This window comes from Micromonospora sp. NPDC006766 (assembly GCF_040636055.1).
GTDB lineage: Bacteria > Actinomycetota > Actinomycetes > Mycobacteriales > Micromonosporaceae > Micromonospora.
Genome location: NZ_JBEYIX010000015.1, coordinates 67,970 through 123,552 on the forward strand (window position 1 = coordinate 67,970; position 55,583 = coordinate 123,552).

Annotated in this window: 44 protein-coding genes and 4 pseudogenes; 32 read left to right on the plus strand and 16 right to left on the minus strand. The window is 71.1% G+C overall.

Annotation, left to right across the window (positions count from 1 at the left end; genetic code table 11):
* Positions 1–159 precede the first annotated feature (159 nt).
* Positions 160–843, plus strand: a pseudogene (locus ABZ671_RS15995) (cell division protein DivIVA); the annotation flags it as partial.
* A 66-nt stretch (positions 844–909) separates the two neighbouring features.
* Here ABZ671_RS15995 and ABZ671_RS16000 read toward each other — a convergent pair.
* Positions 910–1,134 (minus strand): DUF2631 domain-containing protein, encoded by a 225-nt coding sequence (locus tag ABZ671_RS16000; RefSeq protein ID WP_357542453.1) that lies wholly within the window; start codon positions 1,132–1,134, stop codon positions 910–912.
* Positions 1,135–1,366: 232 nt separating this feature from the next.
* Here ABZ671_RS16000 and ABZ671_RS16005 point away from each other — a divergent pair, with 232 nt between their 5' ends.
* Positions 1,367–2,929 (plus strand): Rieske 2Fe-2S domain-containing protein, encoded by a 1,563-nt coding sequence (locus ABZ671_RS16005; RefSeq protein WP_357857652.1) that lies wholly within the window; start codon positions 1,367–1,369, stop codon positions 2,927–2,929.
* A gap of 160 nt (positions 2,930–3,089) precedes the next feature.
* On the opposite strand, the gene ABZ671_RS16010 is transcribed toward ABZ671_RS16005, so the two are convergent.
* Positions 3,090–4,691 (minus strand): NAD(P)/FAD-dependent oxidoreductase, encoded by a 1,602-nt coding sequence (locus ABZ671_RS16010; protein WP_357857654.1) that lies wholly within the window; start codon positions 4,689–4,691, stop codon positions 3,090–3,092.
* Positions 4,692–4,793: 102 nt separating this feature from the next.
* Here ABZ671_RS16010 and ABZ671_RS16015 point away from each other — a divergent pair, with 102 nt between their 5' ends.
* Positions 4,794–6,980, plus strand: coding sequence for an efflux RND transporter permease subunit (locus ABZ671_RS16015; RefSeq protein WP_357857657.1), 2,187 nt, complete (start codon positions 4,794–4,796; stop codon positions 6,978–6,980).
* Complete coding sequence (locus ABZ671_RS16020; protein WP_357857660.1) at positions 6,977–7,522, plus strand: GNAT family N-acetyltransferase; 546 nt, start codon at positions 6,977–6,979, stop codon at positions 7,520–7,522. Before ABZ671_RS16015 ends, ABZ671_RS16020 begins: the two co-directional genes overlap by 4 nt.
* A gap of 100 nt (positions 7,523–7,622) precedes the next feature.
* On the opposite strand, the gene ABZ671_RS16025 is transcribed toward ABZ671_RS16020, so the two are convergent.
* On the minus strand, positions 7,623–10,715 hold the full coding sequence (locus ABZ671_RS16025) for a hypothetical protein (RefSeq protein ID WP_357857663.1): 3,093 nt from the start codon (positions 10,713–10,715) through the stop codon (positions 7,623–7,625).
* A 448-nt stretch (positions 10,716–11,163) separates the two neighbouring features.
* Here ABZ671_RS16025 and ABZ671_RS16030 point away from each other — a divergent pair, with 448 nt between their 5' ends.
* The 8 genes and pseudogenes from ABZ671_RS16030 to ispG all read left to right on the plus strand — a co-directional run bounded on the left by ABZ671_RS16030 (position 11,164) and on the right by ispG (position 25,462).
* Positions 11,164–19,017, plus strand: a complete 7,854-nt coding sequence (locus ABZ671_RS16030) for a ricin-type beta-trefoil lectin domain protein (protein WP_357857666.1) — start codon at positions 11,164–11,166, stop codon at positions 19,015–19,017.
* A 437-nt stretch (positions 19,018–19,454) separates the two neighbouring features.
* Positions 19,455–19,910 carry a transposase gene (locus tag ABZ671_RS16035; RefSeq protein WP_357857669.1) on the plus strand — a complete coding sequence of 152 codons (456 nt, stop codon included), beginning with the start codon at positions 19,455–19,457 and terminating at the stop codon, positions 19,908–19,910.
* Positions 19,894–20,409: pseudogene (locus tag ABZ671_RS16040) on the plus strand (transposase); the annotation flags it as partial. The gene ABZ671_RS16035 and the pseudogene ABZ671_RS16040, both read left to right, overlap by 17 nt.
* Before the next feature lie 337 nt (positions 20,410–20,746).
* Complete coding sequence (locus ABZ671_RS16045) at positions 20,747–20,977, plus strand: winged helix-turn-helix domain-containing protein (RefSeq protein WP_357857672.1); 231 nt, start codon at positions 20,747–20,749, stop codon at positions 20,975–20,977.
* Between the two features lie 258 nt (positions 20,978–21,235).
* Positions 21,236–21,787: a Uma2 family endonuclease gene (locus ABZ671_RS16050; RefSeq protein WP_357857675.1), complete on the plus strand. Its 552-nt coding sequence runs from the start codon at positions 21,236–21,238 to the stop codon at positions 21,785–21,787.
* A gap of 43 nt (positions 21,788–21,830) precedes the next feature.
* Entirely contained in the window at positions 21,831–23,042 is a 1,212-nt protein-coding gene (gene dxr, locus ABZ671_RS16055) for a 1-deoxy-D-xylulose-5-phosphate reductoisomerase (RefSeq protein WP_357857678.1), read from the plus strand.
* A complete protein-coding gene (locus tag ABZ671_RS16060; RefSeq protein ID WP_357857681.1) occupies positions 23,042–24,280 on the plus strand; it encodes a site-2 protease family protein in 1,239 nt (412 codons plus the stop codon). Before dxr ends, ABZ671_RS16060 begins: the two co-directional genes overlap by 1 nt.
* A 9-nt stretch (positions 24,281–24,289) precedes the next feature.
* Positions 24,290–25,462 (plus strand): flavodoxin-dependent (E)-4-hydroxy-3-methylbut-2-enyl-diphosphate synthase, encoded by a 1,173-nt coding sequence (gene ispG / locus ABZ671_RS16065; protein WP_357857684.1) that lies wholly within the window; start codon positions 24,290–24,292, stop codon positions 25,460–25,462.
* A 67-nt stretch (positions 25,463–25,529) separates the two neighbouring features.
* Here ispG and ABZ671_RS16070 read toward each other — a convergent pair whose 3' ends face one another.
* Complete coding sequence (locus tag ABZ671_RS16070; protein ID WP_357857687.1) at positions 25,530–26,216, minus strand: helix-turn-helix domain-containing protein; 687 nt, start codon at positions 26,214–26,216, stop codon at positions 25,530–25,532.
* Between the two features lie 129 nt (positions 26,217–26,345).
* On the opposite strand from ABZ671_RS16070, the gene ABZ671_RS16075 reads away from it, so the two are divergent.
* Positions 26,346–27,167, plus strand: a complete 822-nt coding sequence (locus tag ABZ671_RS16075; RefSeq protein ID WP_357857690.1) for a class I SAM-dependent methyltransferase — start codon at positions 26,346–26,348, stop codon at positions 27,165–27,167.
* A 64-nt stretch (positions 27,168–27,231) separates the two neighbouring features.
* Here ABZ671_RS16075 and ABZ671_RS16080 read toward each other — a convergent pair whose 3' ends face one another.
* Entirely contained in the window at positions 27,232–27,819 is a 588-nt protein-coding gene (locus ABZ671_RS16080) for a PadR family transcriptional regulator (RefSeq protein ID WP_357857693.1), read from the minus strand.
* A 121-nt stretch (positions 27,820–27,940) separates the two neighbouring features.
* Between ABZ671_RS16080 and ABZ671_RS16085 the strand changes: the two genes are divergently transcribed.
* The 3 genes from ABZ671_RS16085 (at position 27,941) to ABZ671_RS16095 (ending at position 33,716) form a co-directional block, all read left to right on the plus strand.
* Positions 27,941–29,167 (plus strand): MFS transporter, encoded by a 1,227-nt coding sequence (locus ABZ671_RS16085; RefSeq protein WP_357857695.1) that lies wholly within the window; start codon positions 27,941–27,943, stop codon positions 29,165–29,167.
* A gap of 91 nt (positions 29,168–29,258) precedes the next feature.
* Positions 29,259–30,098, plus strand: coding sequence for a GNAT family N-acetyltransferase (locus ABZ671_RS16090; protein WP_357857698.1), 840 nt, complete (start codon positions 29,259–29,261; stop codon positions 30,096–30,098).
* 117 nt (positions 30,099–30,215) lie between these two features.
* A complete protein-coding gene (locus ABZ671_RS16095; RefSeq protein ID WP_357857701.1) occupies positions 30,216–33,716 on the plus strand; it encodes an ABC transporter ATP-binding protein in 3,501 nt (1,166 codons plus the stop codon).
* A 103-nt stretch (positions 33,717–33,819) separates the two neighbouring features.
* Here the strand turns inward: ABZ671_RS16095 and ABZ671_RS16100 are convergent, their stop codons facing one another.
* The 4 genes from ABZ671_RS16100 to ABZ671_RS16115 form a co-directional block, all read right to left on the minus strand.
* Positions 33,820–34,887: an NADH:flavin oxidoreductase/NADH oxidase gene (locus tag ABZ671_RS16100; protein WP_357857704.1), complete on the minus strand. Its 1,068-nt coding sequence runs from the start codon at positions 34,885–34,887 to the stop codon at positions 33,820–33,822.
* Between the two features lie 23 nt (positions 34,888–34,910).
* On the minus strand, positions 34,911–36,191 hold the full coding sequence (locus tag ABZ671_RS16105) for a dicarboxylate/amino acid:cation symporter (protein WP_357857786.1): 1,281 nt from the start codon (positions 36,189–36,191) through the stop codon (positions 34,911–34,913).
* Between the two features lie 263 nt (positions 36,192–36,454).
* A complete protein-coding gene (locus ABZ671_RS16110; protein WP_357857707.1) occupies positions 36,455–37,072 on the minus strand; it encodes a DUF998 domain-containing protein in 618 nt (205 codons plus the stop codon).
* On the minus strand, positions 37,065–38,030 hold the full coding sequence (locus ABZ671_RS16115; RefSeq protein ID WP_357857710.1) for a glutathione S-transferase C-terminal domain-containing protein: 966 nt from the start codon (positions 38,028–38,030) through the stop codon (positions 37,065–37,067). Before ABZ671_RS16115 ends, ABZ671_RS16110 begins: the two co-directional genes overlap by 8 nt.
* Before the next feature lie 105 nt (positions 38,031–38,135).
* On the opposite strand from ABZ671_RS16115, the gene pcaF reads away from it, so the two are divergent.
* The 6 genes from pcaF to ABZ671_RS16145 all read left to right on the plus strand — a co-directional run bounded on the left by pcaF (position 38,136) and on the right by ABZ671_RS16145 (position 42,867).
* The gene (pcaF, locus tag ABZ671_RS16120) at positions 38,136–39,335 is read left to right on the plus strand and encodes a 3-oxoadipyl-CoA thiolase (RefSeq protein ID WP_357857713.1); all 1,200 of its coding nucleotides are present in this window, start codon (positions 38,136–38,138) and stop codon (positions 39,333–39,335) included.
* A 359-nt stretch (positions 39,336–39,694) separates the two neighbouring features.
* Positions 39,695–39,955: a hypothetical protein gene (locus ABZ671_RS16125; protein WP_357857716.1), complete on the plus strand. Its 261-nt coding sequence runs from the start codon at positions 39,695–39,697 to the stop codon at positions 39,953–39,955.
* Between the two features lie 42 nt (positions 39,956–39,997).
* Positions 39,998–40,921, plus strand: coding sequence for a class I SAM-dependent methyltransferase (locus ABZ671_RS16130; RefSeq protein ID WP_357857719.1), 924 nt, complete (start codon positions 39,998–40,000; stop codon positions 40,919–40,921).
* A complete protein-coding gene (locus tag ABZ671_RS16135; protein WP_357857722.1) occupies positions 40,915–41,442 on the plus strand; it encodes an oxidoreductase in 528 nt (175 codons plus the stop codon). The genes ABZ671_RS16130 and ABZ671_RS16135 overlap by 7 nt, the downstream gene beginning before the upstream one ends.
* A 124-nt stretch (positions 41,443–41,566) precedes the next feature.
* A complete protein-coding gene (locus tag ABZ671_RS16140; RefSeq protein WP_357857725.1) occupies positions 41,567–42,064 on the plus strand; it encodes a hypothetical protein in 498 nt (165 codons plus the stop codon).
* A gap of 215 nt (positions 42,065–42,279) precedes the next feature.
* A complete protein-coding gene (locus ABZ671_RS16145; protein WP_357857727.1) occupies positions 42,280–42,867 on the plus strand; it encodes a hypothetical protein in 588 nt (195 codons plus the stop codon).
* A 274-nt stretch (positions 42,868–43,141) separates the two neighbouring features.
* Here the strand turns inward: ABZ671_RS16145 and ABZ671_RS16150 are convergent.
* Positions 43,142–43,570 (minus strand): annotated as a pseudogene (locus ABZ671_RS16150) (Scr1 family TA system antitoxin-like transcriptional regulator); the annotation flags it as partial.
* Between the two features lie 337 nt (positions 43,571–43,907).
* Between ABZ671_RS16150 and ABZ671_RS16155 the strand changes: the two are divergent.
* The 6 genes from ABZ671_RS16155 (at position 43,908) to ABZ671_RS16180 (ending at position 46,743) form a co-directional block, all read left to right on the plus strand.
* On the plus strand, positions 43,908–44,201 hold the full coding sequence (locus ABZ671_RS16155) for a hypothetical protein (protein ID WP_357857730.1): 294 nt from the start codon (positions 43,908–43,910) through the stop codon (positions 44,199–44,201).
* Entirely contained in the window at positions 44,201–44,437 is a 237-nt protein-coding gene (locus ABZ671_RS16160; RefSeq protein ID WP_357857733.1) for a flavin reductase, read from the plus strand. The genes ABZ671_RS16155 and ABZ671_RS16160 overlap by 1 nt, the downstream gene beginning before the upstream one ends.
* 104 nt (positions 44,438–44,541) lie before the next feature.
* Positions 44,542–44,811, plus strand: a complete 270-nt coding sequence (locus ABZ671_RS16165; RefSeq protein ID WP_357857736.1) for a type II toxin-antitoxin system prevent-host-death family antitoxin — start codon at positions 44,542–44,544, stop codon at positions 44,809–44,811.
* Complete coding sequence (locus tag ABZ671_RS16170; RefSeq protein WP_357857739.1) at positions 44,808–45,089, plus strand: type II toxin-antitoxin system RelE/ParE family toxin; 282 nt, start codon at positions 44,808–44,810, stop codon at positions 45,087–45,089. Before ABZ671_RS16165 ends, ABZ671_RS16170 begins: the two co-directional genes overlap by 4 nt.
* 86 nt (positions 45,090–45,175) lie before the next feature.
* Entirely contained in the window at positions 45,176–46,033 is an 858-nt protein-coding gene (map, locus tag ABZ671_RS16175; RefSeq protein ID WP_357857742.1) for a type I methionyl aminopeptidase, read from the plus strand.
* Positions 46,030–46,743 carry a VIT1/CCC1 transporter family protein gene (locus ABZ671_RS16180; protein ID WP_357857745.1) on the plus strand — a complete coding sequence of 238 codons (714 nt, stop codon included), beginning with the start codon at positions 46,030–46,032 and terminating at the stop codon, positions 46,741–46,743. Before map ends, ABZ671_RS16180 begins: the two co-directional genes overlap by 4 nt.
* Before the next feature lie 213 nt (positions 46,744–46,956).
* Here ABZ671_RS16180 and ABZ671_RS16185 read toward each other — a convergent pair whose 3' ends face one another.
* The 6 genes from ABZ671_RS16185 to ABZ671_RS16210 all read right to left on the minus strand — a co-directional run bounded on the left by ABZ671_RS16185 (position 46,957) and on the right by ABZ671_RS16210 (position 52,476).
* Positions 46,957–47,442 carry a nitroreductase family deazaflavin-dependent oxidoreductase gene (locus ABZ671_RS16185; RefSeq protein WP_357857748.1) on the minus strand — a complete coding sequence of 162 codons (486 nt, stop codon included), beginning with the start codon at positions 47,440–47,442 and terminating at the stop codon, positions 46,957–46,959.
* Between the two features lie 110 nt (positions 47,443–47,552).
* Entirely contained in the window at positions 47,553–50,243 is a 2,691-nt protein-coding gene (locus ABZ671_RS16190; RefSeq protein WP_357857751.1) for an ABC transporter permease, read from the minus strand.
* On the minus strand, positions 50,240–50,962 hold the full coding sequence (locus tag ABZ671_RS16195) for an ABC transporter ATP-binding protein (RefSeq protein WP_357857754.1): 723 nt from the start codon (positions 50,960–50,962) through the stop codon (positions 50,240–50,242). Before ABZ671_RS16195 ends, ABZ671_RS16190 begins: the two co-directional genes overlap by 4 nt.
* On the minus strand, positions 50,959–51,540 hold the full coding sequence (locus tag ABZ671_RS16200) for a PadR family transcriptional regulator (protein ID WP_357857757.1): 582 nt from the start codon (positions 51,538–51,540) through the stop codon (positions 50,959–50,961). The genes ABZ671_RS16195 and ABZ671_RS16200 overlap by 4 nt, the downstream gene beginning before the upstream one ends.
* A 70-nt stretch (positions 51,541–51,610) precedes the next feature.
* Positions 51,611–52,060 carry a ferritin-like domain-containing protein gene (locus ABZ671_RS16205; protein WP_357857760.1) on the minus strand — a complete coding sequence of 150 codons (450 nt, stop codon included), beginning with the start codon at positions 52,058–52,060 and terminating at the stop codon, positions 51,611–51,613.
* The gene (locus tag ABZ671_RS16210) at positions 52,057–52,476 is read right to left on the minus strand and encodes a hypothetical protein (RefSeq protein ID WP_357857788.1); all 420 of its coding nucleotides are present in this window, start codon (positions 52,474–52,476) and stop codon (positions 52,057–52,059) included. Before ABZ671_RS16210 ends, ABZ671_RS16205 begins: the two co-directional genes overlap by 4 nt.
* 251 nt (positions 52,477–52,727) lie before the next feature.
* On the opposite strand from ABZ671_RS16210, the gene rimP reads away from it, so the two are divergent.
* The 4 genes and pseudogenes from rimP to ABZ671_RS16230 all read left to right on the plus strand — a co-directional run.
* Positions 52,728–53,402: a ribosome maturation factor RimP gene (gene rimP, locus ABZ671_RS16215; protein ID WP_357857762.1), complete on the plus strand. Its 675-nt coding sequence runs from the start codon at positions 52,728–52,730 to the stop codon at positions 53,400–53,402.
* Positions 53,399–54,442 carry a transcription termination factor NusA gene (gene nusA, locus ABZ671_RS16220; RefSeq protein ID WP_357857765.1) on the plus strand — a complete coding sequence of 348 codons (1,044 nt, stop codon included), beginning with the start codon at positions 53,399–53,401 and terminating at the stop codon, positions 54,440–54,442. The genes rimP and nusA overlap by 4 nt, the downstream gene beginning before the upstream one ends.
* A gap of 16 nt (positions 54,443–54,458) precedes the next feature.
* Positions 54,459–54,795: pseudogene (locus ABZ671_RS16225) on the plus strand (YlxR family protein).
* A 93-nt stretch (positions 54,796–54,888) separates the two neighbouring features.
* Positions 54,889–55,583 (plus strand): translation initiation factor IF-2 N-terminal domain-containing protein (locus ABZ671_RS16230; protein ID WP_357857768.1); only part of this gene is annotated, 695 nt, incomplete at its 3' end.

Below are 55,583 nucleotides of genomic sequence, written 5' to 3' on the forward strand. Positions count from 1 at the left end.
CCGGCCGTTGGTGGCCGCTTCGGCGAGCCGGCCGCTGGTCGTTACGACGAGCCGGCCGCTGGTCGTTACGACGAGCCGGCCGTTGGTGGCCGCTATGACGAGCCGGCCCCTGGTCGTTATGACGGTCCAGCCGGTGGTCGCTACGATGCCCCGGTGGCTGGCCGCTACGACGAGCCGACCGGGGCCTTTGCCGGCGGCTATGACGGCTCGCGCGGCGGCTACGACGCCCCCCACGGCCCGGTCGGCCCCGGTCCGATGGGCGGTCCGGGTGCCCCGATGGGTCCGGGTGCCCCGATGGGTCACGGTGGCCCGCCGTCCCGTGGCCTGCCGCCTGGGCCGGGTGGCTACGGCCCCGATGACCGGTTCGACGGCTTCGAGGCCGGCCGGCGTGGCCGGCCCGACATGACTGCCGAGATCCGGATGCCCGAGCGTGACCTGCATGGCCGCGGCCCGGCAGGCCCGCCGTCCCTGCCTCAGCAGGGCTTCGGTGGGCCCCCGCCGATGGCCGGCCCACCCGTGGCGGGTCCGCCGGTGGTCGGGCCGCCGATGGCTGGGCCGCCAATGGTCGGGCCGCCGATGGCCGGGCCGCCCGGCAGCGACCTTCACCGGGTGGACCAGATTCGCCGGGGCTTCCAGGTGCGCCGGTTCGGCAGCGGCTACGACCCGGACCAGGTCGACCGGTTCTTCGAGGACCTGCTCGGCGGTATGCAGGGGCGCAGCCCGATGCCGGTGAACCCGAAGGATCTGGACACTCTGCGCTTCGGGCTGGTGCCCGGCGGCTACTTCGAGGCCGAGGTCGACGCCGCGCTCAAGGACGTGCAGGACATCCTGCTCGGCCGCTGACCCGTCTACGACGAAGGCCCGTCCCCGGGTGGGGACGGGCCTTCGGGCGTATCGGCCGAGCGCGGGTCAGGACCGCAGTCCGTTGCGGCGCAGCACCGCGTCGCCGATCACGATGGCCAGCAGCAGCGCGGCGATCCCGACCAGCCAGATCTCCTCGACCCTGCCCTCGTGGTTGCCGCAGAACGCCATGAGGACCAGCGCCACCGCGGTGAGCACCGCGCCGATCCGTCCGGACCTACGGTGTCCGGGCTTGTGCTGATCTGGCGCGGTTACCGGCTCGCTTCCTGCCACTGTCGGTCCTTCCCTCACGATCGGATCTCCGGCTAGTCTGGCACGCCCGGTGCCGGGCCCGGTGCGGGGTCCGACCTGATCGGGTGCCCGGACCTCGGGTGGCGACCGCGTACCCGGCCGTTCGACCCGTTCCGCATGGGCCGGTGGGCACTACCGGCGTCGCGGAACGGCGATCACACTGCCTCCGGTAGCGTCTTGACGTACGCCTGATTGTCTTTAGAGGGGGACCGCGGTGCGAGTGACCGGTACGGGACATGCCAGCATGCGGATCGATACGGCTGCGGGCAGCATCCTGTGCGACCCGTGGGTCAACCCGGCCTATTTCGCCTCGTGGTTCCCATTCCCGGACAATTCCCTGCTCGACTGGCAGGCCCTCGGCCAGGTCGACTACCTGTACGTGTCGCACCTGCACCGCGACCACTTCGACGCCAAGCACCTGCGCGATTACATCTCGAAGGACGCCACCGTCCTGTTGCCCGAGTTTCCCACCTCCGAGATGGAGGACGAGCTGCGGGAGTTGGGCTTCACCAAGTTCCTCAAGGCGCCGAACGAGCAGGTGGTGGAGCTACCCGGCGGCCTCAAGATCATGATTCAGGCGCTGACCAGCCCGACCGACGGGCCGATCGGTGACTCCTCGCTCTGGGTGGAGTACGACGGCGTCCGGCTGCTCAACCAGAACGACGCCCGCCCGAGCGACCTGAGCGTCTTCGCCGAGCTGGGCCACGTGCACGCGCACCTGCTGCAGTTCTCCGGCGCGATCTGGTACCCGATGGTCTACGAACTGCCGCAGGCGGCGAAGACCGCGTTCGGCAAGCAGAAGCGGGACCGGCAGTTCGACCGTACCTGGCGTTACATCGACGACCTGAAGGCCGACCACGTCTTCCCGATCGCCGGCCCGCCCTGCTTCCTCGACGACGCGTTGTGGCAGTTCAACGACATCTTCGGCGACGAGGGCAACATCTTCCCGGACCAGTCCGTCTTCCTCGAGGAGTACGCCAAGGTCGGCGGCACGAACGGCATCGTGCTGCTGCCGGGCAGCGTCACCGAGATCACCACCTCCGGCGCGACCACCACCCACCCCGTGCCGGTGGAGGAGTTCTTCGCCAACAAGGTGGCCCACCTGGAGGAGATGCGGGAGCGTAAGCGCCCGATCATCGAGGCGGAGAAGACGTCCTGGCGGCACCCCGAGGTCGACGTCCTGGGCGAGATGAAGCGCCGGATCGAGCCGCTGCTGGACGAGTCGATCTACCTGGCCAAGGGCGTCGGTGGCCCGGTCCGCTTCGACCTCATCGGGTACGACGGTGACAGCGTCGAGTCGATCGTCGTGGACTTCCCGGGCCAGGAGGTCCGGCCGTACGCGGACGAGAAGGTCCGCTACCGGTTCCGGACCGAACGGGCGCTGATTGAGCACCTGCTGCACATCGGCGAGGTGGACTGGGTCAACTCGCTCTTCCTCTCCTGCCGCTTTTCCGCAGCCCGGATCGGCCAGTACAACGAGTTCGTCTACGCGTTCTTCAAATGCCTGTCGGAGGAGCGCCTCCAGTACGCGGAGGGCTGGTACGACGAGCACGAGCGGGCGGTCGACGCGGAGGACATCACGCTTGACGGCTGGGTGGTGCAGCGCCGATGCCCACACCTGAAGGCGGACCTGAGCCGGTTCGGCATCGTCGAGGGCGACCAGCTCACCTGCCAGCTGCACGGCTGGAAGTTCGACCTGTCCAGCGGCCGCTGCCTCACCAGCGTCGGCCACAAGATCCGCGCCCACCCCGCCGACCCCAACACCCCAACGACCTAACCCACCCCCACTCCCACTCCCACTCCCACCCCCCCCACCCCCGCTCGCGGTGATCATGGAGTTGTGGTCGTTCACAAAAGCCGTGGATCGGCCCAAGTTGCCCACCACAACTCCATGATCGGCGGGGCGGGGCGGGGGGCGGGCGGGGCGGGGGGGGGGGTTAGTGGGACAGGTCGGTGAGGATGCGGCGGGCGGCGTTGTGGCCGGCGGCGCCGATGACGCTGCCGGCGGGGTGGCAGCCGGCGCTGCCGGCGTACACGCCGTCGATGCCGGTGGCGTAGGGCATTCGGTCGGTGAACGAGACGGTGTTGTCGACGTGGTGGATGTGCCCGCCGGTGATGCCGAAGTGCGCCTCGATGCCGGGCGGGGGCAGCGGCACCGCGTCGGCGATCAGGTCACCGGTGCCGGGGGCGTACCGCTCGCAGACGTCGATCAGCCGGGAGACGTAACCGGGTAGCGCCGCGTCCCAGGTGGTGCCGGCCAGCTCGTACGGGACCGACTGCACGAACAGCGCCGAGGAGTGGTGCCCGGCGTCGTCGGCCAGCGACGGGTCGACCGTGGTGTGCAGGTACCACTCGATGGTCGGCTCCTCCGGCAGCCGTCCGGCCCGCACGTCCGCCCACATTGCGCGCAGCGCCGCCATTGGCGACTCGCCCCCACCGCCGACCAGCGACGCCGAGCCGGGCAGCAGGTGGATGGTGGAGCCGAACGGGCTGGGCGCGTCCGCCGGCAGGCAGGAGAACCGGGGCAGCCCGGTCAGCGCCAGGTTGAGCTTGAGCGTGCTGCCGGGACGGCGGACCGCCGTCATCCGCTCGGCCAGCGCCGTCGGGAGCGCGCCGTCGGGCAGCAGTTCCATCAACCGGTACGGGTCGCACGCCCCGAGGACCACGGAGGCGGCCACCTCTCGCCCGTCGGCGAGCACGACCCCGGACGCGGCACCGCCGTCGAGGGTGATCGCGGTGACCGGCGTACCGGTCAGGATGGTCGCCCCGGCGGCGCGGGCGGCGTCGGCGAAGGTCCGGGAGACGGTGCCCATGCCGCCCCGGGCGATCATCCAGGTGCCGCCCGACCCCGGGAGTCGGCACATGTTGTGCACGAGGAAGTTGTGACCGGTCCCGGGGTCGTCCGGGCCGGCGTTGAGGCCGGAGAGGCCATCGGTGACCGCGTACATGCTGACCAGCAGCTCGGAGCGGAAGTCGAAGCGGGCCAGGTAGTCGGCGACCGAGCCGCGCACCAGGTCGACGAAGACCTGCCGCAGGGCCGGGCGGACGTACCGTTCGGCGGTCTCCGCCACCGGCAGCGGCTCGACCAGCCAGGCCGGCGCCAGGTCCTCGCGGAGCTGGGCCAGCTCGACCTGGAGCGCGTCGTCGGCGGCCGCGTCGGCGGGGGAGAACATCTCCGCGAGCTGCCGCCGGCTCGCCGCGGCGTCGCTGCCGAAGAGGAGGTACGGCGCGCCGGGCCCGCCCGGCGTGGGCAGAAAGTAGTGCGGGTCGCGGCGCAGCACCGGGATGTCGACGTCGAGCGTGGCGAGCAGTTCCGGCGGCATCAACCCGAGCAGGTAGGAACCGGTGGAGTGGCGCAGGCCGGGCACCTGCGGGAACGGGCTCTCCGTGCGGGTGGCCCCGCCAATCACCTCGGCCGCCTCCAGCACCAGCACGTCGAGGCCGGCGCGGGCCAGCAGGATCGCCGAGACCAGACCGTTGTGCCCGGAGCCGACCACGACGACGTCGGCGCGGGCCGGCAACTCACTCGCTTCGCTCATGCTGCGGGAGCCTAATGGCGCGTGCTCCCGTCGGGGAGGGCGTTGCCGTTCACTGATCTAATCGATGCCGACCGGATACGACCGTGTCGGTAGGGGGTAAGGATGTTCGCCTGGTGGGGGCGGGTGGTCGTACGCGCCCGGTGGGCGGTGCTGGCCGCCGCCGTGGCGCTCGTGGTGCTCGGCTCGACGTGGGGCGCCGGGGTCTTCGGCGAGCTGACCGGGGGCGGCTTCCAGGACCCGGCCAGCGAATCCGCCCGGACCGCCGAGCGGATCACCGCCGAACTGGGCCGGCAGGGCGCCGACGTGATCGTGCTCTGGTCCAGCGACACCACGGCGGTCGACCAGCCGGCCTTCCGCGACCCGGTCACCGCCACCGTCGCCGGGCTGCGCACCCGGCCCGAGGTGGCCAGCGTGACCACCTGGTACGACAGCCCGGCCCCGGCGCTGGTCGCCAGCGACCGCCGGGCCACCTACGCGCTCATCCGGCTCGCCGGTGCCGACGAGAACGCGCGGGCCGGGCAGTTCGCGGCGCTCCGCCCGGCGTTGAACGCCCCGGGGGTGCGGACCGAGGTCGGCGGCACGGTCGCCTTCCAGCACTACGCCAATCACCAGACAAAGACCGACATCACTCGGGCCGAGGCGCTGTCCATGCCGGTGCTGCTGGTGCTCCTCGTGCTGATCTTCGGCGGGCTGGTCGCTGCCACCACCCCGCTGCTCATCGGCGGCCTGGCCATCCTCGGCGCGTTCGTGGCCGTACGCGTGGTCAACCTCTTCACCGACGTGTCGGTCTTCGCGATCAACATCATCACGCTGGTCGGCCTGGGCATGGCCGTCGACTACGCCCTCTTCGTGGTCAGCCGGTTCCGGGAGGAACTCGCCGCCGGGCACGACACCGCCGAGGCGATCCGCCGCACCATGGCCACCGCCGGCCGGACCGTGCTGGTCTCCGGGCTCACGGTGGCTCTCGCCCTGGCCAGCCTGTTGATCTTCCCGCAGACGTTCCTCCGCTCGATGGGGCTCGGTGGCGTGGCCGCCGTCCTGGTCGCCATGCTGGCCGCCTTGACGGTGCTGCCGGCCCTGCTGGCGGTGCTCGGCCACCGTATCGACGCGGTGCGCGTACCCCTGCCGTGGCGGCGTGGGACGCGGCGCGCCGGGCCGGCGGCGGCCGGCGGGGGCGGCGCCTGGGCCCGGATCGCGCGGAGCGTGATGCGCCGCCCGGTGCGCTATCTGGTCGGGGTCGCGGTGCTGCTCGTCGTGCTGGCCACCCCGTTCCTGCATGTCACCTTCGGCGGTTTCGACGAGCGGGTGCTGCCGGCGGACGCCGCGCCCCGGGTGGTCACCGAACGGATCGCCGCCGAGTTCCCCGGCGGCCAGGTCGCCCCGATCGACGTGCTGGTCTCCGGGGCGTCGGCCGAGGCGGCGCGCGGGTTCGCCGACCGGGTCGAGGCGGTGCCCGGGGTGGCCGGGGTACGGGTCGCCGCCGAGCGCGGCGAGACCACGCTGCTGTCGGTGACCTACCCCGGCGAGCCGACCGGCGAGGTCGCCCAGCGGGTGGTCCGCGAGCTGCGCGCGCTGCCCGGGCCGGCCGGGTCGGAGGTGCTGGTCGGCGGGCGGCCCGGCGCCGACCGGGACCTGCTGGACAGCCTCGGCGACCATCTGCCGTGGATGGCGCTGCTGATGGCCGGCGCCACCCTGCTGCTGCTCTTCCTCGCCTTCGGCTCGGTGGTGCTGCCGGTCAAGGCGGTGCTGATGAACCTGGTTTCGATCGGCGCGTCGTTCGGCGTGGTGGTCTGGGTCTTCCAGGACGGCCACCTGGCCGGGCTGCTCGGCTTCACCTCGACCGGCTTCATCGAGCCGAGCAACCCGATCCTCATGCTTGCGGTGCTCTTCGGGCTGGCCACCGACTACGAGGTGTTCCTGCTCTCCCGGGTCCGCGAGGAGTGGGATCGCACCGGTGACAACACCGCTGCGGTGGCCGGCGGGCTGCAGCACACCGGGCGGATCATCACCGCCGCGGCGCTGCTGCTGATCATCGTGGTGGCCGGCTTCACCACCGGCGGCATGACCTACATCAAGCTCATCGGGGTCGGCATGATCGTGGCGATCGTGGTCGACGCGACGCTGGTCCGGGCGTTGCTGGTGCCGGCGACCATGCGCCTGCTCGGTCGCTGGAACTGGTGGGCGCCCGGCCCGCTGGCCCGCCTCTATCGCCGCTACGGCATTCACGAGACTGCCTCGCCCGCCCCGGCGCTCGCGCCCAGCGGCACGCACTACCATCCGGCACCATGACCATTGCCTCGACCGACCGCCTGCTGATTCGTGACTGGACCGACGGCCCTGCCGACCTGGCTCAGGTTTTCGACATCTATTCGCGGGACGAGGTGATGCGCTGGCTCGGCGGCGGGTCGGGGCTGCTGACCGATCCGGCGCAGGCGGCGGAGCGGGTGCAGGCCTGGCGGAACCGGTACGCCCCGTACGCCGGCCGGTACGGCCTCTGGGCGATCGAGACGCGTGATGCCGGACAGGCCGTGGGCAGCGTGCTGCTCAAGCCGCTGCCGGGCCGGGACGGCGTGACGCCCACCGACGACATCGAGGTCGGCTGGCACCTGCACCCCGACTCGCAGGGGCACGGGTACGCCACCGAGGCGGCCCGGGCCGTCATCGAGCGGGAGTTCGCCACCGGCACGTCACAGATCTACGCGGTGGTGATGGCCGGCAACGAACCGTCGATGGCGGTGGCCCGCCGGCTCGGCATGACCCACGTGGGCGTCCGCACCGAGTGGTACGGCGGCGAGGAGCTGGAGACCTTCGTCCTGCGCCAGCCGGCCTGAGCGGCTTCCCTTTTCCCGTGCGACGACCCGACAGCGCGGTGCCGCCCAGATGACGACGGGCCTGAGCAGTCACCTGCTCAGGCCCGTCACCCTAGGCGGTTCAGCCGAAGGACCTGTGGGTGCGCAAGTCCTCACCGAGGACCACCCTGACCGGGTTGCCAACGTTGGTCTTGGACGGGTAGTAGATCCTCATCTGCCCGTCGGTACCGGAGCGAGCCCAGAGGTCGGGCACCCGGTCGCCGTTCACGTCCGGGATGGCGACCAGGGCGCTGATGTTCGCCTCCGACCAGCCGGTGCCGTAGGAGACGTCGCCGTCGCGGGAGTTGGCGGCGGTCTTGAGTGAATCCAGGTTCACGCTGCCGAGAACGGAGCCCGGTTTGCCGTGCCGAACGTACATGTTGCCGTTGTCAAGGTTGCGCCAGAGCAGGTCCGGGGTGCCGTCCAGGTCGATGTCGGCGACATTGACGATCTCCCGCCGCGCCCACGCGCTGCCCTCCATCAGGGTTGCCGTCTGGAAGCTCGCCCCGGTGTATCCGCTCAGCACCCAGAACGCGGTGCCGGCCCGGAGGGCCAGGTCCGGGAGCTTGTCGCCGGTGATGTCGCCGACCGCCTTGATCTGCGTCCAGGTGGCCGGGTCCGGCGCGTTGGGCGGCAACAGGACCCGGATCCGGCGGTCGACGTTGAAGCTGCCGTAGCCGTCGCCCGGGTAGAGCCAGAAGCCGCCGTCAGGGGTGCGGGCGAAGAGGTCGGTGAGGCCGTCCCCCGGGTAGGCGTCGGCGTACTTGGTGATCAGGGCGGCCTTGCCGGTGGCCGGGTCGTACCAGTGGCCCGGCGGGTTGAGCCTGCCGTCGTCGGTGTACGAGGCGGCAAGCCACGCGTCCAAAGCCCCGCCCTCGTCGCCAGCATAGTTCCGAAGGTTCCCGGACGTGTCCACGATCAACAGGTCGGGAAGATTGTCACCGTTGGTGTCACCGGGTCCGTCGGCAGCGTCGCGGGGTGGCAGATAGAAGGTGTAGTCCTTACGGTCGCTCTGGTTGCCTACCGCGTTGAAGGCGTACACCTGAATAGTGGTGGGACCAGCGTGCCGTGGCCTGAGATCGGACTTGGTGTAGGTGCCGGTGGTGGTAGTGACTTCCGTCCAGTTGGCACCGTCAAGGGTGTACTTGAACTTGGTCGCGCCGGTGGAGGTGAAGGTGACCGGGCCGGCCTGGCCCAACTTCACGGTCGCCCAGGTCTCACCGTCGGGAGTGAATTCCTTGAAAACATCACTGGTGACCTGCGGTTTTGAGGGCTTGGAGTTGTCGATCGTGAGGCGACAGGACTGGGTCGCCGGGTAGTACCCGGACAACGCTCCGGACGTGTCCTCGGCGCGCACGTCCCACAGGTAGGTCGCCCTGTCCTCCAAGGTGGTGGAGGGAATTGTCAGGCTTGCCTTGCCACTGCTCGACGCGGTTACCACGGTGTCCGCAGGCGCCGTCGTGCCGTTCTTCCAGAAGCGGAAGTGCAGGGCCTTCAGGTTGCTGTCGGGATCGGTGGCGGTCGCCGACAACACGATGTTGGTCTTGGCGATCGTGACACCGTTACCCGGACCCGGCACGCAGTTGCCACCAGGGTCGGAGGTGACGCCCGTCGGCGTGTTGGGCGGCCGGTTGTAGGTGACGGAGAGCTCCGCGGTGCTGACCTTGAACTTTCGCCAGGTCAGCGTGTCGGACTCGCTGGTAGCTTGCATGCCGAGCGTGATGGTCGACGAGCCGGCGTCGAGGGCCTGCTGGGCCGCGTCCTGCACGTTGAAGCTCGCGTAGTCCTGAGCGCAACCGGTGTAGCCGTAGGCGAAGGACTTCTTCTGCTGCAGCGTCGTCCACTTCGGCTGCGCGTTCCATGTGGTGCCGGAGGAGATGGCGCCGGTGAGCCAGAGCTGCATCTCCCGATTCGTGCAGCTCCAGGAGTGGGTGTTCAGGATCTTGAAGGTGGCCGCGCTGGCCTTCGCGTTCTTCAGCTTGCTGTCGAAGCCCATCCGCCAGAAGGAGCGGGTTCGCAGCGGTGTTGACTGGTCGTAGCCCACCCGGGCCTCGGTGGTCCCCGAGTTGAAGTTGGTGCCGTTCCAGGTGTTGGTGGTGGGGTGCTGCGCGTAGACGGTCGCCCAGGCCTGCTGGCCGCTGGTGAGCGTCGGGTCCAGGAAGATGGGGAAGAGCGCGTCCTTGCTGGTGAGCAGGCCGCTGCCTGCGGCGTTCAGGTGCAGCCGGACTGCTCCGGTGCCGTCGCCCTCAAGCCTGGTGGGGATCGGCGCGTTACGTGCCCCCGGCTCGCTGCCGTTGAGGCCGGAGAGTCGCAGCACGTCCGCGGGGGTGGTCACCGCGGTGCGGATAGCAGCCCCGGGAGATTCGGGATCCCGGCCGGCGGAATCCCAGGCGAACGGGGTGGGTAGGGAGCTGATCTCCCGGCTGCCGGTCCGGTCGAGGACCCGGACGCCGCCGGTGGTCGGGTCATGGCGGAAGACGGCGGTCTGCGACCGCAGGCCGTAGGTGATCGCGCTGGCGGCTTTGATCGTGGCGGCCGCCCGGTTCTTGACGATCAGCAGCTGGGCGAAACCGCCGTCCTCGCGGGCGACGACGAGGAGATCCACCCCGGACAACACGTCCGGGTAGAGGGCGCGTGGTCCGTCGAGCACCGGTTGCGGCAGTCGACCGGGCCAGATGAATGCGATGGTGTGGCCGTCGACATCCATCTCGGCCAGGACGCTGTCGGCGGCAGGATCGTCGGCGGTGCTGCCGCCGGAGAAGCGCACCGGCGTGGGCGGGTTGACGGGCCGTACGTCGAGGCCGCCGGGCGTGTTGTCGCTGCGGGCGAGCTTGGTGTCGATGGGCGTCCACCGTCCCGTGGCGTCCTTCACCCGCTGGGGTGTGGCGTGGAACGTGCTGCGCAGCTGTCCGTCGGGGAGTGCCCAGGTAAGCGAGGTGGCGCTGGTGGCGGCGTCCACCAACACCTCCTTGCCGGTGCGGACGGCCTCGACCATGGCGGTCGCCTCGTCCCGGAAGGAGTGCGCTGGCGCGGCGTCCGCCAGCTCCCGCTGTTGGTCCGCGCGGAGCCACCAGGGCAGCGGGGCTGCGACGAGGGCGGCCACCAACAGGCCGACGGTGAGGGCCAACCGGGTGCGCGTGCGCACGAAGGGGTTGAGCAGGCGAGGCGTGGTCACGCAGTCCACTCCCTGGGGGCCGAACGGACAGGGCAGACACGACGGACGGCCCCGTACGGCAAGCCGAGGGGCAGAACGTGGGCCCCACGATCGCATGACCCCGGGGCGGTTTGTCGATCCCGGAACCGTTACCAATCCGTGATCATCACGCTCGGTTTGCAAGGAGTGACCCATTGATTTAGATCTTGTGTCCGAGATTGGACACTCCGCCCTGATTGATATCCAGCGACTCGTCGGGCAAGCGCCCATTAATCCCGGTTGATGGGTCTTGGGTCTAATTGAGCAGTGGTGTAGATCACATAGATTGCGCTTGGTTACTTCTTGAGGCCTTGAGCGTGGGCTTCTCCTGAGGCGAAAGTGCTCACGCACGCGCCACACCCGGCGCGGGCCGGTTCGCGGGCCTTCCGCGGCTTCTCTTTCGTCTTCGCGCTGGTGGGAGTCGACTCGTATGCGTGGTGCCGGTTTGCAGTCCCGGTGGTGGCACGGCCGACGGACCCCGTTGAGGTCACATCATCGTCGCTGGCGTCGTGCCCGTACGGCGTTGGTGTTGGCCTTGTCGACCACGCTGGTCGGGACGATGCTGCCCGCCGAGGCGTGGGCGGTCCCCCCGCCCGGCATGAGCCGGGAAAAGAGCACCGTCGAACTGCCGGAGATTCCGCAGAGTGAGCAGGTCGGCGAGGACGAGAGCAGCCCAAAGGACCTGACCACCGCGGATCCGGTCGACGTGGACCTGTACGAGCCGCAGGCCGTCACCCCGTGGCAGCAGGCCAGCGGGGCCGTGGACCTGACCGGGGTCGAACCGGGCGCCACCAAGCCGGTGGACGATTTGCCGGTCGCCCTCGGCGTGCCGGACGGCGGTGATCCGGCCGCCCTCGCCGGCACCTGGACCGTCGACCTCGCTTCCCCGGAGGCGTCCCAGGACGCCGGCCTGTCCGGCCTGATCATGAAGATCACTCCGCCGGCCACCGCCGACCCCACCGCAGAGGTCGCCCTCAGCGTCGACTACACGCCCTTCGCCGACCTGTACGGTCCGCAGGCCGCCGACCGTTTTGGCGTCATGCTGCTGCCCAGCTGTGTCTACGACGCCCCCGACACCGGTGACTGCGCCCCGGACGGCGACGACGATGGGGGCACCGGGGCGCGGTCGGCCACCGCCGACCCGGCCACCGCGGAGGTCGTGCGCAGCGAGGTGGAGCTGGTACCCACCAAGCAGGCCCCCGCCCGCGGCGCGAAGAAGGCCCCCGCCCGCGGCGCGAAGAAGGCCCCCGCCCGCGGCATGGCGGAGCAGGACGAGCCGACCCGGCGGATAGTCAGGGCCAGCCTCCCCGTCGGCCGGTTGCTCGGGGCACAGGGCGGTTCCGCCCGATCCTCGACCAGCGCCATTGCGGCGTCGAGCGACTCAAGCGTCGTCGGCGTGCTGGACACCGGAGCGTCGTCGGCCGGCGACTTCACCGCCACCCCGCTGCTCTCCTCTGGCTCCTGGGCGGCGGGCTCCTCCTCCGGTGCCTTCACCTACTCGTACCAGGTGCAGGTGCCCGAGACGGCCGGCGGGCTGATGCCGAAGGTGGCCCTGTCGTACTCCTCGCAGTCGGTGGACGGGCGCACCTCCGCCACCAACAACCAGGCATCCTGGATCGGCGACGGCTGGGACTACAATCCGGGGGCGATCACCCGCAGCTACGCCAACTGCCGGGAGGACTCGAAGAAGCCCGGCGCGAACAACAAGGACCACCGCACGGCCGACCTGTGCTGGGGCTCCAACAACGCCACCCTGTCGCTCGGCGGCATGACGACCGAGCTGGTCTGGGACGAGGCAACGGAAACCTGGTTCACCGCCAACGGCGACGGCTCCAAGGTCGAACTGCTCAAGGACACCACCCGGCACACCCTTGACAAGGAGGGCGAGTACTGGATCATCACCACCCGGGACGGCACCCGCTACCACTTCGGCCTCAACCGTCTCCCGGGCTGGTCCAGCACCGACTCGCTCACCGAATCGGTCCTCACCGTGCCGGTCTACGGCAACCACCCGAACGAGCCCTGTTACAAGCCGGGCAACTGGGCCGGCTCTGTCTGCACCCGGGCCTGGCGCTGGTCCCTCGACTACGTCGAGGACATCCACGGCAACGCCATGAGCCTGTGGTGGAAGCGCGAGACGAACTACTACGCCCAGAACTTCAACTTCAAGAAGCCGGTCGAGTATGACCGGGGCGGTTACCTCCTCCGGATCGACTACGGGCAGCGCAAGGACACGATCTTCTCGGCCACCGCACCGGCTCGGGTCAACTTCACCGTGGCCGAGCGCTGCTTCGCCGAGGGCACCCTCACCTGCAGCGACGCCAACTTCGCCGACAAGAATCCCGCCAAGTACCGCATTTGGTACGACACGCCGGCTGACCTGCGCTGCGCAAAAGGCCAGATGTGTTGGAACGCTGGGCCGTCCTTTTTCACTCGTAAGCGTCTCGACAAGATTGCAACGTCAGCCCAGCGGCGCACCGACACCAGCGCGCGTCAGGTGGTGGATGAGTATCAGCTCAAGCAGTCGTTCCCAGTCCTGCGGACCGGCCCCAACACCGCCCTCTGGTTGGAGTCGATCGCTCGTACCGGCTACGGCCGCAGAGGCACGACGGACGAGAACATCCAGCTCAAGTCGGTGCGCTTTGAGCCCAACGCCGAGGACATGCCGAACCGTGTCAAGCGGGACAACCGGCCCGGCTTCTCCCGGCTCCGGATCGCCCGGGTCATCAACGAGTACGGCGGCGAGACGGTCGTCACCTACAAGGAGCCGACGGGCGCCTGCAAGACCGGCACCGGCCTGCCCGGCAAGAGCAACACCGCCGCGCTGAAGGCCAACAACCGGTTGTGCTATCCGTCCTTCTGGCATCCTGACCCTGAGGTCGAGGAAATCGACTGGTTCCACAAGTACGTTGTGGACAGCGTTGAGGAACTCCCAAACGTCGACGGTGTCTTCAGCACCGAAACCCGCTACGAGTACGCCAACCCCGGTTGGAAGCTCGCCGAGCAGGAGTTCACCAAGAAGTCCACCCGCACCTACTCTCAGTTCGCCGGCTTCGAGCAGGTCACCGTCCTCACCGGGGCGGACGAGGACGCGATCGGCAGCAAGCGCAGCAAGTCCGTCACCCGCTACTTCCGCGGCATGGGCGACACCGTCTCGATGACGGACATCACTGGTGTCGAGATCGCCAAGGACCGGGAGCCCTTCGCCGGGCGGGTCGCCGAGGAAGTCACCTACACCAGCGCCGACGACGATGACAAGCGGGACTGGCTGACCCGCAGCGTCACCTACCCCGCCGCCCAACTCCTCGCCTCCCGCAACCGCGACGACGGTCTGAGCCCGTTGGAAGCCTGGCGGGTCACCGAGCCCCGGCAGGTCTCGTATACCAAGTCCTCCGGCACCGGTGACGACACCCGCACCCCCCAGCGAGCTGTCGAGACCAAGACCACCTACGAGACGACGTACGGCCTGCCCACGCACATCGAGTCCCTCGGCGACACTGGCAAGGACGGCGATGAGTCCTGCACGTACGTCGAGTATCTCCACCACACTGGCAAAAACCTCATTGGCCTGACCAAGCAGGTTCGCACCAGCCCGACGACCTGCATCGCTGCCAACTTCGACAACCTGACGACGCTGAGTTCGGCCAGCCGGGTAGCCTACGACGGCCAGGCGTATGGCCTCGCGCTCGGCAGCACCACGCGCGGGCTCGCGACTCAGACCTGGTCGCTGAAGGGCGACGGCTCCGGCTTCCAGTCCAACGGCACCACCGGCTTCGACGCTGTCGGTCGCGTCGTCTCGAACACCGACCCCGATGGCAAGACCTCCACGATCACCTATACCCCCGCGACCGGCCAGGCCTTCACCGTCACGGAGCAGAACTCGCTCGGGCACAAGCAGGTCCAGGAGTTGGACCCGGGCCGCGCCGTCACCATCAAGATCACCGACCTCAACAACCGGGTCAGCGAGGCGGAGTTCGACCCGCTGGGCCGCCTCGTCAAGGCCTGGGCACCCGGCCGCACCCCGTCGCCCGCAGCCATTCCGGACTTCAGGGCCGAGTACGCCATTCCGGTGGGGAAGCCGCCGTACATCACCACCTTCAGCCGCGGCCACGAGAACCGGATCCAGACCTCCGTCACCATCTACGACGGACTGGGCCGTGAGCGGCAGACCCAGGAGGAAGCCACCGGCGGCGGCCGGCTGATCACTGACACGCTTTACAACAGCTCCGGTGAGGTGTGGCAGACCAACAACGCCTATTACACCGAGGGCGGACCGGTCGGCACGCTGTTCACGCCGCGGGCGGACAGTACCGTGCCGAACGCCACCCGCTACACCTACGACGGCCTCGGCCGGGTCACGGAGGAACTGCCGGTCCTGAAGGGCAACGAAGAGCCTGATCAGGCCACCAGGTACGAGTACGGTGCCGACCACTCCACGGTGATCAACCCGGCTGGCGCTGCCTCGTACCGGCTGTTCAGCGACGCCCTGGGCCGGACCACCCGGGTGGACACCTTTACCAACGCCGGCCGCACCGCGTTCACCTCGATGCGGTACGAGTACGACGCCCGCGGTCAGCTGGCGAAGGCCACCCACTCCGTCGACCCGACCCACCCGTGGACCTGGACTTACGACCACCGCGGTCGGATGGAGACGGCCACCGATCCGGACAGCGGCACCACCCGGATGACGTACGACCACCGCGACCGGCCGGTGACCTCCACCAACGCCCGCGGCGTCACGGTCTGGAACGGCTACGACGAGCTGTCCCGCCCGACTCAGCAGCGACTGAACAGCAGCACCGGGACGGTCCTTGGCCAGTTCACCTACGACACCGCGACCGGCGGCAAGGGTCTGCCCGCCACCGCCACCCGCTACACCGACGGACTGGCGTACACGCAGTCGATCGGTGGCTACACCAATGACTACCAGCCGACGTCCACCACCCTCAGCCTGCCGCAGTCGGTCGCCGACACGTGGGGTCTGCGGACCTCATACACCTACGACTACGCGTACACCGACACCGGCCAGCCCGAATCGACCAGCCTGCCCGCCGTCGGCAACTTCCCCGCTGAGAAGGTCCTGGTCCGCTACACCAAGGATGGCCTGCCGCTGTCGGTCTCCGGCCAGGACTGGTACGGCTCTGAGACGGTCTACTCGCCGTACGGGCAGGTGCTGCGTTCCACCCTCGGCGCGCAGCCGTCCCGGGTGTGGACCATGTCCAGCTACGACGACGGCAGCGGCGCCCTCACCGACCAGCAGGTCTACCGCGAGCAGACCGGTGACAAGACCCTCGTCAACGGCAACCTCGTCTCGAAGCGTTCCTACCGGTACGACGACGCGGGCAACGTCACCGCGATCCGCGAGCACGCCGTCGGCATCGAGGAACAACAGTGCTTCCGGCACGACGCACTCGGTCAGCTGACGAAGGCCTGGACGGCGAAGGCACAGGCGGAAAATCAGACACCCTGCACCGCGGAGCCGACGGGCACGGCCAACGTGGCACCCGGAACCGACGGCGCCGGCTACTGGCAGGAGTACGAGTACGACCTGCTCGGCAACCGCACGAAGCTGGTGGAGAAGGATCTCACCGGTAACTCGGCGAAGGATGCCACCACCGAGTACGCCTACGGGCGGGCTGGAAGCCAGCCGCGCACCCTCACCAAGGTGACCAAGAGCTACGTCACCCCGGCGGGCGCGGCGGTCACCGCCGAGGCCGAGCGGCTGTACGAGCTGACCGGCGAGACGAAGTCCGTCACCTCGCTGGAGAACGGCGATCAGCAGACGCTCTCCTGGACCTATGACGGCCAGATCGAGCGGATCGCCGGCGCGGGCGGAAGGGGTAAGACCGCCTACGTCGGTCTCGCGAACAAGTGCATCGATCTCAGCGGCAGCCTCGCGGTGGCCGGCCGCCCGGTCCAGCTGTGGTCCTGCAACAGCACGGTCGCGCAGAAGTGGGCCTTCACACCGGCTCCGGGACAGGCAAACGCGAACCTGGGCACCCTGTCCGTGCACGACAACTGGTGTATCCAGCCGGCGGGCACCACGGCCGGGTCGGCCTTCCAACTCCAGAAGTGTGACGGGTCGGCCGGCCAGCGTCTGGAGCGCACCTCCGCCGGCCAGCTCAAGCACACCGCGTCCGGCCTGTGTCTCGCGGTCAAGGACGGGGCCTCCGCCAGTGGCACGCCGCTCGTGCTGGTGGCGTGCGACGGCGCCGCAGCCGCCCAGCAGTGGGAGGCGCAGAACGAGACCCGCCACATTTACGGTCCTGGCGGCACCCGCCTGCTGACGGTCCAGAACCGGCAGGCGACTCTGTACCTGCCTGACGCCCAGGTCACCGTGCAGAGGGGCGGTGCGCTGGTCAACACGCAGCGCACGTATGCCGCGCCGGGCGGGGCGGTGCTGCGTTACGCCTATGGCCTCGACGCCCCGGGCCTGGTCGCCTTGGCCGGCGACCATCAGGGCAGCCCGTACGCGGAGGTAGTCCTCTCCGGCACGATGGCGGTCCGGATCCGGAAGCAGGACCCGTTCGGCAACCAGCGCGGCACCGACAAGCTTGCCGCCAACATGCAGACCAACGCCGGATTCCTCGGAGCCATCCGCGACGACGCCTCCGGCTATGTCCCGCTCGGTGCGCGCCTCTACGACCCGGTGGTGGGACGGTTCCTCTCCGCCGACCCGGTCCTGGACCTGGCAGACCCGATGCAGTCCAACGGGTACGCGTACGCGCACAACAACCCGGTGACGTTGTCGGACCCCAGTGGTCTGTCGGTGTCGCTGACCCCGTCGGAGATGGCGGCGGCGCTGGCCGGCGCGGGCCTGTCGGCCGCGCAGGTCTCCCAGGCACAGGCCACCATGGGGCGCTCGCTGATGTCGGTGATCCTCGACTCCGCCTGGTACATCCTCAAGGAGTTCATCGGGATCAACGACGCGCTGGCCTGTTTCGGCGGTGACATGTGGTCGTGCGGCAGCCTCATCATCCAGGCGATCCCGTGGGCTAAGCTCGGCAAGATCCCGGCCGTGATCAGGGCCGTCGATCGGGTGATCACCGCGATCAACGCGTGGCGGACGGCGAAGCGAGCGGCCGAGGCGGTCCTGGCGGCAGCGCGGGCGGCGGAGCGGGCGGCGCAAGCCGCCAAGGCAGCGGCCATCGAGCGAGCGAAGAAGGCCGCCCAGGCCGCGGCAAAGAAGACGCTCGACAAGGTCAACACAACCAGCAACAAGGCCGTCAACCTCACGAAGAAGACCGGCAACCCGGTCCAGAAACAGGCCCAGGCCAAGGCCAACCCGGGAGCTTCCTCCGCAGCCTCAAGCGGCGCCGGGAAATCCGGCGGCGGCAAGACGACGTCCAAGCCGGGCGGCGAGTCGGGTGCCACCGCACGCAGCAATGGCGGCGCCAGCGGCGGCGGCGGCGCCGGAAAAGCAAACGGCGAGTCCTGCCTCACCAACAGTTTCGTCCCCGGTACCAAGATCCTCATGGCCGACGGCTCGACGAAGCCAATCGAGGACGTGAAGCCGGGCGACAAGGTCGTGGCCACCGATCCGGAGACAGGCCGCACCGAGGTGGAGACGGTCACCGCGGCGATCAAGGGTGACGGTGTCAAGCACCTCGTGAAGATCACCATCGACACCGATGGGGAGCAGGGCTCGAAGGCGGCCGAGGTCACCGCGACCGATGGTCACCCGTTCTGGGTCCCGGAGCTGGGCGAGTGGGTCGACGCCACCGATCTCCACCCCGGTCAGTGGTTGAGGACCAGCGCTGGCACCTACGTCCAGATCACCGCGATCGACCGCTGGACCGTTCCCCAGGCCACCGTCCACAACCTCACCGTCGCCAACCTCCACACGTACTATGTGGTCGCAGGTGCGGTCCCGGTCCTGGTGCACAACAGCAGTTGCGTCGAAGTCAGCGCCAGCGAGAACAGCTACTCTTTATCGCATCGGGAATCCGGCAGCGGCATCATTGCCGATCTTGACGCGAGTGGCAATCTCACGTTGATGATTGAACGGCAGGCGGGGTCGCCGTTGTCCGGCAGTCAGATGCTGGACAATGTGATGGCACACTTTGGTGACCGGGTGCAGTCAATTCAGGGCTACTGGGTCTACGGGGATAACCTGGCTGGCTTCAACAGGGCGGCTCGAGCGGGACAAAGCCTTGAGTCTGCTGCTGCTGGAACGTGGACAGGCCGGCAGGCTGCTCGGCATGGGTTCACCAACACTACTATCCTTGTAGCCGATGCTGGGGAGTCAGGTTTTACCAAAGTCTCGGCACTCTTCACTAGATGATGGTGACTGCCTATGTCGGTCGTAAGGGAATCTGTCAAGGCGATGCGTGAAGCTGGCATTTCTTCACTCGATGCGGTGTTGCGAATCAAGGAGGATCAACTCTGTCGGGCGGGTCAAGAATTCGAGCTAGCTGTAGGACTTAAGGAAGAGTACGGGCTCACGGTAATTCAAATACACGAGGTGATCGGCTGGCTTCGTGGTGTTCGCTCCTTGGAGGACTTGCAGATTGCGTTAGGTTGAGTCGGGTGCATACGACCAGATTCGGGCCACTCGTCCTCGTGGAACGTCTGCGCGCACTTGCCTAATACGGCAGCCGCCCTGATGATCATGTGTGTGTGAAGACAACAAAATCGAGGGCGGCTGCGGCTGCCAGGATAGCTGCTGGTCGGGTGCAGCGGTTGCGGGCCGATCTGTTGGAGTGCCTGCGGTCGTGTGTCGTGCGGACGCAGACGTGGCAGCAGGCGACGAAGTACGTGTCCGCAGTGGTCAGCGACCTGCCGAAGCGGCACGGGTGGACGATCGCGGAGTACGTCGGGGACCGTAGCCCGGACCGGACGCAGCGGTTGCTGAACCGGGCAGTGTGGGACGCCGAGGCGGCGATGAGCCTGGTGCGCCGGTTCGTGGTCGACGGGCTGGGCACGGCGGCCCGACGACGGCGGGGGTTGGTGGTCGGGGCGTTGGACGAGACCGGCCAGCAGAAGCGGGGCGCCGCCACGTGTGGGGTCAAACGGCAGTGCATGGGGTGCGCGGGTTGGGTGGACAACGGCATCAACACGGTGCACCTGTCCTACGTACGGCAGGGCGTCGGGCACGCGTTGATCGGCGCCCGGCAGTGGATTCCCGCCGCAGATCGACGATCCGGACACCGCCGCCGCGATGGGGCTACCGGCTGATCTGCGGTTCCGCGCGAAGGGACAGCTGGCGATCGACATCTGCACGGACGCGTACGCCGACGGGGTGCGCTTCGATGTGCTCTGCGGGGACGAGGTCTACGGCGGCTGCACCCAGTTGCGGGAGTTCTTCGAACAGCGGCAGCAGGCATACGTGCTGAGGGTGGCCAGCACCTTCGTGCTCACTTCGGGTGCTGACGTGCGGCTGACCTATCAACAAGCCGTGCAGCAACTGGTCGATCAGTGTCAGTGGGAGGTGCGCAGCGCCGGGACGGGGTCGAAGGGGCAGCGGTGGTACGCGTGGGAGCAGATCGCCACCGCCAGCGTCCATCATGTGCTGCTGGTACGCCGGCATCTGCGCACCGGTGAGCTGGCCTTCCACTACTGCTACCAACCCGACGGGCAACCGAAGAGCATGACCCGGCTGATCCGCGCCGCAGGACTGCGCTGGCCCGTCGAGGAAGACTTCGAGTGCGGCAAGGACCAGTTCGGCCTCGACCAATGCCAAGCCCGCCTGCACACCGCGATCCGCCGGCACACCGTGCTGGTCATGGCCGCCCTCGCCGTCTGCGCCGTAGCCGCCGCCCAACTACGCGGCCGAACCGACACCCAGGCCCCACCACCGGCCACCCCCGACCAGACCCCGCCCCCAGACCCCGGCCTGATCCCCCTGACCGTCCCCGAAACACGACGACTCCTGGCCAGAGCGCAACATCAACCGAAACCACCCGAGCACACCGACCACTGGAGCACCTGGCGCCGCCGCCACCAATCCCGCTCACGCTGGTTCCACCAACGCACCCGACTCAGATGTGTGGGCCAAGCTGGGAGTACTTCGCATGCCCGCATCACGGAAGTTCGAGCCGCACTATCGGCGGATCATCGCCGACGTCAGGGGACGCATTGCCTCGGGCGAGTGGCCTCCCGGTCACAAGCTGCCATCGACAAAGGCGCTCACCGAGACGTACAAGGTCGGCAGCCAGTCCATCGTTCGTCAGGCGATCACGATCCTCATCGAGACGGGCGAGCTGTACGGCCACCAAGGCTTGGGCGTCTTCGTCGCCGACTGAGGAACCGAGACGTCCACGGAATAAGCACCGGCCGCTCTTTGGTCGGGGTGCCGGGCCCATGCGCCACACAACTAGTGCGACTCTGCCGGGGCGGGGGCCCGCGATCCTTGGTGGGTGGACGTTCAACGGGGACATCCCGGAGGGCCGCATCTGTTCGAGTCGGACGGAGAACACGACGACCTTCTCACCGACCTTCGGCTTTTCTGGCGCGGAGAACCGGCTGGCGGACGGTCGTTCGACGTGTTGGGTAGCCGGGACGTGAGGTGGACAGCGGCTGAGGCGCTGGACCTGCTGCCCGAGAACGCTGGACCGAAAGTCGAGGTGTTGCGTGGTTGCGTGATCATCAGCCCGGGTGCCGGCTACGACCGCCGAGCGGTTCAGCGGGAACTCGCGTACCGGCTCAAGCAGGCGGCGAGGGCGGCCGAGTTGTGGGCGTACCAGAAGGTCAACGTGGTGTCCGGTGACGATCTGTTCATCCCGGATCTCGCCGTGATGCGGACGCCCGGTGGCGGTCGCAGGGCGATGGGCATCGGGACAGCGGTGCTGCTTGGGGAGATCGCGTCGGTCGACGCGATTGACCGGCCGCGCGAGTACGCCGCTGCCAGGGTTCCCTTCTTTCTCCGGGTCGACCTGCGTAACCGGGTTCCCGCCATGGCGCTCTTCGAGCTGGTGGAGGGGGAGTATCGGCCGCTGGCGGCCGCAGCGGCGGGGACGACCTTCGTAATGCGGCAGCCGTTCGAGTTCTCCGTCGATCCGGCCGACCTTCTCGACGAGGAGGCGCCGGTGGAGGATCAATACAGCGAGGATTGAGGCTCCCAGCGAGCGTCCAGCCGGTCTGAGGAAGAATGTCCGGGTGACATCTCCCCGAGACCTTGTCCTGCTCGGCTCGACCGGCTCGATCGGTACCCAGGCCATCGACATCGTCCGGCGCAACCCGGACCGGTTCCGGGTGGTGGCGCTCGGTGCCGGCGGCGGCAACGTGGAGTTGCTCGCCGCCCAGGCCCTCGAACTCGGTGTCGAGGTGGTCGGCGTGGCCAAGGCCTCCGCCGCCCAGGACCTCCAGCTGGCCTTCTATACCGAGGCGAGCCGGCGCGGCTGGGCCACCGGCGACTTCAAGCTGCCCAAGATCGTGGCCGGCCCGGACGCCATGACCGAGTTGGCCGGGTGGCCGTGCGACGTCGTGCTCAACGGGGTGGTCGGCTCGCTCGGGCTGGCGCCGACCCTGGCCGCGCTGCGCGCCGGGCGTACCCTCGCCCTGGCCAACAAGGAGTCGTTGGTGGCCGGCGGCCCGCTGGTCAAGGCCGCGGTGACGCGGCCGGGGCAGATCGTCCCCGTCGACTCGGAGCACTCGGCGCTGGCGCAGTGCCTGCGCGGCGGCACCCGGGCCGAGGTACGCCGCCTCGTGGTGACCGCCAGCGGCGGCCCGTTCCGGGGCCGGCGGCGGGACGAGTTGACCGAGGTCACGCCGGAGCAGGCCCTCGCGCACCCCACCTGGAACATGGGTCCGGTGGTCACGATCAACTCCGCCACGATGGTCAACAAGGCGCTGGAGGTGATCGAGGCGCACGAGCTGTTCGACGTGTCGTACGCCGACATCGAGGTGATGGTCCACCCGCAGTCGGTGATCCACTCGATGGTCGAGTTCACCGACGGTTCTACGCTGGCTCAGGCCAGCCCGCCGGACATGCGGCTGCCCATCGCGCTGGGCCTCGGCTGGCCGGACCGGGTGCCCGAGGCCGCCGCCGCGGTCGACTGGACGAAGGCGCACACCTGGGAGTTCTTCCCGCTCGACGCCGCCGCCTTCCCGGCGGTGGCCCTGGCCAAGGCGGCCGGGGAAGCCGGGCGCTGCCGGCCGGCCATCTACAACGCGGCGAACGAGGAGTGTGTGGCGGCGTTCGTCGCCGGGCGGCTGCCGTTCCTCGGCATCGTCGACACCCTCCGGCGTGTGCTGGACGACGCTCCCGAATTCGACGAACCAGGTACCGTCGAGGACGTGCTCGCCGCCGAATCGTGGGCGCGGGCGCACGCGCAGGAGATCATCGTCGGGTCGGTGGAAGGAGCTTGATGGCAAACCTGCTCGGGATGGTGCTCTTCGCGCTGGCGATTCTCATCTCGGTGAGCCTGCACGAGGCGGGTCACCTGCTCACCGCCAAGGCCTTCGGGATGAAGGTCACCCGCTACTTCGTCGGCTTCGGCCCGACCCTGTGGTCGTTCCGGCGGGGCGAGACCGAGTACGGTCTCAAGGGCATCCCACTCGGCGGCTTCTGCAAGATCGTCGGAATGACCCCGCAGGACGACGACATCGAGCCGGCCGACCAGCCCCGCGCGATGTGGCGGTACCCGGTCTGGAAGCGGACGATCGTGATGTCCGCCGGCTCGATCACCCATTTCGGCCTCGCCCTGGTCGCGATCTGGCTCGCCGCGATGTTCATGGGTCTGCCGAACAAGGCACTCGAGGGGCCGGTGCCGGCGTACGTCAAGGTGACCAACTGCGTGGTGACCTCGGAGACGCAGCGGGACTGCCAGGCCGGCGACCCGGTCAGCCCGGCCAAGCAGGCCGGGCTGCGTGACGACGACAAGATCCTGGCCATCAACGGGACCACGGTCGCCACCAACCTGGACCTGATCAAGCAGATCCGGGCGCTGCCGCCGGGCCCGGCCACGATCCGGTACGAGCGCGACGGCGTGACCGGTGAGGTGCACGCGGACCTCGCGGCGGTGCAGCGCCGGCCGCTGGACAATCCCCAGGGCGACCCCACCACCGTCTCGGCGCTCGGCGTCGAGATCATGGCGCTGCCCCCGGGCGTTCCGATGGTGGTCAAGTACGGCCCGGTCGACGCGCTCGGCGCGACCACCGACTACACCGGCAAGCTCGCCGTCGGCACGTACGAGTCGATGAAGCGGATCCCGCAGAAGGTGCCGGCCCTGTGGACCGCGATCACCGGCGGGGAGCGGGCGATCGACACCCCGATCAGCGTCGTCGGCGCCACCCGGCTGGGCGGTGAGGCGGTGCAGCACAACGCCTGGGAGCTGTTCGTCAGCCTCTTCATCGGCCTGAACTTCTTCATCGGGGTGTTCAACCTGCTGCCGCTGTTGCCGCTGGACGGCGGGCACATCGCGATCTCCTGGTTCGAACGGGTGCGCTCCTGGCTCTACGCGCGCCTGCGCCGCCCCGACCCGGGCCGCGTCGACTATCTCAAGCTCATGCCCATCACGTACGCGGTGATCCTGATCGGTGGCGCGTTCACGCTGCTGACCATCACCGCGGACGTTGTCAACCCGATCACGATCTTCTCAAGGTGAGTGTCTGAAGTGACCGCTGTCAGTCTCGGGATGCCTCCCGTACCGCCGCCGCCGCTCGCCCCGCGCCGGGCCAGCCGCCAGATCATGGTCGGCTCGGTGCCGGTCGGTGGGGGTGCCCCGGTCTCGGTGCAGTCGATGACCACCACGCTGACCGCCGACGTCAACACGACGCTCCAGCAGATCGCCGAGCTGACCGCGTCCGGCTGCCAGATCGTCCGGGTCGCCGTGCCGTCGCAGGACGACGTGGAGGCGCTGCCGGCGATCGCGAAGAAGTCACAGATCCCGGTCATCGCCGACATCCACTTCCAGCCGAAGTATGTCTTCGCCGCGATCGACGCCGGCTGCGCGGCGGTCCGGGTGAATCCGGGCAACATCCGGCAGTTCGACGACAAGGTCAAGGAGATCGCCAAGGCCGCCGGTGACGCGGGTGTGCCGATCCGGATCGGCGTCAACGCCGGCTCGCTGGACAAGCGGCTGCTGGCCAAGTACGGCAAGGCCACCGCCGAGGCGCTGGTCGAGTCGGCGCTCTGGGAGTGCTCGCTGTTCGAGGAGCACGGCTTCCGGGACATCAAGATTTCGGTCAAGCACAACGACCCGGTGGTGATGATCCGGGCGTACCGGCAGCTCGCCGAGAAGTGCGACTACCCGCTGCACCTGGGCGTGACCGAGGCCGGTCCGGCGTTCCAGGGCACCATCAAGTCGGCGGTGGCGTTCGGTGCGCTGCTGGCCGAGGGCATCGGCGACACCATCCGGGTCTCGCTCTCCGCCCCGCCGGTGGAGGAGATCAAGGTCGGCAATCAGATCCTGGAGTCGCTGGGCCTGCGGGAGCGGGGCCTGGAGATCGTCTCCTGCCCGTCCTGCGGGCGGGCCCAGGTCGACGTCTACAAGCTGGCTGAGGAGGTCACCGCCGGCCTGGAGGGGCTGCCGGTGCCGCTGCGCGTCGCCGTCATGGGCTGCGTGGTGAACGGCCCCGGCGAGGCCCGCGAGGCCGACCTGGGCGTCGCCTCCGGCAACGGCAAGGGCCAGATCTTCGTCAAGGGGCAGGTCATCAAGACCGTGCCCGAGTCGCAGATCGTGGAGACGCTGATCGAGGAGGCGCTGCGCCTCGCCGACGAGATGGGTGCGGAGATCCCCGAGGATCTCCGCGACCTGGTCCCCGGCGCCACCGTCACCGTGCACTGACCACGGACCCGGCACGACGTGCGGCTGTCCCCACCGGGGGCGGCCGCGCGCGTCGTTTCGGCTCGGGTCAGACCGGCGCCGCCGGTCTGGGCACGGCGGCGAACTCGGAGAGCGTGAACCACCGGGGCAGAGCCCGCCGGAACACCTGCGGGCCGGCAACCTCGACCGCGCCCCCGCGCAGCGCCGCCGGCCAGCTCAGGTCGCCCAGCCAGACCTGCACCAGGGCCCGCAGGTCGGCGTGCACCGTCACCGTCACGCCGTGGCCGGGGTCCACGTCGCAGACGTCGGCCTCCCCGCTGTTGATGATGAGCCACCAGTCCCGGATGTCGGCCGGCACGTCACGGAAGCGGAAGTGGACGACCGTCCGCTCCGGCGGGACGGCACGGTGGTCGACGTGGCGGTGCATGTCCCACAGCAGCAGCTTCGGGTCCAGGTCCGCGTCGCCCAGCTCGCCGATCCAGCGGACCCCCCACGCGCCGAGCGCCTCGAGCACCGGCCGCAGCTCCCGCCCCGCCTGGGTCGGGACGTACCGCACGTCGGCGCCGTCGACGTGCCGCTCGACGACGCCGGCCCGGACGAGCTGGTGCAGCCGCCGGGACAGCAGGGTGGGCGACATCCGGGGCAGGCCCCGGCGCAGCTCGTTGAACCGTTCGGACCCGCTCACCAGTTCCCGGACGACGAGCAGTGTCCAGCGCTCGTCGAGCAGTTCCATGGCTTTGGCGACCGGGCAGAACTGGTGGTAGGAGGCCCCCATGGTGGGGACGGTACGCCGCACCCGGCGGCCGGACCAGGAACCTGTCGGGACCGGTACACATCTCGTACTAGGTCGCCGGTTTCCCGCTGCCTACCGTCGAGCTCAGCGGACGAAGGTAGAGGAGCAATCATGATCGAGTCGATGGAGCGGGACCGGGCCGTGAAGGCCGGGCACCGGCAGATGTGGGCGCTCGGCAGCTACGCTGCGGTTGCCGCGGAGGTCATCCCCGAGCTGGGGGCGACCCTGGTGCAGGCGGCCGGCGTCGGCCCCGGCGACCGGGTGTTGGACGTGGCCGCCGGCACCGGCAACGCGGCCATCCCGGCGGCCCTGACCGGGGCCAGCGTGGTGGCCAGCGACCTGACCCCGGAGCTGCTGGAGATCGGGCGGGCGCTTGCCGCGGAGCGCGGCGCCCAACTGGAATGGGAGCCGGCCGACGCCGAGGCGCTCCCGTACGCCGACGGCGAGTTCGACGCGGTCCTGTCCTGCGTGGGCGTGATGTTCGCGCCCCGGCACCAGGCCGGTGCCGACGAACTGGTCCGGGTCTGCCGGCCGGGCGGCACGATCGGCCTGGTCAACTGGACGCCCGAGGGGTTCATCGGGCAGATGTTCGCCACGATGAAGCCGTACGCCCCACCGCCGCCGCCCGGCGCGCAGCCTCCGCCGCTCTGGGGCAGTGAGGAGCACGTCCGTGCGCTGTTCGGGGACCGGGTCACCGACGTCATCACCCGCCGTCAGACGGTCACGGTGGACCGCTTCACCAGCCCGGAGGCGTTCCGCGACTTCTTCAAGGCCTACTACGGGCCGACGATCGCGGTGTACCGGGCGATCGCCGGTGATCCTGAGCGGGTCGCCGCCCTGGATCAAGACCTCGCCGACCTGGCGCGGCGGCATGTCGAGGCCGGGGTGATGCGGTGGGAGTATCTGCTCGTCACGGCGCGCCGTCGCGGCTGACCGTGCGCCGGTGCCGGCAGGGAGGCCGATCTGGGCCGCCCTGCCGGGCGTACGGGGCAGTAGTTCACTCGGATTCGGCGAGGATGGCGTACAGCTTGCGGCGGGTCTCGTCGAGCACCTGGGCGGCGCGCTCCCGCTGGTCGTCGGTGCCGGTCAGCATCACCTGGCGCAGCGCGTGCATCGCCTGCGCACCCGCGTCGCGGATGTCGTGCCAGCTGTTAACGGTGGTCTCGGCGAACTCCGCCCAGGGCGGGGTCTGCGCCGCCGCGGCCGCCTCGGCACGCCCCTGCTCGGTGAGGGCGAACCGTTTCCGCCCGCCGTCGGAGTCCGGGGCGGCGGCGACGACGCCCTCGTCCTCCAGCAGCTGCAGCGTCGGGTAGATCGACCCGGGGCTGGGCCGCCAGGCCCCTCCGGTGCGGGAGTCGATCTCCTGGATCATCTCGTAGCCGTGCATCGGCCGCTCGGTGAGCAGGGCCAGCACCGCGCCGCGCACGTTGGGTCGGCGTCCGCGCCCACGGCCTCGTCCGCCCCGGCCGTGCCCGTGCCCGTGCGGGCCGGGCGGGAACGGCCAGGGGCCGGGCGGTACGGGCGGGAAGCCGAAGCCGCGCATCCGCTTCTCGTGCATTTCGTGCAGTCGTCGATGGAAACCCACCAGGCTCTCCCTCGTTCGCCTTATCGCTGATGGGTTGACGATATATCGGCAATGCATCAGCGACAACACTAATCACGAGACGGGCTGCAAACCGTACGTACGTCTTGCTAGGCTGTTCGGCGTGCGCCTGCTTCCCGAACCGGGTCCGGCCCGGACCCTCGCCCTCTCCACCCTGGTCAACACGGTCGGTCGAGGCACCTGGCTGACCGTCAGCGCGCTCTTCCTGACCCGGTCGGTGGGGCTGACCGTGGCGCAGGTCGGCGTCGGCCTCACCGTCACCGCGCTGGTCAGCCTCGTGGCCAGCACCCCGATGGGCTACCTCGCCGACCGGTACGGTCCACGCGGAATGCAGCTTGCCGCGCTGCTCGCCTCCGCCGCGTTCACCGCCGCCCTGGTGGCCGTCCGGTCGTTCCCGGCGTTCCTCGCGGTCGGCGTGCTGATGGCCGTCGCCGACGCGGTTACCCGGGGGGCCCGGGGCGCGCTGATCGCCGGGGCGGTCCCGCCCGACCAGCGGGTCCGGACCCGCGCCTGGCTGCGCGCGGTCACCAACGTGGGGATCTCCGTCGGGGCGGTGGCCGCCGGCCTCGGCATCGCTGCGGACACCCGGCCGGCGTACGTGGCGCTGATCGTGCTCGACGCGGTGACCTACCTGGGCGCGGCGGCGATCCTGCTTCGGCTGCCCGCGCTGCCGCCGGTGCCGGCGCCAACCCACGGCCCGCGCCTGATCGCGCTGCGGGACCGCCCGTTCCTCGCCTTCACCGTGCTGGACGGGCTGATGTCCATGCACTTCGGGCTGGTCAACATCGCCCTGCCGCTCTGGATCGCCGGCCACACCACCGCGCCGCGCTGGCTCGTCTCGGGCTGCATGCTGGTCAACACGGTGATGGTCGTGCTCTTCCAGGTCCGCGCCTCGCGGGGCACCGAGGAACTTTCCGGCGCCGCCCGGGCCGCCCGGCGGGCCGGCGCGGTGATCGCGGTCGCCTGCGTGCTCTTCGCGGCCAGCGGCGGGGTGCCCACCCCGTTCGCCGTCGCGCTGCTGCTGGCCGGGGCGCTGGTGCACGTGGTCGGGGAGCTGTGGCACGCGGCGGCCGGCTGGGGTGTCTCGTTCGGTCTCGCCCCCGCGCATGCCCAGGGTCAGTACCAGGGCGCGTACGGAATGGGCATGCAGCTCGGCTCGATGGTGGCACCGGTGGTGGTGACCACCCTGGCGGTCGGCTGGGGCGTACCCGGCTGGCTGTTGCTCGGTGTCCTGTTCCTCCTGCTCGGGGCGCTGGTGCCGCCCGTGGTGGCCTGGGCGGGCCGGAACCGGCCGGCCGAGGTGGCCGTCGAGCCGGTCCCGGCCGGCTGAGTCGCCGCTCGGCGACACGCGGCCCTGCGATCCCGGCCGGGGTCCCTAGGTCGGCCCGCGCGCCACGGGGTGCATCTGGCAGGCTGGAGTCGTGCTCACCGTGCCGGTACGCCAACTGGGGGAGTCGGAGCGGCGCGCGGTCGAACGGCTGCTCGACCTCGACCCCTTCGGCGGGGCGCAGGTCGCGGAGCGGGTGGCCGCCCGTGGGCTGGCATGGTGGCGGGCCGAGGGCCGGATCCTGGGCTACGGCGCCCGGCGCAACCTGGAGTCGATCTGCTGGCTGGGCGGCAACCTGACCCCGGTGCTCGCCACGGAGCCGGCAGTGGCCGCCTTCGCCGACCTGCTGAGCACCGAGGAGCGGCTCTGCTCCTCGATCGTCGGGCGGGCCGACGCGGTGCTCGGGCTCTGGGACCGCCTCTCCGCCTACTGGGGGCCGGCCCGGGACGTACGCCCCAACCAGCCGCTGCTGGCCACGGACGCCCTGCCCACCGTGGTGGCCGATCCAACGGTCCGGCGGGTGCGCGGCGGTGAGGTCGATCGGCTCTTCCCGGCGGCGGTGGCGATGTACACCGAGGAGGTCGGGGTCTCGCCGCTGGCCGAGGACGGCGGGCGCGGCTACCGGCGGCGGGTGGCCGACCTGGTCCGCGCCGGCCGGGCCTACGCCCGGTTCGCGGACGGCAAGGTGATCTTCAAGGCCGAGTTGGCGGTGGTGACCCGGCGGACCGCCCAGGTGCAGGGGGTCTGGGTGGCGCCCGAGTGGCGGGGGCGGGGGATCGCGACCGCGGCGATGGCGGCGGTGGTGCGCGACGCCCTGATCCGGGTCGCCCCGACGGTCAGCCTCTACGTCAACGACTTCAACCTGCCCGCCCGGCGGGTCTACGAGCGCTGCGGCTTCCGCCCGGTCGGCACCCTCGCCACCGTCCTCTTCTGAAGCACTCGGCATCGGTCGCCCAGAGGTGAACCGCGCGAAAATGGTTTGAGCCGTCGCGGCCGGACCGGAAGGCTGGGGGTACCGCCCCCATGCCGACCCGAGTCCGGAGGACCATCCATGCGCCTGCTCCGCGATCTCTGGGCCACCGCGCCGCGTCGGATGGTGGTCGTGGTCCTGCTCATCATGCTCGCCGCCGGTGGTCAGGCGGCCGCCTCGGCGCTGGCCGGCCCGGTGCTGGTGCACCGGTCGAGCGGCTGGTTCATCGCCCTGGCCGTGGCGCTGGTCGCGGTCGTGGTCAGCGACCTGATCATCGGGCTGCTGATGGCTGGGCTCACCGCCGACTGGTCCGCCGACGTACGCCGCCGGCTGTGTCGGGTGGCGCTCGGCCAGGACCTGCCCAGCCTGGAGGCCACCCCGGTCGGTGAGCTGCTCGACCGGATCGACAACGACGTCTACCAGGTCGCCGCCGAGTTGCGAAACACCGGCGTACGGCTGGCCCAGGGGCTCGCCGTCTGCCTGCTCGCCACGGTCAGCGCGCTGTTCGTCTGGTGGCCGGCCGGCGTCGGCATGGTCGTGCTGATCCTGCTGCTCTGCGTGGTGTTGCGGAAGCCCACCGCCCGGATCGCCCCGGCCCGGATGGCTGAGGAGGAGGCCTGGTCCGACCTGGCCGCGGTGATGGAGGAGGCGGTGCACGGCCAGGACGACGTGCGGACCAGCCTGGCTCGGCCGTACGTGCTGCGGCTGTACGCGCGGCGGGCCGCCGAGGTGATCTCCCGGGGCGGCCGGGTGTTCCGGATGTCCGCCCGGGTCAGCGCAGTCGCCGCCGGCGGCATCCGGGTCGGCATCGCCGCCGTGGTCCTCGCCGGGGCGTGGGCGCTGCACACCGGCCGGGTGGACGCCGCCCGGCTCACCGCGATCTGGCTGCTCGCCCTCGCCTTCGGCGCGACCGTGGAACACATCGCCCGCTGGGTGCCGCACCTGCAGTACGCGCTCGGCGCCTGGGCCCGGGTGCAGCTGCTCTCCGCCGCCCGACAGGAACCCGCCGGCGGGGCCGCGCCGGTTGACGGGGACCTCACCGTCCGCGGGCTCACCTTCCGCTATCCCGCCGTCGGGGACGACCGGGGGCCGGCGCTGCGCGACATCCGGCTCACCTTCGCCCGGGGCCGGTCGTACGCCCTGGTCGGGCGGACCGGGTCGGGCAAGTCGACGCTGGTCAAGGTGCTCACCCGGGCTGTGGACGTGCCGCGCGGCACCGTCTTCCTCGGCGACGCCGACCTGCTCGACCTGGACGTCGAGGCGCTGCGCCGATGGATCGCGGTGGTTCCGCAGCGTACCGAGATCCTCGCCGGCACCCTGGCCGAGAACGTCGCGCTCTTCGACCCCGCCCTCCTCGACGACGCCACCCGGGCGCTGGAGGAGTTGGGCCTGGCCGGCTGGATCGCCGAGCTGCCCGACGGGGTGCACACGAAGCTGGGCGAGGGCGGGTACGTGCTCTCCGCCGGGCAGGAGCAGCTCGTGGCGTTCGCCCGGATCCTGGTCCGGGACCCGCATGTGGTGATCCTCGACGAGGCCACCGCCCGGCTCGACCCGGTGACCGAGACCCGGGTACGTGAGGCCACCGAGCGGCTGCTCACCGACCGGATCGGCATCGTCATCGCGCACCGGCTCTCCTCGGTGCGCCGCTGCGACGAGGTCGTGGTGATGGCCGACGGCGCGGTGCTGGAGGCCGGCCCGCTGCGCGAGTCGGCCCGCTTCGCCGAGCTGCTCGCCAGCAGCCACGCCAGCGCGTACGCCGGGGTCGGTGGTCGGCGGGCCGGGGTGGAGCTGCTGGACGGTCCGGGCGAGGACGCGTGGCCCGACGAGCCGGCGGAACGGGCCGCGCCGGTCGCCGTCCCACGCCAGGTCGCCGTGCCGCGCACCGACCCGCCGCCGGCACCCGCCGCGCCGCCCGCGCGCACCCTGCGGGAGATCCTCCGGCTAGGCATCAATGACCCACGGTACGGGCTGGTCTCCGTCGGGCTGTTCATCGTGATGACGCTGCTCGGGCTGGACGGCTCGGTGCTGCCGTGGCTCTGGGCCGAGGTGGTCGGCGGCGGAGACCCGTGGCTGCCGGCGCTCGGTATCGTCGCCGCGTTGCTGGTCGTGCTGCCGCTGCCGTACCTGACCAACCTCTGGTTCCCGCAGTGGTGGATCCGGCAGATGCTGAAAATCAGCCTGCGTCTGGTGCACGGTCAGACCGGGGCCCGTCGGGTCAGCAGGCACACCCCCGCCGAGGTGGTGGCCCAGGGCGGGGACACCGAACGGGTGGTGCAGCTCGCCGACAACCTGATGGACCAGTTCATTTCGCTGGCCATCCTGATCACCATGACCCTGGTGACCGGCAGCTTCGTACCGGCGCTGTTCTTCCTCGGCACCATGGTGCTCTCCGGGTTGGCGGCCACGCTGTTCGCGCCCCGTCTGGAACGCAGCGCCAGGGGCACCGTCAAGGCCCGGGCCGCCTTCGCCACCGCGCTGGTCTCCTCGCTCTCCTCCGCCCGTACGGTGAAGCTCGCCGGCGCCACCCGGCCGGTGCTGGACCACCTCGCGGCGCTGGACACCGTCCGCAGCGATCGGCAGCGGCGGGAGATCGCCATGCAGGTGTGGGCGCGGTCCACTCCGTCGATGGCCAGCGGGTTGCTGCCGATCGGGGCGTGGGCGCTCTACCTGTCCGGCGGGCTCTCCGCCGGGGCCACCCTGGTGGCGGTCGCCACACTCGGTGCGGCCCGCTGGTTCGCGTGGACCACCGCGTCTCTGGTCTCGCAGTACCCGTCGGCGCGGGTGTGGACCCGGCGGACCGTGGCGATGACCGGGGTCGCCGGCTACTCGGCGGAGGTGCCGGGGGTGGACCTGGCCGCGGGGACCGCCCCGGCGCCGGAGCCGCCGCCCCGGCACCCGCTGCGCCGGCTGGAGCTGACCGGGTTCGGCGCGCTGCACTCCGACGGCATCCTCGCCGTACGCGATGTCGATCTCACGGTCGAGCGCGGGCAGCTGGTGCTGGTGGTCGGGCCGGTCGGCTCGGGCAAGTCGTCGCTGCTGCGGGCCCTCGCCGGGATCGTGCACCACACCGGCACGCTGCGTTGGAACGGCGAGGCGATCACCGAGCCGGAGCTGTTCCTCCGCCCCAACCAGGTCGGGTACGTCGGGCAGTTGCCCCGGGTGCTCTCCGGCACGGTGGCCGACAACATCGCGCTCGGGCATCAGGTGGACGCCGCCGGTGCGGTGTCGACCGCCCAGCTCGACCACGATCTGGCCGCCGCGGGAGGTGGGCTCGGGCTGCTCATCGGGCACAAGGGCACCCGGCTGTCCGGCGGGCAGCTCCAGCGGCTGGCGCTGGCCCGGGCGTTGGCGCCGCGTACCGAGCTGCTCGTCGCCGACGACGTGTCGTCCGCGCTGGACGTCACCACCGAGCTGGCGCTCTGGGCGGCGTTGCGGGAGCACGGGGTGACGGTGGTCGGGTCGACCTCCAAACGCGCCGCCCTGGTCCGCGCCGACCATGTGGTGGTCCTGGTCGACGGCGCGGTGGCCGCCCAGGGCCCCTGGCACGACCTGGAACCCAACTGGAGCCACCTGGCCGGCTGATCAGACTTGATCCATGCGGCCTCGCTCCGGTGATCATGAGGTTGGCTGGACAGAAAGGGGGATCGTCCCGCCAACCTCATGATCGACCGGAACCGGCGGGCGGTCAGAAGGCGCGGGCGTACTGGTGGGGCCAGTGCGGGGTGGCGGCTAGTTTGGTGGCGGCGCGGCGGGGCCAGTACGGGTCGCGGAGCAGCTCGCGGCCGAGGAGCACCAGGTCGGCCTCGCCGTCGGCGACGATCTGCTCGGCCTGCTCCGGCTCGACGATCAGGCCGACCGCGCCGGTCGGCACGCCCGTTTCGCGGCGGATCCGGGCAGCCAGCGGCACCTGGTAGCCGGGGCCGATCGGGATGCTCGCGCCGGCCGAGGCGCCGCCGGAGGAGGCGTCCACCAGGTCGACGCCCGTGGCGGCCAGCTCGCCGGCGAGCACCACGCTGTCCTCGACGGTCCAGCCGCCGTCCACCCAGTCGGTGGCGGAGATCCGGGTGAGCACCGGCACGGAGTCGCCGACCGCGGCGCGGACGGCCCGGGCCACCTCCAGGGTGAGCCGCATCCGGCCGGCCCGGTCGCTGCCGTAGCGGTCGGTGCGGCGGTTGGTCAGCGGCGAGAGGAACTCGTGCAGCAGGTAGCCGTGCGCGGCGTGGATCTCCACCGCGCCGAAGCCGGCGTCGAGTGCCCGCTCGGCGGCGACGGCGAACGCCTCGACCACCGTGCCGATCCCCGCCTCGTCCAGCGCCGTCGGCCGCCGGTAGCCGGGAAGGAACGGCTCGCCACCGGGGCCGACCGGCGTCCAACCGCCCTCGGCGTCCGGCACGCCGCCCCGGCGCCCGGCCCACGGCCGGTACGTCGACGCCTTGAACCCGGCGTGCGCCAGCTGCACGGCCGGCACCGCACCCTGGTCGGCGACGAACGCGGTGATCGGCCGCCACGCGTCGACGTGCGCGCCGGACCAGAGCCCGGTGTCCTGCGGGCTGATCCGCCCCTCGGGTACCACCGCGGTGGCCTCGGTGATGATCAGCCCGGCGCCGCCGACCGCCCGGGAGCCGAGGTGGACCCGGTGCCAGTCGGTGGGCAGGCCGTCCGGGCCGGCGCTGTACTGGCACATCGGCGCCAGGGCGATCCGGTTGGGCAGGGTGACGCCGCGCAGGGCGAGCGGGGTGAACAGGGCACTCATGCCGTCATTCTTCAATCTCAAGCTCAGGCGGGGACCGGAGCGAGGCGCTCGGCCTCGTCCGCGTCCACCAGGTCGTGCTTGCCGGCCGAGTCGTACCTCGCCCGGTCGAGGGTGCCCTCGCGGGCGGCGACGATGGTCGGCACGAGCGCCTGGCCGGCCACGTTGGTGGCGGTACGGATCATGTCGAGGATCGGGTCGATCGCCAGCAGCAGGCCGGCGCCGGCCAGCGGCAGGCCCAGCGTGCTCAGGGTCAGGGTGAGCATCACGATCGCGCCGGTCAGACCGGCGGTGGCCGCCGAGCCGACCACCGAGACGAAGGCGATCAGTAGGTAGTCGGTGACGCCCAGGTGCACCCCGAAGACCTGCGCCACGAAGATCGCCGCCAGGGCCGGGTAGACGGCGGCGCAGCCGTCCATCTTCGTGGTGGCGCCGAACGGCACCGCGAAGGAGGCATACTCGCGGGGGACGCCGAGCCGTTCGACGGACCGCTGGGTCACCGGCATGGTGCCCACTGAGGAACGGGAGACGAAGGCCAGCTCGATGGCGGGCCAGGCACCGGCGAAGAAGCGCAGCGGGTTGAGCCGGCCGGCGGTCACCAGCAGCAGCGGGTAGACGACGAAGAGCACGATCGCGCAGCCGACGTAGACGGCGGTGGTGAACCGGGCGAGCGGGGCCAGCAGGTCCCAGCCGTACGAGGCGACGGCGTTGCCGATCAGGCCGAGCGTGCCGAGCGGGGCGAGTCGGATGACCCACCAGAGCGCCTTCTGCACGATGGCCAGCAGCGAACGGTTGAGCGCCACGAACGGCTCGGCGGCGTCGCCGATCAGCATGGCGGCGGCGCCCACCACCAGGGCGAGGAAGACGATCTGGAGGACGTTGCCCTCGACGAACGCGCCGACCGGGTTGGTCGGCACGATGCCGGTGAGGAAGTCGGTCCAGGAGCCGGTCCGCTTCGGCGCGGCGGCGCCGGCCACGTCGAGCGTGACGCCCTTACCGGGGTCGGTGAGCAGGCCGAGGCCGATGCCGATGCCCACCGCGATCAGCGCGGTGATGCCGAACCAGAGCAGCGTCTTCAGCGCGAGCCGGGCGGCGTTGGCCACGCCGCGCAGGCTGACCACGCTCACCACGATGGCGGTGAAGACCAGCGGCGGCACGGCCAGCTTGAGGAGCTGGACGAAGAGGTGACCGACGGTGTCGAGGGTGGTGGTCAGCCAGGCGAGGTCGCCGGTACGGGCGAGGAAGCCGAGCGCTACGCCGAGCACGAGGCCGAGCAGGATCTGCAGCGAGAAGGGAAACTTGCGCAGGGCGGAAGCCATGGGGATGCGTCCAAGTCTGGTGAAGGGTGAACGGGCAGCGTCAGGAGAGGGGCTGCGCCGGACAGGTGCCGCTGGCCTGCCGTCGGAGGTCGACGTACAGGCGGACGGTGAGATTCCAGACGTTGGTCATATCCCGCTGAGGCTACTCCCACCAGCCGCGCAGTTGGGATGATCGATTGCCGTGACGCTCCTTACAAGCGTGGTTAACAGGGGCCCCTGCTCTACCGCAGGCGTTAACAGGGGGCCCCTCCTTACCTCCGGGTCAGGCCCAGGGCGGCGGCGGTGGTCAGGCCCCAGGCGGCGGCGATCGCCAGCAGCACCCGCTCCAGCACCCCCACCACGCTGCCGCGGCCGACCGTCAGCATCGCCAGCGCGATCGCCGCGGAGAGCGGCAGGGACAACGCGGCACCGATCCCGGAGATCCGGCGTAGGCGCCGGCCCGCCGCCGGGGAGAGGGCCAGGGCCAGCATCGCGAAGACCACCGCGGCGGTGGCCGCCACGCTCGCGCCGCCGTGCACCAGGTCGGCCACGGTGGCCGCCTGGAACGGTGGCAGTGGGCAGCCGGCGGTGCACGTCACCGCGCCGGAGAGCACCGTGCCGGCCGCGCCGCCGGTCAGCAGCGCCGCCGCCGTACGCAGCGCCGCGGGCAGCGCCACCGCGAGCAGCAGCAGCGCCGCCGCCAGGGCGAAAACCCCGATCCGGTACGCCCCGGCGTACGCGCTGTCGGTGACGCCGGCCTCGCTGACGTACCCGGTCAGGCCCGGGCCGGGACCGGCGACCACGGCGACCGTCACCGCGGCCGTGCCGGCCACCACGCAGCCGGCGGCGGCCGACGCCGCGGCGGCCCGGACGACGCCTGGCTCAGGCACGCCCGTGCGGCGTGGTCCAGCCGCTCAGGTCCGGACCGAGCGGCACGATCCGGGTCGGGTTGATCATCTCGTGGGTGGCGTAGTAGTGCCGCTTGATGTGGTCGAAGTCGACCGTGTCGCCGAAGCCGGGGGTCTGGAACAGGTCCCGGGCGTACGCCCAGAGCACCGGCATCTCGGTGAGTTTCTGCCGGTTGCACTTGAAGTGCCCGTGGTAGGCCACGTCGAAGCGGACCAGCGTGGTGAACAGCCGCACGTCCGCCTCGGTGATCGTGTCGCCCATCAGGTAACGCCGCCCGGCCAGCCGCTCCGACAGCGCGTCCAGCCGGGCGAAGAGCGCCGTGTACGCCTCGTCGTACGCCGACTGGGAGGTGGCGAAGCCGCACCGGTAGACCCCGTTGTTGACGTCCCGGTGGATCTCCGCCATCAACGCGTCCATCTCCGGGCGCAGCTCGACCGGGTAGAGGTCCGGTGCGCCCGGCTTGTGGAACCGCCGCCACTCGGTGATCAGATCCAGGGTGAGCTGCGGATAGTCGTTGGTCACGACCTTGCCGGACCGGGTGTCGACCAGCGCTGGCACGGTCACCCGCCCGGAGTAGTCCGGGTCGGTCGACAGGTACGCCTCGGAGAGGAAGCCGATGCCGAGCACCGGGTCGAACCCGTCCTGGTCGAGGCTGAACCGCCAGCCGCGCTCGTCCCGGATCGGGTCGACGGTGCCCAGCGAGATCACGTCCTCCAGGCCGAGCAGGCCGCGTACGATCCGGGCCCGGTGCGCCCACGGGCAGGCCCGGCACCAGATCAACCGGTACCGGCCGGCCTCCAACGGCCAGCGGTCCTGGTCGTCGGGGCCACCGCCCTCCGGCGAGGTCGAGTGCGGGGTGACCCGCCCGGTGAACCGGTTGGGCTGGCGGACGAACGCCCCGCCGCCGGCGGTCTCTGCGCTGAACTGGGCCCGAGCCATGCCGCCAACCTATCCGTTCCCGGCGTGGTTATCCTGGCGCCGGGCGTCCCCGTGGTCCGGCGGGCGTCGCCGACCCCTTCCTCATCCCCCGGAGGACGTGCGCCAATGACCGTCGCATATCTCGTGGCCGGAGTTCGCACCCCGATCGGCCGCTACGCCGGCGCCCTCGCCGGGGTACGCCCCGACGACCTGGCCGCGTACGTGATCCGCGAACTGGTCACCCGCCACCCCTCGGTCGACTGGGCGCGCACCGACGACGTGATTCTCGGCTGCGCCAACCAGGCCGGTGAGGACAACCGCAACGTGGCCCGGATGGCGGCGCTGCTCGGCGGGCTGCCCGAGGAGGTCCCCGGCACCACGGTCAACCGGCTCTGCGGCTCCGGCCTGGACGCCCTCGCCCTCGCCGCCCGGTCGATCGTGGCCGGGGACGCCGACCTGCTGGTGGCCGGCGGGGTGGAGAGCATGAGCCGGGCACCTTTCGTCATGCCGAAGGCGACCAGCGCGTTCTCGCGTACCGCCGAGGTGTACGACACCACCATCGGCTGGCGGCTGGTCAACCCGCTCATGGAGAAGGGTTGGGGCATCGACTCGATGCCGGAGACGGCGGAGAACGTCGCCGCCGATTTCGGCGTCGACCGCGCGGCGCAGGACGAGTTCGCGTACCGCTCGCAGCAGCGCACCGCCAAGGCGCAGGCCGACGGTCGGCTGGCCGAGGAGATCGTGCCGATCACCGTGCCGGCCGGCCGCCGGGAGACGAAGCTGGTTGAGGTCGACGAGCATCCTCGGGAAACGTCGCTGGAAAAGCTGGCCGCGCTGCCCACCCCGTTCCGCGCGGGCGGCACGGTGACCGCCGGCAACTCCTCCGGCGTCAACGACGGCGCGGTGGCGCTGCTGGTCGCCTCCGAGGCCGCTGTCGCCCGCTACGGACTCACCCCGCTGGCCCGGGTACGCGGCGCGGCGGCGGCCGGCGTGCCGCCGCGGATCATGGGCATCGGCCCGGTTCCGGCCACCCGCAAGCTGCTCGACCGGCACGGCCTCGACCTGGCCGACCTCGACGTGATCGAGCTGAACGAGGCGTTCGCCGCCCAGTCCGTGGCGGTGCTGCGCGAGCTGGGGCTGCCCGAGGACGCCGAGCACGTCAACCCGAACGGCGGCGCGATCGCCCTCGGCCACCCGCTCGGCGCCAGCGGCGCCCGGCTGGCGCTCACCGCCGCGCTGGAGCTGCGCCGCCGCGGCGGCCGGCGAGCCCTGGCGACGATGTGCATCGGCGTCGGCCAGGGCATCTCCCTCCTGCTGGAAGCGTAAGGAAGGGCCCCCTATTAACGCCTCCGGTAGAGAAGGGTCCCCTTCTCACCGGGCGGGTGGGGGTGCGACGGCGCGGGCGTCCGAGGGTACGGCGAGTCGCCGTACATCAGTGAGAGAGAGGTGGACGCCGCGCGCCGCCGCGGACCGGGCGTGCCGAGCGCCCGGGGGTGGCCCGTCGCGATCGGGCCTGGTCACGGGCTCAAGGATGCCTGCGTACGGACCCGCGCGGCAACGCAATTAGCCATGCCGGGGCCAGGCCCACACATCAACACGCTTGGCTGCTTGACCGTAGCTATTCCTAGGGGGAATAGCGTGCGGCATGTCAACGACCCATGCCCTGCCTGGTCGGGACGTACGCCATGCGGACCTCCACCGCCACGGCCACCGCAAGCTGGGGCCGGCAGGTCTGCGTCGGGACGCCGGCCCAGTGCGGCAGTGACACCGCCTACGAGTTCATGGAACACCGCGAAGGTGCCACGTACACCTTCCAGGTCCCGGTGCCGTGGGGCGAGATCGGGGCGATCGCGTCGGTTGCCCTGCTGGCCGTGCTCCTGGTGATCGCGGCGAGCGTGCTCCTGCAACGCTCCAGCACCAACCCCTCGGAACTGCGCGCGGATTGACGGGCGACGTCGTGATCGCCGGCTGGCGGCTACAGTGCCCGGATGCCGATCGTGGAGATCTCCGATTTGGTCATTCGGCATGACCCGGCCACGGGGGCGAGGCTGCCGGTGCGCCGGGACGAGGTGCTCTCCGCGTTGCGTACGGCTGGTGATCGGCGTGGCGCCCGGATCGCCGCCGCGCTGCCGCACCACGACGGCATGCTCGATGAGAATGCGGTCGAACGGCTGCTGGTGCGTACACACACCGAGCTGCAGCGGCTCAACGAGGAGCTGCGAATCGCCGAGCAGTTGGCGGAGCTGCTGGGCCCGCTGCTGACCGCGGTAGCCCGCGACGGTGAGCGGCCACTGGTGGTCGACGTCGGCTGCGGCATCGGGTACGCCATCCGGTGGCTCGCGGTCAGCGGCGTACTCGGCGACGTGGAACTCTGCGGCGTCGACCTCAACGCCGCGCTCGTCGCCGAGGCCAACAGGCTGGCCGCGGCCGAAGGGCTGTCGTGCCAGTTCGTGCACGGCGACGCGTTCGCCCTGCCCGGCCCTGCCACGGTGTACATCTCCACCGGCGTGCTGCATCACCTGCGCGGTGGGGACCTCGGCGCGTTCTTCCGCGCGCAGGCCGAGGCCGGTGCCCAGGCGTACTGTCATTTCGACATCGCCGCCACCCGGCTGGCGCCGCTGGGCGCGTGGGTGTTCCACCGGGCGCGGATGCGCGAGCCGCTGGGTCGCCACGACGGTGTCGCGTCGGCCCGGCGCGCCCATGCGGATCACGAACTGATCGCCGCGGCAAGGTCGGCACCCAACCTCGTACCGCTGCTCTATCGACCGCTGCGCCACAGCAACCCGTTCTGCGCATCGATCCGACCCGTTATCGGGGTACGTCCGCAGTACGTGTCGGCGCTGCGAAACGCGCTCGGCCCGTCCGCGCGTCACCTCGTCACCGAGAGCCGATCCACGCGCCGACCATGGTGAGCGCCTCGATCGTCGTACCGGGGGTCCTCGCGTCGATCGCGCTGGTCGACGGCGTGCTGGCGGGGTTCCGCGCGGCCACCGGGCGCAACGGGCTCATCCGCAAACGCGGCTACTACCTGGTCGCGATGCGGCGTGGACTGGTCGCCGGTGGGGCCGTACTCGGCTGCCTGGCCCTCGTCCTCGCCGTCGTTTTGGCCACCGCGCCCGACCCGGCCACCCGGTACGGCGATCTCACCCACGCCGGCATCACCATGCTGTGGTTCATCGGACCCTATGCGTCCGTCGTGGTGGCGTCCCTTATCGGGTACGCGGTGCTGCCCCGACGCCCGGCGACGTTCCTCATCCTGCTCGGGCTGGGCCCGTTGACGCTCATCCGTCCCTGGGTGACCATCGCCGCCGGTCTCACCGCGGCCTGGACGGCACCCAACCTGCCGACTGCGGCCTGCGCCGTCCTGGCCGCAACCGGCGCGCTCGCTGTCGAACCGTGGGTGCACCGCCGCTGGTACGCCGAACCCGCATGACCTCAGCGGCGGCATTGTCACCGGCGCTGCGGTACCCCGGCCGCAGGCCGGTGACGAGCGCTTCGCGGCTAGATAGTGAACGGCTAGGCCCTGGCGGGTGGGACCAATGTGTAATCTGTCGGCCGTGGCGCGGAACAATCGTCAGGTTTTCCGGTACCAGGTGAACTTTGGCGGCGGCGAGCGAGACGTCATATCGCTACTCGAGCCCGACTGGGTGTTTCGGTGCGGACTGAACCCGGAGGCGGTCATGGCGGTCGTGTGTGAGGGCGCGGACCGGGACATTCTGGCACCCACCGACGTTCAGGAGAACGGCCCATTCCTTCGCCTATTATCGAGGGTCATCTTCGAGAACATTGACCAGTGCGCCTCACTTCGACGAGAGGCCGAGATCCAGGGCAGCGGCCACGTCTTTCTACTCGACGAGCGAACGCCTGATCCCGGAGGACGAGTTAACCCGGTCGACATCATCGGTGCGATTGAAGTCATTAACGGCAAGCCGATTGCCGGCTCCTACCAGCACAATCCACGCCACCGGCTGTTCACAGCGGCCGGTTGGTTCCGGCTGCCGAGTGAGATTGAGGCGGCGCTAATCAGCCGGCTACGCGCCCGAGCCGAAGGCTAGCCGGCGTCAGGAGGACGCACTGTTCCCGGCATAACTTCGCGGCAGTCGAGGATGCCGGCGGAGAGGGCGAACCCATCATTAGGTGCTGGTTGCACCCGTGACCAGAGCCGTCTGGGTGCGTCGCAGGAGACTCACGATTCGCGGGACAAGAAGGTGACATCCGAGCTGTCGTTGATCGGTCGTCGGATGGTCGCTGGATGCAGCACGCTAGCTCTATGAACCTTCCGGCTGCGTTCCTCGCTAACCCACCGCTGAGCCCGGCAGTGGCTGCCGCCTACGAAGCCGATGTCACCTCCGACGGCTACGTCAACAACCTCACTCGGGTCTGGTGCTGGCGTCCTGATGTGCTGGCGTCCTTCCAGGCCCTGCGTGCTGATCTCCTGGCCGGGTCGGGCCTGTCGCCGAGGGAAGTAGCCGTGATGGTGGTCGCCACCGCCGCTGCCCGTGGCGATGCTTACTGTGCGCTGGCGTGGGGATCCAGGCTGGCCGAACTCAGCGACGAGGCCACCGCCGCAAGAGTGCTGCAAGGCGTTGATAGTGACCTGCCCGAGCGGGAGGCCGCACTCGCCGGCTGGTCCCGCCAAGTTGTCCAGGATCCGAATGCCACAACCGAGGCCCACGTGGACCGTTTACGCGACGCGGGCCTCAACGACCAGGAGATCTTTGAGGCGACGACCTGGATCGCGTTCCGTCTGGCCTTCTCCACAATCAACGATGCGCTGGGAGCACGGCCCGACCCGCAACTTGCTGAGAAGGCGCCGCGGCGCGTCCGAGAAACCGTCACCTACGGACGCCAAGGCTAGGCGCATCCAACCTTGGCCCCACCAACAGCGGCGCTGCTTGACCCTCGCACTGTCAGCGGCTAGAAGCGGATGCACTGTCAGGCCGACATCGCGTTCTTGGTTACGGAACGTTGCGGAGGGTGCTCGTCTCGTAGATCTCGCCGGGTCCTTCGGTTTGTTCAGCCCAAGTAGCGGAGACAGTTCCTGGGCCTGCGGGCGAGAAGGTCCTCCAGCTCGAGGCAGGAGGACCTTCTGGAGTGTGGTGCGGGTCAGGCAACGGGGCCGATCTGCTTCCCCCCTCGAAGACCACGGCGCTGAGCAACGGGGACGGTCGCGTCGCAGGACGGCCTGCCGATCAAGCCGCGACGCAACCAGTTCGTCGACCTCGCTGGGCGCCAGGGCCCCGCCCGCGAGCGTCGCCCGCGCATATTGCTCAATTTGGAGGAGTCCGGGTATCCGCGTGTGCTCGAACCAGCGCAGTGTGACCGCCTCGCGTTCCCAGTCGACCCACTCGCGAAGCCAATACGGCTCGCGTCGCTTCAGGACATCGGGCCATAGGTCCCCAACGTCCCGGCCAAGGAGCGCGGCCACCTTTGCGCGTCGACGAGGTTGCGGTATGCGTCCCGGCGAGATCCAACGCGCTGCCGTCTACACCCGTCTGAGCTGCCAGACTTTCGGTGGTCTCGCCGGCTTCGGCCATGGCCGCTTGAAGTGCGTGGTTCATCCTGCCTCCAAGGAGGATGTCCTGCACGTCCCCTGAGAATAGATGAACGTCGTGTACTGATCCCGTCGCGCTGGGCAGCGTGTTACTCACGCGGGCCCGCTCGGCGCAGTTGAGCAGCTGGGCGGGCTCCTGCTCGGGGCCGTCCCGTACCCGTCCGCGGGGCGGGCCCCCTCCAAGAAACGAGGAGGCCGATGTGCGTTTCCGTTGGTTCCGGTGCCGTACCAGGGAACTGCCGACGTTGCCAAAGCGCGAGCCGACGGGTGTTCCCCACGCTCCAGCCCGGCTGCCCGGGTCGGTTGACGCCAGCGCAGGAGTGGCGGGCGAACAGGGGTCGCTGGTGACCGACCTCGGTGGCGTGGTCACCGTCGCCGGGCATGTCGGCCGTCGCCCGACGTGGGACTGCGTACGCTGCGGTGATCCCTGGCCCTGCCTGGCGCTCCGGCGGATCCCCCGGGAGCGGCTTGACTTGGCGGTGTTGATCCCGGCCGTGTCGGCCGTCCTCGGAAGCGCGATCCGGGACCTGCGCGGACGCCCCGAGGGTCCGGAGCCGCCCGAGATCGTGCAGCGGTTCCTGTGGTTCATGCCGCTGACCGACGAGGAAGCCCGCGCCATCGCCGTACGGATGCGGTGATGGGTCGCCGGGTGATCCCGCACGTTCCGATGCGCCCGCTCTGGCGGTGTCGGAGCTGCGGCGCGGCGTGGCCCTGCCAGCCGGCTCGGTTGTCGCTGCTCGTCGAGTATCGGGGGAATCGGACCGCGCTGTTGGTCTACCTCGCCGGGCTGATGGCCGAGGCCCGGGAACAGCTTGCCCAGCTCAACCCGGACCTGCACCACCGTTTCATCGCCTGGGCGCGGGCGCGCGACTGACAGAGCGTGACGGGTGACCGGGCAGGGGTCGGCCCGCTCCGACGGGCCGACAGGCCGCCCATGGTCATGCCCTGTACGAGGCGTACGAGTTGTACGATTCGGGTATGAGTGAACCGGCAGCCGAACTTCCGATCTCCGACGCCCGCGACAGCCTCGCGGACGTCGTCTCCCGCGCTCACTACGCCGGACGGATCACCTACGTCACCCGCCGCGGGCAACGCCTGGCCGCCATCGTGCCGGCCGAGGTGGCCGAGGCGGTTGAGCGGGCCGAGGACGCCGCCGACGTCGCCGCCGCCCGCGAGGCGCTGGGCCGCATCGACGCTGGCGACACCCCGATATCGCTGACCGAACTGCGCAACGAGCTCGGCCTGTGACCAGCCCGACGCCACCGGCGTACACCGTCCAGGTCGACCGCGCCGCCGCCAAGCTGCTGGGCAAGCTGGACCGGCCCTTGCAGGCCCGCCTCGTCGCCGCTATCGCCGGCCTGGCCGCCGAGCCCCGCCCAGTCGGCGTCAAAGCCCTGACCGGGCACCCCGGCCTGCTGCGCATCCGCGTCGGTGCCTACCGAATCGTCTACACCGTTCGCGACCACGAGCTGATCGTCCTCGTGGTCCACCTCGGCCACCGCAGCGATGTCTATGACATCCTCTGAGCCGTTTGCCGATCAAGCGCTCGCCCAGCTGTCGGAGCAGCCCCGTGACGGGGGTCACGTCAGTCGGCGGCGATAGGCTTGTGGTCATGACCGTCCGTGCGCCGCTGACCCCAGGCACGCTCTCCCCGTGGCGGGCGGTTCCCGCCCACATCCCGCGCCCCGAGTACGTGGGCAAGAAGCGCCCTCAGGAGTGGCGCGGTGGGCACGTGCAGACCCCAGAGACCATCGAGAAGATGCGGATCGCCGGCCGGATCGCCGCCCAGGCCACCCAGCTCGCCGGCGAGCACTGCAAGCCGGGGGTGACCACCGACGAGATCGACAAGGTGGTCCACGAGTTCCTCTGCGACCACGACGCCTACCCGTCGACGCTGGGCTACAAGGGCTTCCCGAAGTCCTGCTGCACCAGCCTCAACGAGGTGATCTGCCACGGCATCCCGGACACGACGGTGCTCCAGGACGGCGACATCATCAACGTCGACGTCACCGCGTACATCGGCGGGGTGCACGGCGACACCGACGCCACCTTCTGCGTGGGCGAGGTGAGCGAGGAGGCCCGCCTGCTCGTCGAGCGGACCCACATGGCGATGATGCGCGGCATCAAGGCGGTTGCCCCGGGCCGGCAGATCAACGTGATCGGCCGGGTCATCGAGTCGTACGCCAAGCGGTTCGGCTACGGGGTGGTCCGCGACTTCACCGGCCACGGCATCGGCGAGTCCTTCCACAGCGGCCTCTACGTGCCGCACTACGACAGCCCGCGCCCCACCGACGTGATGGAACCGGGCATGACCTTCACCATCGAGCCGATGATCACCCTCGGCACCTACCAGTACGACATGTGGGACGACGGCTGGACGGTGGTGACCAAGGACCGTAAGTGGACGGCCCAGTTCGAGCACACCATCGTCGTGACCGACGACGGCTACGAGATCCTGACCCTGCCGTGACCGACACCCCGGCCGCGCTGCGCGAGCACCACCACGCGGACGTGTCCGGCGGCTGGCTGCGGCCAGCCGTGTTCGGCGCGATGGACGGCCTGGTCACCAACATCGCCCTGATCGCCGGCGTCGGGGGCGGTGGCGTCTCGCCGCACAGCGTCGTGCTCACCGGCGCCGCCGGGCTGGTTGCCGGCGCCATCTCGATGGGGCTGGGGGAATACACCAGCGTCCGATCGGCCAACGAGCAGGTGGCCGCCGAGGTGGCCAAGGAGCGGCGCGAGCTGGAACGGCACCCCGAGGCGGAGGCCCGCGAGCTGGCCGAGATGTGGGTCGCTCGCGGACTGCCCCGGGACCTGGCCGTGCAGGTGGCCGACGCGGTCCGGCACAACCCGGAGGAGGCGCTGCGGATGCACGTCCGCGAGGAGCTGGGCGTCGACCCCGACGAGCAGCCCAGCCCGTGGGCGGCGGCGATCTCGTCGTTCGTCTGCTTCTCGGTCGGCGCGCTGGTGCCGCTCCTGACCTACCTGCTCGGCTTCACCAGCCTCTGGCTGGCGCTCGGTGTCGGCGGGGTGGGGCTCTTCGTGGCCGGTGCGATCGTGGCCCGGTTCACCTACCGCCCCTGGTGGTCCAGCGGCCTGCGCCAGCTCCTGCTCGGGGGTCTGGCCGCCGTCGCCACGTACTTCATCGGCACCCTCATCGGCACCTCCGGCATCGTCTGACCGCCCGCACGCCCCGGCGTTGCGCCCAAGATCGCGCTCGCCGGCGTGGGCCGGCTGAGCAGTGGTGCACCCACTTTTTGGGTGCATTTGTTGTTGCTCCAGCAACAACAAATGCACCCAGCAGGCGGTTGGTGTGGGAGGTGACCGGCGGCTGGCGGTGCCTGCTCCGTGTTCAATGGGGATTTTTCCGCTTTGACCGCCGCTGAAACGCCGTCAGGTTGGCGGACCCGGCTCGCCGGCCGGGACCAGGCGGAAGACGCGGACCTCGCGGCCACCGGCCCGGATCACGTACGTCCGGTACGCCGGCCACTCGGCGACCAACTGGTCGAACAGCCGCTCCCGCTCGTCGCCGTCGACCAGTTCGGCGCGTACCGGGATCCGGCGGCCCCCGATGTCGATCTCGGCGGCGGGCTGGGCGAGCAGGTTCAGCGACCAGGCGGGCTGCTGCGGCTGCCCCCAGTTCGACCCGATCACCACGTACGCGTCGCCGTCCGGGACGTACAGCAGCGGGTTGCGGCGTGGCCTGCCGGAGCGGCGGCCAGTGGTGGTGATGATCAGGGACGGCACCAGCCCGAGCGCGACCACCCGCCCCTTGGTCAGCCGGCCGACCAGCCGATCGGCCGGAACGAGCAGGCGCATCGTGGCGGCGAACCACTTCCGGTGGCCGAGCCGTTGGGCGAGAGCACGCAGCGCGGACACCCGCCCAGTCTGCCTGCCGGCCGCCCCCGGCGACAGGCCGCCCAAGGCGCGAGCCAGCCGTTAATAGGTGCCCCCTGTACAACGCGAGGCGTTAACAGGGGCCCCTCCTTTCAATCCAGGCGGCGCTCGACCGGGAGGCGGGAGCGGGTGAGCAGGCCCGCGCCGAGCATGGCCAGCAGTGGCACCACCACCAGCACGGCGAGGGTCAGGCCGGGCACCACCAGCGGGTACGGCTCGGGCGCCGGCCACACCTGCGCGTACCGCGCGTTCATGGAGGCCAGGATGATGGCCGCCGAGCCGAGGCCGGCCGCGATGCCGAGCGCCGAGCCGAGCACGGCGATCACCCCGGCCTGGCAGAGCGACAGCACCCGGCGTACCCGGGGGTCGGCGCCGACCGCGGCGAGGGTGGACAGGTCCCGGCGGCCCTCGGCGGCGGCGAGGCCGGTGGCCATCCCGGCCGCGCCCACGGTGATCACGCCGGAGGCGATCGCCAGCAGGAGCAGCAGGGGCTGCCGGTCCCCTCCCGGCGGCCCGTTCTCCACCTGCACCGACAGCGAGGACAACCGGTACAGCTCGGTGACGAGCTGCTCCTGCTGATCGGCGGTGGGCGGCGTCCCCGGGTCGACCGCGTAGCCGACCTGACGGCCGACGAGGCCGATCGCGGCCGCCGCCGGCGGGGAGAGGAAGAGCCGGTCGACGGCAAGTCCGCCCGGCAGCACGTATCCGGGCGGCGTGGCGCGGGCCTCCGCGTCATCGTCGCCGTGGGTGGCGATGATCGTCACCCGGCCGTCCACCACCAGGCGCGGGTCGGTGACCACCACGCCGCCAGCCCGGAGCACCTGGGTCGCGGCCGCGATCTCCTCGGCCGGGGCGCCGGTGAGAGCGGCCAGCGCGCTGCCGTCGTCCACGAACGTGGACAGGAAGACGGTGGTCGGATCGCGGAAGAGCCGCTCGCAGCGCGGGTCCTCCCGGACTGCGGCGGTGACGGCCTCTCCCGGGCTGTACGGGCAGCGCTGCTCCGGTGGCAGCACGGCGTTCGCGACGCAGTAGTCGTCCGGGGACGTCGGCTGCGCGCACCTCGGGGTGGCGACCGCGACGACCGTGGCGTCCGGCAGCACGGCCCGAACCCGTTGCACGATTTCGTCGGCCGGCGGCAGCGGGGTGCTTTCCGATGCGTCGGTGCCCGTCAGCAGCACGTGCCCCGGCGGCAGGCCCGGCTGCCACGCCGCGTGCTGCCGGGCCTCGTCGCTGGCCAGGTAGACGCCGATGGCCACGCTGCCGGCGACCGCCGCCATGACCGCCGAGATGGCCGGCGCGGCCGAGGAACGGTTGCGGCTGGCGTCGCGTAGCGCCAGCCGGGGTGTCAGCGGCAGCAGCCGTCCGGCCCGGGCGAGCAGCCCGATCAGCGTCGGGGTGCAGAAGACCAGGCCCAGTTCGCCGAGGATCAGCCCGGCCAGGATGCCGGACGTGCTGCTCGCGCTGGCACCCAGCGCGGCCAGGCCGGCGCCGGCCCCGGTGAGCAGCACCCCGAGCACCAGCCAGCGACGGCGGTGCCGGGGCGGGTTGCGTCGGCCGGCGAGGCCAGCCACCACGTCCTGCCGGGCGGCGGTCCAGGCCGGGGCCAGCGCGGCCAGCACCCCGGCCAGCACCGCCACCGCGGCGATCGCGGCCAGGGCCGCGGGGAAGATCCGGTATCCGCCGAGGCGGGAGTAGACCAGGTGCTCTTCGACGAGCGGCCGGCCGGCGAACGCCGCGCCAACCCCCAGCAGCAACCCGAGCGCCGCCCCGCCCGCGCCGAGCACCACCCCGTCGGCGAGCACGATCCGGCGCAGGTGCACGGCGTCCGCGCCGGCCACCGCCACCAGGGCCAGGTCCCGCCGGCGCCGGCGTACGCCGACCGCGAAGGCCGGGCCGACCATCAGCACCACCTCCAGCAGGCCGAGCCCGCCGACCAGCACCGCGTCGCTCGCCTGCTCCGGGTCGGGCAGCCCCGGGCCGCCGGAGAACAGGTCCGCCCGCCCGGGCAGCGGGGCCCGGGCGGACACCACGATGCCGTGCTCGTTGAGCCGGTCCACCAGCGCCCGGTCGAGCGGGCCGGGCACGGACACCAGCCAGCTCTCGTCGGCCGGGTCCACCGATCCGGGCGGAGTCTCCGGGGGCAGCGCCACCACGTCGCGCAGGTTGTCCGGGAACTCCGCCACCCCGACCACCGTGTACGCGGCGCCGTCAATCGTGCGCACCGGCTCGCCGAGGCGTACGCCCAATCGGCGCAGCGCGGCCGGGCTGACCAGGATCTCGTCGGGGGCGGCCGGTTGGCGGCCGGTGCGCAGCGCCGCGAGCGGACGGGTGAGCGGATCGGTGAGGTCGACGGCCCGCGCGTCGAACGAGACGATCCGGCGGTCGAGCCGTACCTCGAATTGAACCCAGCGGCGTAACCGGGTGACGTGGCTGCCGGCGGGCAGTAGCGCGCGGATCTCGTCGGCGGTCACCGGACGGGTTCGGGTCGTTCGCTCGCCGTCGACCGGCCAGGATTCCTCTCCCCAGGCGTCCTGCGTCACCGCGTTCGCGGACGTCCAGCGCAGCTCGGCGTCGGCCGCCCCGAGCTGGCGGTCCAGTCGTTCGGTCGGGGTGAGCTGGGCCATGTCGTAGCTCGCGGCGGCGAAGCTCAGCGCCAGCACGGGCAGCGCGATCATCGCCAGCACCAGCGTGGTACGCCCGCGTGCCCGGCGGGCCTCCCGTCGGGCGATGCGCAGCGCGGTCCGCCACGAACCGAGCGCGACGGCCAGCCTGCCCCGGCTCACCGCCCGCTGCCGGCGAGCAGTTGCTCGACGCCGATCAGCGGGGCCGTCGAGTCCACCAGCATCCCGTCCCGGAGGAACACCACCCGGTCGGCCCAGCCGGCGTGCCGCGCCTCGTGGGTGACCAGCACGCCCGCCGCGCCGGCGTCCACCCGGCGGCGGAGCAGGTGCAGCACCGCCTCCCCGGCCTGCGAGTCGAGCGCCCCGGTGGGTTCGTCCGCGAGGACCAGCCGGCGTTCGCCGACCAGCGCTCGGGCGATCGCCACCCGCTGCTGCTGGCCGCCGGACATCTGGTCCGGGAACCGGTTGGCGAGCGCGGCCACCTCCACCTCGGTGAGCGCGGCCACGGCCGCCTTCCGGGCGGCCCGGACCCCGACGCCGTCGAGTTCCAGGGGCAGCGCCACGTTCTCCACGGCGGTGAGGCTGCCGAGCAGGTTCAAATCCTGGAAGACGTATCCGATCCGGCGGCGACGCAGCCGCGCCAGCTCGCGCGCGGCCAGCTCGCCGAGCGACTCTCCCTCGACCAGCACCTCGCCGCCGGTGGGCCGGTCCAGCCCGCCGGCGAGCGCCAGCAGGGTCGACTTGCCGGAGCCCGACGGGCCCATCACCGCCACCAGCTCGCCGGCCCGGACGGTCAGGCTGACCCCGCGCAGCGCGTGCACGGTCGCCTCCCCGGCGCCGTGCGTGCGGTGCACGTCCCGCAGCTGCAGTACCTCGCTCACCGCTGGGCCTCCTCGTCGGCCCGGTCCACCGCCTCCGGGTGGCTGATCGGCCGGCCTGGGGTGGGACGGTAGCGGACCAGGCTGGTCTCGCAGTGGTCGAGCCAGCGGATCTCCGCCTCGGCCTGGAAGATCATCGCGTCCAGCACCAGGCGCCAGGGCAGGTCCTCCGGCTTGTCGCTGGCGTACTTCAACCGGGTCAACTCCTGCAACGCGCGCATGGTCGCGCTGCGCTGGGTCTGCACCACCGCGCGGACGTCCACGCCGGGGGTGGTGAGCGCCAGGGCCAGCTTGATCGACAGCTCGTCCCGGGGACGGTCGGCGCGGCTGATGGGGGTGGCGAACCAGAGCGTCAGGTCCGCCCGCCCGGCGTCGGTGATCGCGTACGGCCGCTGCCCGCCCTCGTTCTCGGGCAGCGGGCGGACCAGGCCGTCGCGTTCCAGGCGGGCGAGGGTGGTGTAGACCTGCCCGATGTTCAGCGGCCAGGTCGAGCCGGTCGACTCCTCGAACGCGGCGCGCAGCTGGTAGCCGTACATCTGGCCGCGTTCGAGCAGGGCGAGCAGCCCATGACGGATGGACATGGCCAGGAGTATGCATACCTGGTATGCGGCCCGCAACCGGAGGGCTGCGCCGAGTGACCAGGACCTCGACTCAGGCCGAGCGGCCGGGGAACGGCACGGTGATCGGAGTCACTCCCGCGGTGCGCCGCCAGCGGGTGGCCCGCACCGCGCAGTCGGTCAGCGCCGCCAGGGCCTGGTTCCGGTCGGCCCCGGTGGTGTGCGGCAGGGCGGCCCGCCAGTGGCCGGCCGTCCGCTCCTCGATCTCGACGGCCAGCTTGAGCGCGCTCGCCTTGTCGGTCACCGGGTAGGGCAGGGCGTACCCGGCCTGGTCGGCGGGGACCTGAGCGCCGCTGTCGTTGAGCTGGAGGATGAGAGCGTCCCGGCGGTTCCGGTGGGCAGCCTCGGCGGAGCGGGCGGCGGTGCGGGCCGCGCCGGTGAGCCGCACACCGATCACCCCGTACGCCCAGATGGCGGCGTACTCGGCGGCGAGCGCGTCGGCCAGGGCCGGGCCCGGCCCGGTCGGTGCGGTGCGGGGGATCACTTCAGCGCCTCCAGGTGGGTCGCCCGGGCGGCGGCGATCGAACCGAGCAGCGCGGCCCGCTCGGCGGGCGCGGCGGCGCACGCCTTCGCGGCGTTCTCCCGGGCCTGCTGTTCGGCCTGGCGCAGCTCGGCCAGCAGGCCGTCCGGTTCGGTGGCCGTCACGGTCGGGGTGGCGGGGGCGCCGGACGGTGCAGGGCGGCCGATCACCCGGCGCAACTCGTCGGCGTGCGCCTGGTGCGCGTCCGCGATCGGGGTGAGCCGGTCGGTCAGGGTCGAGGCTGCGGCGATGGCCGCCCGGTGTCGGCCCGCCAGGTCGGCGGCCTCCGCCGCGAGCGGCTCCAGGGGGTCCGGTGGCTCCGACTTGTCGTCGAAAAGATCACAGCCGGTCAGCGGTACGGCGGTGCCGACCAGCGCCATCAGCGCCCCGGCGCGCAGGAGGTTTCGCCGGGAATGCCCCGATGTTCCGTTGCGCTGTCTCGTCTTTCCTGTCGCCACTTGGACAAGTCAACACCATCGGCTGAGAGTTGTGGGCCGGTGGCGTCGGTGCGCCGCCGGGTCTGTCGCCCGGCCCGCGCGTTACGCTCTGCGCAGCCACCGGGCGCGTCCGCCCCGGTGGCGTGCCGGCATGGCGGGCCAACCGGCCCGTCCGACAGGAAAGGGTGCGCCAGATGACGCAGCGTGGCCGTGCCACCAGGCCGACGGGGCCCTCCGGGCGACCCCGCCGAGCCGAGGGCCCCCGGGGTGGGGACCGGGGCGGCGCACCGCGCGGCGACCTGGCCGCCCGCCGGGCCCAGCTACGCGAGGTGATCGAGCCGGTCGTCACCGCCGCCGGGTACGACCTGGAGGATCTCTCCGTCTCCCGCGCCGGCCGGCGGCACGTCGTACGCGTGATCGTGGACGCCGACGGCGGCATCAACCTGGACGCCGTCGCGGACGTCTCCCGGGCGGTCTCCGCCGCGCTCGACGCGGCGGAGGAGGCCGGCGGCGACCTGGTCGCCGGCGAGTACCAGCTCGAGGTCAGCTCGCCGGGGGTGGACCGGCCGCTCACCCTGCCTCGGCACTGGCGGCGCAACGTCGGCCGGCTGGTCAAGGTGACCGTGCGCGGCGCGACGGGGGTGCCCGAGCAGCGCGCCACCGGGGACCGGCAACTCACCGGCCGGGTGGTCGAGGCCGACGACGAGCGGGTGGTGCTGGAGACCGACGCCGGCCGCGTGGCGCACCCGTACGCCGAGCTGGGCCCCGGCCGGGTCCAGGTGGAGTTCAGCCGCCTGGACGAGCTGGGCGACGAAGAGGACATCGACGACATCGACGACGAAGATGATGTGGAGGACGAGGAGAGGTGAACATCGACCTCGCGGCGCTGCGCGCACTCGAGCGCGAGCGGGAGATCCCGTTCGACACGATCCTCGCGGCGATCGAGACCGCGCTGCTGACCGCCTACCGGCACACCGACGGCGCTGAGCCGCACTCGCGGGTGGAGATCGACCGCAAGACCGGGGCCGCCTCGGTGTACGCCCAGGAGCTGGACGAGGACGGCACCGTGGTGCGGGAGTGGGACGACACCCCGCACGACTTCGGCCGGATCGCGGCCATGACGGCGAAGCAGGTGATCCTCCAGCGGCTGCGGGAGGCCACCGACGAGGTGCACTTCGGCGAGTACGTGGGCCGCGACGGCGACCTGGTCACCGGTGTGGTGCAGGCGCACGAGGCCCGCAAGGAGAAGGGCATCATCACCGTCGATCTGGGCAAGCTGGAGGGCGTGCTGCCGCAGTCGGAGCAGGTGCCCGGCGAGCAGCCCCAGCACGGTGAGCGGATCCGCTGCGTCGTCGTGCACGTGGCGAAGGGGATGCGCGGGCCGCAGATCACGTTGTCCCGGTCGCACCCCGCGCTGGTCAAGAAGCTTTTCGCGCTGGAGGTGCCGGAGATCGCCGACGGCACGGTGGAGATCAGCGCGATCGCCCGTGAGGCGGGTCACCGTACGAAGATCGCGGTGCGCTCGACCGCGCCGGGGGTCAACGCCAAGGGCGCCTGCATCGGCCCGATGGGTCAGCGGGTCCGTGCGGTGATGAGTGAGCTGCACGGCGAGAAGATCGACATCATCGACTGGTCGGACGACCCGGCCACCTTCGTGGGCAACGCGCTCTCCCCGGCCAAGGCGCTGCGGGTGGAGGTGGTCGACCTGGCCAGCCGGACGGCCCGGGTCACCGTGCCGGACTTCCAGCTTTCACTCGCTATCGGGCGAGAAGGGCAGAACGCCCGACTTGCGGCCCGACTGACCGGTTGGCGGATCGACATCCGTTCCGACGCGGAGCAGTCCGGCGGGGGCGGGCGGAGCGGAGCTGATCACGTACCGGAGCCGGGCGGCGCGATCGCGAGCAGCTAGGGGTAGACTTCCTCCGGTGGCACGACGCGCGCTGCCGGAGCGCACCTGTGTGGGCTGCCGGAAGCGAGCGCCGGCCAGCGAGTTGTTGCGGATTGTCGCGGTCGGCGACGAGGCTGAGCACTTCAGCCTCCGGCCCGATCCGGCCCGTAGGCTGCCGGGTCGGGGAGCGAACATGCACCCGGATCCGGCCTGCTTCGCGCAAGCGGTGCGGCGCCGCGCCTTCGGGCGGGCACTGCGCATCACCGGGGTCGTCGACCACGGTGCGCTGGCGGAGCACATTGACGCGCCAACCTCTACGTCCGGTCAGCCCGACCGGACGAGGGATCGCTAGCAAGGTAGGACGACCAACATGAGCACACGATGAAGTCCCTGAAATGACCAGGCTTCAAGTGCACGAGTGAGGTCGCTGCGGGTGCTGCCCGCACGACCTCGGAGTGAGGAGTGCAGTGGCAGGAAAGGCCCGCGTACACGAGCTCGCCAAGGAGCTCGGGGTCGAGAGTAAGACCGTTCTCGCCAAGCTCAAGGAGATGGGCGAGTTCGTGAAGTCCGCGTCCAGCACCGTCGAGGCGCCCGTCGCCCGACGGCTGCGTGGCGCCTTCGTTGCGTCCGCCGGTGGCTCCTCGGCGCAGGCCGCCCCAGCGGCGGCCGCCCCGAGTCAGGCGCCGACCCCGACCCCGACGCCGTCCCCGACCCCGGGTGCCCCCCGGGTCTCGGCCAAGCCGATGCCGCCCCGGCGACCGGCCGCGCCGACCCCTGGACCGAAGCCCAAGGGCCCGGTCCCCGGCCCGCCGCAGCCGGTGACCCCGGTCGCCAAGCCGGCGAGCGCGCACGACATCGAGGTGGCGGCCGCCGAGGCGCGCGCCGCCGCCCTCAAGGCTGAGCAGGAGGCTGCGGTCAAGGCCGCGCAGGCCGCCCGCCAGCAGCAGCGGGAGAACGTCCGCCGGGAGCCCCCGGCGGAGGGTGGTCCCCGTCCGGGTCCGCGCCCGGGTCCGAACGCGGTGCCGCCGCGTCCGGGCAGCCCGGCCGCCGGCCGTCCCGCTGGCCCGACCCCGGGCCCGGGTGCCCGGCCGGGTGGTCGTCCGCCGGGGCGCGGGGGCCGCGCCCAAACATTTGGGCAACCAGGGGGGCCGCCGCAGCCGCG

What these genes read in the sequence shown, in the direction of transcription:
- ABZ671_RS16010 (WP_357857654.1), bottom strand. Translation starts at nt 4,691, where the DNA reads ATGAGCGAAGCGAGTGAGTTGCCGGCCCGCGCCGACGTCGTCGTGGTC.
- ABZ671_RS16015 (WP_357857657.1), top strand. Translation starts at nt 4,794, where the DNA reads ATGTTCGCCTGGTGGGGGCGGGTGGTCGTACGCGCCCGGTGGGCGGTG.
- ABZ671_RS16020 (WP_357857660.1), top strand. Translation starts at nt 6,977, where the DNA reads ATGACCATTGCCTCGACCGACCGCCTGCTGATTCGTGACTGGACCGAC.
- ABZ671_RS16030 (WP_357857666.1), top strand. Translation starts at nt 11,164, where the DNA reads ATGCGTGGTGCCGGTTTGCAGTCCCGGTGGTGGCACGGCCGACGGACC.
- ABZ671_RS16045 (WP_357857672.1), top strand. Translation starts at nt 20,747, where the DNA reads ATGCCCGCATCACGGAAGTTCGAGCCGCACTATCGGCGGATCATCGCC.
- ABZ671_RS16060 (WP_357857681.1), top strand. Translation starts at nt 23,042, where the DNA reads ATGGCAAACCTGCTCGGGATGGTGCTCTTCGCGCTGGCGATTCTCATC.
- ABZ671_RS16070 (WP_357857687.1), bottom strand. Translation starts at nt 26,216, where the DNA reads ATGGGGGCCTCCTACCACCAGTTCTGCCCGGTCGCCAAAGCCATGGAA.
- ABZ671_RS16075 (WP_357857690.1), top strand. Translation starts at nt 26,346, where the DNA reads ATGATCGAGTCGATGGAGCGGGACCGGGCCGTGAAGGCCGGGCACCGG.
- ABZ671_RS16095 (WP_357857701.1), top strand. Translation starts at nt 30,216, where the DNA reads ATGCGCCTGCTCCGCGATCTCTGGGCCACCGCGCCGCGTCGGATGGTG.
- ABZ671_RS16100 (WP_357857704.1), bottom strand. Translation starts at nt 34,887, where the DNA reads ATGAGTGCCCTGTTCACCCCGCTCGCCCTGCGCGGCGTCACCCTGCCC.
- ABZ671_RS16115 (WP_357857710.1), bottom strand. Translation starts at nt 38,030, where the DNA reads ATGGCTCGGGCCCAGTTCAGCGCAGAGACCGCCGGCGGCGGGGCGTTC.
- pcaF (WP_357857713.1), top strand. Translation starts at nt 38,136, where the DNA reads ATGACCGTCGCATATCTCGTGGCCGGAGTTCGCACCCCGATCGGCCGC.
- ABZ671_RS16125 (WP_357857716.1), top strand. Translation starts at nt 39,695, where the DNA reads ATGCGGACCTCCACCGCCACGGCCACCGCAAGCTGGGGCCGGCAGGTC.
- ABZ671_RS16130 (WP_357857719.1), top strand. Translation starts at nt 39,998, where the DNA reads ATGCCGATCGTGGAGATCTCCGATTTGGTCATTCGGCATGACCCGGCC.
- ABZ671_RS16135 (WP_357857722.1), top strand. Translation starts at nt 40,915, where the DNA reads ATGGTGAGCGCCTCGATCGTCGTACCGGGGGTCCTCGCGTCGATCGCG.
- ABZ671_RS16145 (WP_357857727.1), top strand. Translation starts at nt 42,280, where the DNA reads ATGAACCTTCCGGCTGCGTTCCTCGCTAACCCACCGCTGAGCCCGGCA.
- ABZ671_RS16160 (WP_357857733.1), top strand. Translation starts at nt 44,201, where the DNA reads ATGGGTCGCCGGGTGATCCCGCACGTTCCGATGCGCCCGCTCTGGCGG.
- ABZ671_RS16165 (WP_357857736.1), top strand. Translation starts at nt 44,542, where the DNA reads ATGAGTGAACCGGCAGCCGAACTTCCGATCTCCGACGCCCGCGACAGC.
- map (WP_357857742.1), top strand. Translation starts at nt 45,176, where the DNA reads ATGACCGTCCGTGCGCCGCTGACCCCAGGCACGCTCTCCCCGTGGCGG.
- ABZ671_RS16200 (WP_357857757.1), bottom strand. Translation starts at nt 51,540, where the DNA reads ATGTCCATCCGTCATGGGCTGCTCGCCCTGCTCGAACGCGGCCAGATG.
- ABZ671_RS16210 (WP_357857788.1), bottom strand. Translation starts at nt 52,476, where the DNA reads ATGGCGCTGGTCGGCACCGCCGTACCGCTGACCGGCTGTGATCTTTTC.
- rimP (WP_357857762.1), top strand. Translation starts at nt 52,728, where the DNA reads ATGACGCAGCGTGGCCGTGCCACCAGGCCGACGGGGCCCTCCGGGCGA.